At 68.2% G+C, this 57671-nt stretch carries 45 protein-coding genes (2 of these 45 cut by a window edge); 22 read left to right on the forward strand and 23 right to left on the reverse strand.

Features of this window, described 5'->3' with window-relative positions; all coding sequences use genetic code 11:
• A protein-coding gene (locus O1W71_RS10685) for a DUF58 domain-containing protein (RefSeq protein WP_269267818.1) crosses the window boundary here: on the forward strand, window positions 1–1077 show its 3' portion. It extends 225 nt beyond the left edge of the window; 1077 of the gene's 1302 nt are visible here — the last part of the coding sequence; the start codon falls outside the window, past its left edge; its stop codon occupies window positions 1075–1077.
• Between the two features lie 264 nt (window positions 1078–1341).
• Here the strand turns inward: O1W71_RS10685 and katG are convergent, their stop codons facing one another.
• The 3 genes from katG to O1W71_RS10700 form a co-directional block, all read right to left on the reverse strand.
• On the reverse strand, window positions 1342–3687 hold the full coding sequence (gene katG, locus O1W71_RS10690; RefSeq protein ID WP_269267819.1) for a catalase/peroxidase HPI: 2346 nt from the start codon (window positions 3685–3687) through the stop codon (window positions 1342–1344).
• Window positions 3688–3727: 40 nt separating this feature from the next.
• A complete protein-coding gene (locus tag O1W71_RS10695; protein WP_269267820.1) occupies window positions 3728–4165 on the reverse strand; it encodes a Fur family transcriptional regulator in 438 nt (145 codons plus the stop codon).
• Between the two features lie 61 nt (window positions 4166–4226).
• On the reverse strand, window positions 4227–5222 hold the full coding sequence (locus tag O1W71_RS10700) for a stage II sporulation protein M (protein WP_269267821.1): 996 nt from the start codon (window positions 5220–5222) through the stop codon (window positions 4227–4229).
• 16 nt (window positions 5223–5238) lie between these two features.
• Between O1W71_RS10700 and O1W71_RS10705 the strand changes: the two genes are divergently transcribed.
• Window positions 5239–6099, forward strand: coding sequence for an RDD family protein (locus O1W71_RS10705; protein ID WP_269267822.1), 861 nt, complete (start codon window positions 5239–5241; stop codon window positions 6097–6099).
• Here O1W71_RS10705 and O1W71_RS10710 read toward each other — a convergent pair.
• Window positions 6071–6277 (reverse strand): DUF3499 family protein, encoded by a 207-nt coding sequence (locus tag O1W71_RS10710; protein ID WP_036305938.1) that lies wholly within the window; start codon window positions 6275–6277, stop codon window positions 6071–6073. The two genes, O1W71_RS10705 and O1W71_RS10710, sit on opposite strands and share 29 nt — an antisense overlap.
• An 80-nt stretch (window positions 6278–6357) precedes the next feature.
• On the opposite strand from O1W71_RS10710, the gene O1W71_RS10715 reads away from it, so the two are divergent.
• The gene (locus O1W71_RS10715) at window positions 6358–6798 is read left to right on the forward strand and encodes a metallopeptidase family protein (RefSeq protein ID WP_269267824.1); all 441 of its coding nucleotides are present in this window, start codon (window positions 6358–6360) and stop codon (window positions 6796–6798) included.
• Between the two features lie 7 nt (window positions 6799–6805).
• Here the strand turns inward: O1W71_RS10715 and O1W71_RS10720 are convergent, their stop codons facing one another.
• The 4 genes from O1W71_RS10720 to manA all read right to left on the reverse strand — a co-directional run bounded on the left by O1W71_RS10720 (window position 6806) and on the right by manA (window position 12761).
• Entirely contained in the window at window positions 6806–8197 is a 1392-nt protein-coding gene (locus O1W71_RS10720; RefSeq protein ID WP_269267825.1) for a DUF5719 family protein, read from the reverse strand.
• On the reverse strand, window positions 8194–11034 hold the full coding sequence (locus tag O1W71_RS10725; protein WP_269267827.1) for a glycosyltransferase family 2 protein: 2841 nt from the start codon (window positions 11032–11034) through the stop codon (window positions 8194–8196). Before O1W71_RS10725 ends, O1W71_RS10720 begins: the two co-directional genes overlap by 4 nt.
• A gap of 89 nt (window positions 11035–11123) precedes the next feature.
• Window positions 11124–11444 carry a WhiB family transcriptional regulator gene (locus O1W71_RS10730; protein WP_023955405.1) on the reverse strand — a complete coding sequence of 107 codons (321 nt, stop codon included), beginning with the start codon at window positions 11442–11444 and terminating at the stop codon, window positions 11124–11126.
• A 147-nt stretch (window positions 11445–11591) separates the two neighbouring features.
• Window positions 11592–12761 (reverse strand): mannose-6-phosphate isomerase, class I, encoded by a 1170-nt coding sequence (manA, locus tag O1W71_RS10735; protein ID WP_269267828.1) that lies wholly within the window; start codon window positions 12759–12761, stop codon window positions 11592–11594.
• Window positions 12762–12832: 71 nt separating this feature from the next.
• On the opposite strand from manA, the gene O1W71_RS10740 reads away from it, so the two are divergent.
• The 5 genes from O1W71_RS10740 to O1W71_RS10760 are packed head-to-tail and all read left to right on the forward strand — an operon-like array spanning window position 12833 to window position 19993.
• Window positions 12833–14257, forward strand: a complete 1425-nt coding sequence (locus O1W71_RS10740) for an O-antigen ligase family protein (RefSeq protein WP_269267829.1) — start codon at window positions 12833–12835, stop codon at window positions 14255–14257.
• Window positions 14258–14292: 35 nt separating this feature from the next.
• Window positions 14293–15741, forward strand: a complete 1449-nt coding sequence (locus O1W71_RS10745; protein WP_269267830.1) for an O-antigen ligase family protein — start codon at window positions 14293–14295, stop codon at window positions 15739–15741.
• Window positions 15738–17084 (forward strand): O-antigen ligase family protein, encoded by a 1347-nt coding sequence (locus tag O1W71_RS10750; protein ID WP_269267831.1) that lies wholly within the window; start codon window positions 15738–15740, stop codon window positions 17082–17084. The genes O1W71_RS10745 and O1W71_RS10750 overlap by 4 nt, the downstream gene beginning before the upstream one ends.
• A 10-nt stretch (window positions 17085–17094) precedes the next feature.
• Complete coding sequence (locus tag O1W71_RS10755; protein ID WP_269267832.1) at window positions 17095–18066, forward strand: glycosyltransferase; 972 nt, start codon at window positions 17095–17097, stop codon at window positions 18064–18066.
• 13 nt (window positions 18067–18079) lie between these two features.
• Window positions 18080–19993 carry a glycosyltransferase gene (locus tag O1W71_RS10760; RefSeq protein ID WP_269267833.1) on the forward strand — a complete coding sequence of 638 codons (1914 nt, stop codon included), beginning with the start codon at window positions 18080–18082 and terminating at the stop codon, window positions 19991–19993.
• A gap of 3 nt (window positions 19994–19996) precedes the next feature.
• On the opposite strand, the gene O1W71_RS10765 is transcribed toward O1W71_RS10760, so the two are convergent.
• The 3 genes from O1W71_RS10765 to O1W71_RS10775 are packed head-to-tail and all read right to left on the reverse strand — an operon-like array spanning window position 19997 to window position 22585.
• Entirely contained in the window at window positions 19997–20740 is a 744-nt protein-coding gene (locus O1W71_RS10765) for an ABC transporter ATP-binding protein (protein ID WP_269267834.1), read from the reverse strand.
• Entirely contained in the window at window positions 20740–21531 is a 792-nt protein-coding gene (locus tag O1W71_RS10770; protein WP_269267835.1) for an ABC transporter permease, read from the reverse strand. The genes O1W71_RS10765 and O1W71_RS10770 overlap by 1 nt, the downstream gene beginning before the upstream one ends.
• Before the next feature lie 31 nt (window positions 21532–21562).
• Window positions 21563–22585, reverse strand: coding sequence for a glycosyltransferase domain-containing protein (locus O1W71_RS10775; protein ID WP_269267836.1), 1023 nt, complete (start codon window positions 22583–22585; stop codon window positions 21563–21565).
• A 66-nt stretch (window positions 22586–22651) separates the two neighbouring features.
• Between O1W71_RS10775 and O1W71_RS10780 the strand changes: the two genes are divergently transcribed.
• Window positions 22652–23605 (forward strand): hypothetical protein, encoded by a 954-nt coding sequence (locus O1W71_RS10780; RefSeq protein ID WP_269267837.1) that lies wholly within the window; start codon window positions 22652–22654, stop codon window positions 23603–23605.
• Here the strand turns inward: O1W71_RS10780 and O1W71_RS10785 are convergent.
• From O1W71_RS10785 to glf, 4 genes are all read right to left on the reverse strand, one after another.
• Entirely contained in the window at window positions 23593–24843 is a 1251-nt protein-coding gene (locus O1W71_RS10785; protein WP_269267839.1) for an ABC transporter ATP-binding protein, read from the reverse strand. The two genes, O1W71_RS10780 and O1W71_RS10785, sit on opposite strands and share 13 nt — an antisense overlap.
• Before the next feature lie 5 nt (window positions 24844–24848).
• Window positions 24849–25754 (reverse strand): ABC transporter permease, encoded by a 906-nt coding sequence (locus O1W71_RS10790; RefSeq protein WP_269267840.1) that lies wholly within the window; start codon window positions 25752–25754, stop codon window positions 24849–24851.
• Between the two features lie 82 nt (window positions 25755–25836).
• Window positions 25837–27873 (reverse strand): acyltransferase family protein, encoded by a 2037-nt coding sequence (locus O1W71_RS10795; RefSeq protein ID WP_269267841.1) that lies wholly within the window; start codon window positions 27871–27873, stop codon window positions 25837–25839.
• 7 nt (window positions 27874–27880) lie between these two features.
• Entirely contained in the window at window positions 27881–29017 is a 1137-nt protein-coding gene (gene glf / locus O1W71_RS10800; protein ID WP_269267842.1) for a UDP-galactopyranose mutase, read from the reverse strand.
• Window positions 29018–29183: 166 nt separating this feature from the next.
• On the opposite strand from glf, the gene O1W71_RS10805 reads away from it, so the two are divergent.
• The 8 genes from O1W71_RS10805 to O1W71_RS10840 are packed head-to-tail and all read left to right on the forward strand — an operon-like array spanning window position 29184 to window position 39892.
• A complete protein-coding gene (locus O1W71_RS10805; protein WP_269267843.1) occupies window positions 29184–31100 on the forward strand; it encodes a DUF6541 family protein in 1917 nt (638 codons plus the stop codon).
• 2 nt (window positions 31101–31102) lie between these two features.
• Window positions 31103–32299, forward strand: coding sequence for a glycosyltransferase family 4 protein (locus tag O1W71_RS10810; RefSeq protein WP_269267844.1), 1197 nt, complete (start codon window positions 31103–31105; stop codon window positions 32297–32299).
• Window positions 32296–33495 carry a glycosyltransferase family 2 protein gene (locus O1W71_RS10815; protein ID WP_269267845.1) on the forward strand — a complete coding sequence of 400 codons (1200 nt, stop codon included), beginning with the start codon at window positions 32296–32298 and terminating at the stop codon, window positions 33493–33495. The genes O1W71_RS10810 and O1W71_RS10815 overlap by 4 nt, the downstream gene beginning before the upstream one ends.
• 6 nt (window positions 33496–33501) lie before the next feature.
• Window positions 33502–34635, forward strand: coding sequence for a glycosyltransferase family 4 protein (locus tag O1W71_RS10820; protein ID WP_269267846.1), 1134 nt, complete (start codon window positions 33502–33504; stop codon window positions 34633–34635).
• On the forward strand, window positions 34628–35866 hold the full coding sequence (locus tag O1W71_RS10825; RefSeq protein WP_269267847.1) for a lipopolysaccharide biosynthesis protein: 1239 nt from the start codon (window positions 34628–34630) through the stop codon (window positions 35864–35866). The genes O1W71_RS10820 and O1W71_RS10825 overlap by 8 nt, the downstream gene beginning before the upstream one ends.
• Window positions 35863–36762: a glycosyltransferase family 2 protein gene (locus O1W71_RS10830; protein WP_269267848.1), complete on the forward strand. Its 900-nt coding sequence runs from the start codon at window positions 35863–35865 to the stop codon at window positions 36760–36762. The genes O1W71_RS10825 and O1W71_RS10830 overlap by 4 nt, the downstream gene beginning before the upstream one ends.
• A gap of 32 nt (window positions 36763–36794) precedes the next feature.
• A complete protein-coding gene (gene rfbA, locus O1W71_RS10835; protein ID WP_269267849.1) occupies window positions 36795–37664 on the forward strand; it encodes a glucose-1-phosphate thymidylyltransferase RfbA in 870 nt (289 codons plus the stop codon).
• On the forward strand, window positions 37661–39892 hold the full coding sequence (locus tag O1W71_RS10840) for a glycosyltransferase (RefSeq protein ID WP_269267850.1): 2232 nt from the start codon (window positions 37661–37663) through the stop codon (window positions 39890–39892). The genes rfbA and O1W71_RS10840 overlap by 4 nt, the downstream gene beginning before the upstream one ends.
• Here O1W71_RS10840 and O1W71_RS10845 read toward each other — a convergent pair.
• Both O1W71_RS10845 and O1W71_RS10850 read right to left on the reverse strand, forming a co-directional pair.
• Window positions 39889–41823, reverse strand: a complete 1935-nt coding sequence (locus O1W71_RS10845; RefSeq protein ID WP_269267851.1) for a rhamnan synthesis F family protein — start codon at window positions 41821–41823, stop codon at window positions 39889–39891. The genes O1W71_RS10840 and O1W71_RS10845 overlap by 4 nt on opposite strands.
• Complete coding sequence (locus tag O1W71_RS10850; RefSeq protein ID WP_269267852.1) at window positions 41820–43721, reverse strand: rhamnan synthesis F family protein; 1902 nt, start codon at window positions 43719–43721, stop codon at window positions 41820–41822. Before O1W71_RS10850 ends, O1W71_RS10845 begins: the two co-directional genes overlap by 4 nt.
• A 117-nt stretch (window positions 43722–43838) precedes the next feature.
• On the opposite strand from O1W71_RS10850, the gene rfbB reads away from it, so the two are divergent.
• Both rfbB and rfbD read left to right on the forward strand, forming a co-directional pair.
• Window positions 43839–44837, forward strand: a complete 999-nt coding sequence (rfbB, locus tag O1W71_RS10855; RefSeq protein WP_269267853.1) for a dTDP-glucose 4,6-dehydratase — start codon at window positions 43839–43841, stop codon at window positions 44835–44837.
• Window positions 44838–44840: 3 nt separating this feature from the next.
• Entirely contained in the window at window positions 44841–46277 is a 1437-nt protein-coding gene (gene rfbD / locus O1W71_RS10860; protein WP_269267854.1) for a dTDP-4-dehydrorhamnose reductase, read from the forward strand.
• Here the strand turns inward: rfbD and O1W71_RS10865 are convergent.
• Complete coding sequence (locus O1W71_RS10865; RefSeq protein ID WP_269267855.1) at window positions 46258–46761, reverse strand: GtrA family protein; 504 nt, start codon at window positions 46759–46761, stop codon at window positions 46258–46260. The genes rfbD and O1W71_RS10865 overlap by 20 nt on opposite strands.
• A gap of 66 nt (window positions 46762–46827) precedes the next feature.
• Between O1W71_RS10865 and O1W71_RS10870 the strand changes: the two genes are divergently transcribed.
• The 3 genes from O1W71_RS10870 to O1W71_RS10880 all read left to right on the forward strand — a co-directional run bounded on the left by O1W71_RS10870 (window position 46828) and on the right by O1W71_RS10880 (window position 51214).
• On the forward strand, window positions 46828–47757 hold the full coding sequence (locus O1W71_RS10870; RefSeq protein ID WP_269267856.1) for a glycosyltransferase: 930 nt from the start codon (window positions 46828–46830) through the stop codon (window positions 47755–47757).
• Window positions 47754–49736 carry a DUF7657 domain-containing protein gene (locus tag O1W71_RS10875; RefSeq protein WP_269267857.1) on the forward strand — a complete coding sequence of 661 codons (1983 nt, stop codon included), beginning with the start codon at window positions 47754–47756 and terminating at the stop codon, window positions 49734–49736. Before O1W71_RS10870 ends, O1W71_RS10875 begins: the two co-directional genes overlap by 4 nt.
• Before the next feature lie 68 nt (window positions 49737–49804).
• Window positions 49805–51214 carry a DUF2142 domain-containing protein gene (locus tag O1W71_RS10880; RefSeq protein ID WP_269267858.1) on the forward strand — a complete coding sequence of 470 codons (1410 nt, stop codon included), beginning with the start codon at window positions 49805–49807 and terminating at the stop codon, window positions 51212–51214.
• A 7-nt stretch (window positions 51215–51221) separates the two neighbouring features.
• Here the strand turns inward: O1W71_RS10880 and O1W71_RS10885 are convergent, their stop codons facing one another.
• The 5 genes from O1W71_RS10885 to O1W71_RS10905 form a co-directional block, all read right to left on the reverse strand.
• On the reverse strand, window positions 51222–53615 hold the full coding sequence (locus O1W71_RS10885; RefSeq protein WP_269267859.1) for a hypothetical protein: 2394 nt from the start codon (window positions 53613–53615) through the stop codon (window positions 51222–51224).
• Complete coding sequence (locus O1W71_RS10890; protein WP_269267860.1) at window positions 53612–54139, reverse strand: hypothetical protein; 528 nt, start codon at window positions 54137–54139, stop codon at window positions 53612–53614. The genes O1W71_RS10885 and O1W71_RS10890 overlap by 4 nt, the downstream gene beginning before the upstream one ends.
• Before the next feature lie 74 nt (window positions 54140–54213).
• Window positions 54214–55146, reverse strand: a complete 933-nt coding sequence (locus O1W71_RS10895) for a glycosyltransferase family 2 protein (RefSeq protein ID WP_269267861.1) — start codon at window positions 55144–55146, stop codon at window positions 54214–54216.
• A gap of 37 nt (window positions 55147–55183) precedes the next feature.
• Window positions 55184–56269, reverse strand: coding sequence for a glycosyltransferase (locus O1W71_RS10900; protein ID WP_269267862.1), 1086 nt, complete (start codon window positions 56267–56269; stop codon window positions 55184–55186).
• 3 nt (window positions 56270–56272) lie between these two features.
• Window positions 56273–57671 carry the 3' portion of an LCP family protein gene (locus O1W71_RS10905; RefSeq protein ID WP_269267863.1) on the reverse strand. Its footprint extends 44 nt past the window's final position, so only the last 1399 of its 1443 coding nucleotides appear in the window; its start codon lies off the right edge, out of view — the gene reads right to left on this strand; its stop codon occupies window positions 56273–56275.

Raw genomic sequence — 57671 nt, forward strand, 5'->3', positions numbered from 1 at the left:
ATCCTGTTGCGCAATCGCGGGGCCCGCGGTATCCGTGGTCTCCTTCGCGACGGCTGGCAGCCGACCGCCGGTGCCGGCGACGCCCGCGCCGCCGTCGACCTCCCTGCGGGTGAGCGGAGAGTTGTCGCCATGCCGCTCCTCCCCCGGCGCCGGGGCGAGCTGCGCTCGGCGTTCGTCGCGCTGCGCAGCCGCGGCCCGCTGGGCCTCGCGGGACGGCAGCGCGTGATCGCGGCACCGGGTGCACTGCGCGTGCTGCCCCCGTTCGCCTCGCGCCGGCATCTGCCGTCGCGGCTCGCCCGGCTGCGCGAGCTCGATGGAAACACGAGCGTCCAGGTGCGCGGGCGCGGCACGGAGTTCGACAGCCTGCGCGAATACGTGCGGGGGGACGACGTCCGCTCCATCGATTGGCGCGCGACCGCCCGCGCCGGGACGACGATGCTGCGCACCTGGCGTCCGGAACGCGATCGTCACGTCGTGATCGTCATCGACACGGGCCGCACCAGCGCATCGCGCGTGGGTGACGGTGTCCGTCTGGATGCCGCAATGGAGTCGGCGCTGCTGCTCAGCGCCCTCGCTCAACGTGCCGGCGACCATGTCCATCTGCTCATGTTCGACCGTGCTCGGCGCGCGCGAGTCACCGGCATCGACGGCCCGCGGTTGCTCCCTGCCCTCGTGGACGCGATGGCACCGGTCGAGCCGACGCTCATCGACACCGACTGGAACGCCGTGCTCACGGAGGTGCGTGCGCTGACGTCGCGGCCCTCTCTCGTGGTGCTGCTGACCGCGCAGGACGCCCCCGATGCCGCCCGAGGTTTCCTCGGAGCCCTGCCATCGCTCACGGAGCGCGCCACCGTTCTCGTCGGGTCGGCACAGGATGCACCCGAGCCTGCGCCGGCTGAGCGTACCGCCGAGGACGTCTACCGCGAAGCCGCGATCGCGCACGCCACGCGCGATTCGGAGTCGGTCGCGGCGGCGATCCGTCGCGCCGGCGGCGCCGCCCTCAGCGCGACGCCCGACGTGCTGCCCCCCGCGGTCGCCGACCACTACCTCGCACTGAAGGCCGCCGGCCGCCTCTGACCCAACCCGCAGCCGTGCTCTACCCCGGGCCCCGCGTTGCGGCTTCCCCTTCACCTGGCAGCTCGCGCCCCCTCGCGCCTCGAGTTCGGGCACCAACTGCCAACCCACACCCGCAGCCCCTGCTCACCTGGCAGCTCGCGCCCCCTCGCGGCCCAGGTTGGGGCCCCAACTGCCAACCCAAACCCCAACCCGAACCAGCGCGAGCAGGGACGACGAAGGCCCGCCCCGGGGAATCGGGACGGGCCTTCGCAGGGATGCTGCGGCTCAGCGCAGGTCGAATCGGTCGAGCTCGGTGACCTTGGTCCAAGCGTCGACGAAGTCGCGCACGAACTTCTCGCTCGCGTCATCCGAGGCGTACACCTCGGCGATGGCGCGCAGCTCCGAGTTGGAGCTGAACAGCAGGTCGACGCGCGTGCCGATGCCGATCTCCGACCCGTCGGCGTTCACGCCGCGGAAGGCGTGCGAGCCGGGGTCGAGCGGCTTCCACGTGGCGCCGAGGTCGAGCAGCTTCACGAACACGTCGTTCGTCAGCACGCCCGGACGCTCGGTGAACACGCCGAAGGACGATCCGTCGTAGTTCGCTCCCAGGGCGCGGAGGCCACCGACGAGCACGGTCATCTCGGGCGCGCTCAGCGTCAGCAGGTTCGCCTTGTCGATGAGGTGGTGCTCCGCCGGCAGGAACGCGTTCGGGCCGTAATAGTTGCGGAATCCGTCGGCGACCGGCTCGAGGTGGCTGAACGACAGCTCGTCGGTCTGCTCCGCGGTGGCGTCGGTGCGTCCGGGACGGAAGGGAACCGTCACCTCGACGCCGCCGTCGCGCGCGGCCTTCTCGACACCGGCGTTGCCCGCCAGCACGAGGAGGTCGGCCAGCGAGACCTTCTTGCCGTCGGTACGGCCGTCGTTGAACGACGCCTGCACGCTCTCGAGCACGCCGAGCACGCGCTGCAGCTGGGCCGGGTTGTTGGCCTCCCAGTCCTTCTGCGGGGCGAGACGGATGCGGGCGCCGTTGACACCGCCGCGCTTGTCGCTGCCCCGGAACGTCGAAGCCGCGGCCCACGTCGTCGAGACGAGCTCGCTCACGGTCAGGTCGGTTGCGAGGATGCGCGCCTTGAGGTCGGCGGCATCCGCGTCATCGATCAGCACGTGGTCGACGGCGGGCAGCGGGTCCTGCCAGATGAGCTCCTCCTGCGGCACCTCGGGTCCGAGGTAGCGGGCGATGGGGCCCATGTCGCGGTGCGTGAGCTTGAACCAGGCGCGCGCGAACGCGTCGCCGAAGGCCACCGGGTCGTCCTTGAAGCGACGCGAGACCTCGTCGTAGGCGGGGTCCATGCGCAGCGCGAGGTCGCTCGTGAGCATGCGCGGCTCGCGGCGGCCGTCGGAGTGCGCGAGCGGCACCATGTCGGCACCGGCACCGTTGACGGGACGCCACTGATGTCCGCCGCCGGGGCTGCGCATGAGCTCCCAGTCGTAGGCGTAGAGGATGTGGAAGAACTCGTTGTCCCAGCGGGTGGGGTGATACGTCCAGGTGACCTCGAGGCCCGACGTGATCGTGTCGTCGCCGTGGCCGGTGCCGAAGTTGTTCTTCCAGCCCAGGCCCTGCATCTCGACGCCCGCGGCCTCGGGGTTGTCCTCGAGGTTCGAGTCGGGGGCCGCGCCGTGGGTCTTGCCGAAGGTGTGGCCACCGGCGATGAGGGCGACGGTCTCCTCGTCGTTCATGCCCATGCGGCCGAACGTCTCACGGATGTCGCGGGCCGACTTCAGCGGGTCGGGCTCGCCGTTCGGACCCTCGGGGTTGACGTAGATGAGGCCCATCTGCACGGCGGCGAGGGGCTTCTCGAGGTCACGGTCGCCGGAGTAGCGCTCGTCGGCGAGCCACGTCGTCTCGGGGCCCCAGTACACGTCGTCGTCCGGCTCCCAGACGTCGGGACGGCCGCCGGCGTAGCCGAAGGTCGAGAAGCCCATGGACTCCAGCGCGACGTTGCCGGCGAGGATCATGAGGTCAGCCCACGAGATCGACTGGCCGTACTTCTTCTTGACGGGCCACAGCAGGCGCCGAGCCTTGTCGAGGTTGACGTTGTCGGGCCAGCTGTTCAGGGGGGCGAAGCGCTGCTGGCCGGCCCCACCGCCGCCGCGGCCGTCGGTGACGCGGTACGTGCCGGCCGAGTGCCAGGCCATACGGATCATGAGCGGGCCGTAGTGACCGAAGTCGGCCGGCCACCAGTCCTGCGAGGTGGTCAGGACCTCTTCGATGTCCTTCTTCACGGCGGCGAGGTCGAGCGACTCGAACGCGGCCTTGTAGTCGAAGTCCTCACCGACGGGGTTGGCCACGGCGGGGTTCTTCTTCAGGATGCGCAGGTTGAGCTGGTTCGGCCACCAGACGTGGTTGGCGTTGCCGACCGTCGGGTGAGGCTGTCCACCGTGCGATCCGTGGCCGTGCCCCTGTCCCTGCTCGCCGCCGTGGATGACGGGGCAGCCGCCGGCGTCGTTGGAACGCGGCCGGGTCTCGCCGTCGGCGCGCTCGTCTTCGGGTGTGTCGATGGGGGTGACCGCCTGGTCGGTGTCGGTCACGTCCTCGCCGATGGGCGCGGACTGCTGGTCGCGATCGCTCATGGGGATCCTTCCGTTGGGGGTTTTCGGGAGAGAGAGAAGATCAGGATGCTGCCGGCGTCGCGGATGCGGCGCACGCCGCACACCGACCCCAGTAGGTCACCTCGGCCGAGGCGACCTCGAACCCGTGGTCGTCGGACGGGTGCAGGCACGGCGTGTGCCCGACGGCGCAGTCGACGTCTTCGACCCGGCCGCACTCGGTGCACACGAGGTGGTGGTGGTTGTCGCCGACGCGCAGCTCGAACAGCATGGAGCGGCCGGCGGGCTCGATGCGCCGAGCGAGACCGGCGTCGGCGAAGTCATTGAGGGCGTTGTACACCGACTGCCGACTGGTCTGCGGCATCCGCTCGACGACGGCGGCATAGACGTCATCGGCACTGGCGTGGGGCCGCGCGTGCAGAGCGGCGTAGACGGCCGAGCGCGACTCGGTCACACGCAGACCGAAGGCGCGGATGGCCTCGGGAGCGGTCGCGATCGTCATGCCCCGATCCTATCCGGCATTTTTGATCAGATCAAATAAAGCAAGGATGAACACGCGAGGCTCATCCGGCCACCAGACGCGGTGTTCCCGCCTCGTACTCGGTGAGGTCGCCGGTCTCGCCCCGACGCGCGGCGATGCGCCCGAGGCCCAGCATGTAAGCGAGGAACACCGCGAGGGCCAGTGCACCGATGCCGATCTTGATCGGCCACGGCCAGGGCTGACGCGTCACGAAGCCCTCGACCAGGCCGGAGAGCGCGAGCGCGAGGATCAGTCCGATCGCGACCGTCGCGAGGGATCTGCCGGCTGCCGCGAGCGCCTCGCCACGGCTGCGCCGCCCGGGCGCGACCCACGCCCAGAAGATGTGCAGCCCCGTCGCCCCCGCGACGAAGATGCAGGTCAGCTCGAGCAGGCCGTGCGGCGCGATGTGCAGCAGGAAGACATCGCCGCGGTCGAACGAGATGAGGATCGCCGCCGCCTGACCGATGCTGACGGCGTTCTGCATGAGCACCATGACCGGCCAGAGGCCGGTGATCCCGAACAGCACGCATTGAGCGGCGATCCACGCGTTGTTCGTCCACACGGTTCCCGCGAACACCGCGGCGGGGTTCTCGCTGTAGTAGGCGGTGAAATCGTTCTCGGCGTACTGCTCGAGCTGCGCCTGCGAGCCGAGGGCGGCCACCGCTGCCGGATCGCCCGATACCCAGAAAGCCACGAGGGCGCTGACCACGACGAAACCGACCGCGACCACCAGCGTTGTCCAGCGCACGCGGTACAGCGCCGCCGGAAGTTGCTGCAGGAAGAACCGGGGCAGCTGCCGCAGCACGTTCTCGGGGGCACCGGTCAGCCGCAGCCTCGCGCGTGACAGGATCATCGAGAGCCGGTCGCCCTCGACGCTGCGACCCGCGGAGGTCTTGATGTCGGCCAGATCGGCCGACGCCGCGCGATAGCGGGTGACCAGCTCGTCGACCTCCTCGCTCGACAGACGGCGGGCGCGACCGAGCGCGTCGAGCCGATCCCATTCGGCGCGTCGCGCGGCGACGAGGGCGTCGAGGTCCATTTGCTTAACTGTACCCATGACCACGCCCGCTCCCCCGGTGCAGATCGCCCAGGACGAGATCCTCACCGGTGAGGCGGTCGCGCTCGACGTTCAGCCGCTCGGCTTCTTCCTCCGGGCGCTCGGGGCACTCATCGATGTCCTCTGCGGCGTCGCGCTGCTGGTGCTCTCCTATTTCGTCGGAGGCTTCGTCGTCGGCGGCCTCGGCCTGGAGAACCTGTCCGGGATCCTCGTCGTCTCGGCGCTGGTCCTCGTGCTCGTCGTGATCCCGACGGCGATCGAGACGCTCACGCGTGGCCGCAGCCTCGGGAAGCTGGCAGTCGGCGGGCGAATCGTGCGCAGCGACGGCGGGGCCACCGGATTCCGACAGGCCTTCATCCGTGCCCTCGTCGGTGTGCTGGAGATCTGGTTCACCTTCGGCGCACTCGCTGGGATCGTCGCCACCTTCACCCCCCGGTCGACGCGCCTCGGCGACATGGTCGCGGGAACGTACTGCGAACGCACGCGCGCGCCCCGCCTCCCCGGCCCCGCCGGTCCCGTCCCCGGTCAGCTGCAGGACTGGGCAGAGGTGGCCGATGTGGGAAGACTGCCCGATCGCGTCGCCCGACGGGCGACGCAGTTCGCACGCTCGGCCGAGGGCATGGAACCGGGGGCGCGCTCGCGCTCGGCGGCGATGATCGCCGCCGAGATCGCACCTTTCGTCTCACCCCTGCCGCACTCGGACCCGGAGACGCTCGTGCGAGCGGTCGTGGCGGTGCGACGCGACCGCGAGTACGCCGCGATCATGCGAACCGACGAGCGCGCAGCGGCGCTCGTCGGCGCGGCCCAGGAGACGCCGCGCGGATTTCCGGTCAGACCCGCAGGGTCTCGTGCCGGATGACGACCCAGCCCTTCGGCACCGACAGGCGCTCGGTGTGGATCGCGCAGAGGTCGTGCGCGTGCGGGTCCGTTCCGCCGCCGAGCGGACCCAGCGCGGCCATCTGGTCGCCGTAGTCGAAGGTGAGGGTCGTCACGGCCTCGCGGGCGCAGCCCACCTTCGAACACAGTCTCTCGCGCATCGCATCCACGGTAACGCCGTGTACCCCGTACGTCCGGATGCCGCGCCGAGCCCCCGCCCCTCGCGGCATAAGATGGCCTCATGATCCGGCGTCGTTCCCGACCCGCCCCGCCGCGGCGGAACCGGCCGTCGCGGCACGGCCGTCATGGCCGCGATGACCGGAGCCCCGTCGTGCGGCCGCCACTGCCTCCCCTCGAGACGCGCTCCGAGCGATTCGATCTGTCGGTGGGCACCGCTGCTGAGTTCCTGCGCAGCGCCTGGCCCGAGCTGCGGGAGGTCCGCTTCGAGGTCGCCGGGATGCCCGCGGCGAGTGACGAAGACGGCATCCCTCGCTGGCAGGTCTTCGCCGCCGAGAAACGGATCGTGCTGTACCGCCTGCCGATAGAGCGCTTGAACCGACTGCACCGGAACGACGACCTGCACCGCCGGATGATGGTCGAGAGCTGCGTCTTCCGCGCTGCGGCCGAGTACCTGGACCGGGACCCGTGGGATCTCGGGCCCGATCGCTTCCGCTTCCTCTGACCGACGCCTAGGGATAGACCGTGAGTTCGGCCGCCGCCGCGGCGGAACCGGCCACCGGGTAGGTTCCGAGCTGTCCGTCGCCCGAGAAGCCGATGGAACCGCGGATGCCGCCGGCCCCGGGATCGATCCGGTAGATCGTTCCGGCTTCGACCTCGATCGTCCTCGACTGCCCGGCGGCGAGTTCGACCGTCCGGGGCGTTCCGCCGCTCACCGGCGTCACCGTCGCGACGGTCTCGCGCTCGGCCGTCAGCGTGAGCGTCGGCGCGGGGGCCGGCGCGACGGCGACGAGAGTGGGGGCCTCGACGAGCGGCGCTGCCACCGCCCAGGCGAAGTCGGCAGGGGCCGCGAGGTCGGTCGATGTCCATGCCGCCGCCACGAGAGGCGCATCCGCGGTCGCGGTCACCGTGTAGTCGCCGACGGGCATCCCCGTCACCTCGAGCTCGACCGGTCGGCCAGCCGTGAGGGCGATGTCATCCTGCTGGGACACCACACCGCCGTCCGCGACGGAACGCACCGTGACGCTCGCGCCTGCGTCGGCCGCTGTGGCCATCAGGCGCACCGAGAGCCCTCCGGCCGAAGCGCCGGAGTCGGGTGCGACCGTCACGTTCACGGCCGGGATCACCTGCTGGGGAGCGGGGAGCGCGCTCGCACCGATCTGGTCCACTCCGCCCGCGATGAGCGTGCGGGTCAGTGTCGACTGCAGCGAGGCCCGGACGGGGGCGCCTTGGGCCGTGACCTGCACGACCGGGCTCTGCTCGCCGCGACGGAGAGCCGCGAGGGGGATGGCCCGCTGCGAGCGAGCCCCGACGACGATGCCTTGTCCCGCGACGGGTTCCTGCATACCGTCGGCGCCGAACACGCGGAGGTCGACGGTCGCGGCGACATCGCCCGGGTTCGTCAGGAGGACCAGGTCGCTGGCGCCCGTCGCCGCCGATCCGCCGACCAGCCACGACTCCATCGCGGGACGCGTGCAGGCCGAGACGGCGAGTCCGCGCAGGTCGGCCTCGTCGAGCGATGCGGCCGACGCCGCGCCGAGATCCGTCGGCCGACCTCCCGTCGGCTCTGCCGAGAAGGCCGCCGGCGGTGCGCCGTCGTCCGCACGGTCAGGGGCGGCGAGGGTGTACTCGGTGGGTTCGGCCCCGTCGGCAGCCGCGACGACGGTCGACGACGCGGCGCTGGTGATCGCGCTCGCAGCCGTCGCGTCACGGCCGAGCGCGAGCAGGGGTCCGTCGCACGCCGCGACCGAGCGCGCCGCCTCGGGCACAACGTCGAGCGACATCGGCTCGCGCGTGAGGGTCGGCCACGGCGCGGCAGCGGCAGCGATCACGCCGCCGCCGATGACGACAGCGGTCACGGCTCCCGCCACGAGACGGGTCACGAGTGCAGTTCGCGTGGTCATCGGTCCCTCCTGCGGAGCGCGCGTATCCCCACGAGACGCGGAGCGGCCCGAGATGCCGATCGGCTGCCCCGCGTGGGCAGGGCCAGCAGCAGGGCGATGGCGAACACCGCGGCGATGCCGCTCCACGCTGCGGCGGCGAATGCGCGCGCGGATGCCGGCGCGTCCGCCCGGGGAGCCACCTCACCGGACAGGCGCCACAGCTCGCCCTTGTCCGTCGAGCCGACGGCGTCCAAGCCGTCGCGGCTGCCCAGCGCCGTCGCCGCCGCGAGGCGTGTGCTGCGGGCCGCCGCGGATTCGTCGTCGCCGTTCGAGGCGAGCAGGATGAACGCGACACCGTGGTCGCGCAGCTCGCCGACGACGTCGTTCGCGGTATCGGCGACGAGGTCGGCGGCGACCTGCGCCGCTTCCCGATCGCCCTCGGTCAGCTCCGTGCGCGCGGTGACGAGTGAGGACTGGCCGCCGAGCGTCGCGCTGCCGCCCCAGACGACATCGACCGCGACACCGTCGTCGGTGGGAGTGAGAACGATGGTTCCGAGTCCCGGCGTGTTCGCCCCCTCGGCCGCAACGAACGCGGGAAGGGTGCTCGTCTCGCCGCGGCCGACGGCCGCGGCATCCCGCGCGTGAGCGGTCAGCGTCGGGACGGCTGCGACGACCAGACCGGCGACGGCGATCGCGGCGGCGACCGTCCGGACCGCTCGAACCGACACCACGCTGTCGAGCGTCAGCAGCGCCGCGCCGACGACTCCGATCCACGCGAGGCTGAGGGCGGCGCCCGGCCAGAGCGGGATCGCGGTCGTCCCGTCGATCGCGACGGCCAGGCCTGCCGCGGCGAAGGCGGTCGCAACCCCCAGCCCCGCGATGGCCAGGAGCACGATTCCGACGAAGCCACGCGTCGACGCGGCAGCGGCGAGCGCGAGCGCGAGCAGCGGCGCGGTGAACAGCAGCAACCACCACACCGGGCCGGAGGCTCCCGTGAAGGCCGCCCACCCCGCATCTGCAGGGAACCCGGCGGCGAACAGGAATCTCCCGACGACATCATCGGCGAATCGCGGGCCGCTCCACGGCACCCCCGGGTCGGCCAGCAGCGACCACGGGTCTCCGGCGCGAAGCCGGGCGAGGACGAGCGGTGCCGACAGCGCGAGCGACGGGACGATGATCCACAGCCACCGGAACGCCGCGCGCCGGCCTCGGAGCACCATCGACAGCACGACGGCGAAGACCCAGATGATCACGACGGGGGCGGACAGGACCGGGGAGCAGGCCAAGACGACCGCGAGCAGGATGGACGCGGTACCGGCATTGCCCCACGAACGGTGAGCGCCGGCAGCGGTGAACGCCAGCCACGGCAGCACGAGGTGGACGATGACGGATGCCGGGCGCCCGTCGCCCAGCGCCACGAGGAACATCGGCGCCAGCGCCCAGATCGCGGCACCGACGATGCGCAGCGCCGCACGCTCGGTGACGCGCGTGGCAGCGAACCATCCGCCGAGCACCGCGAGCGGGAGGGCGAGGAGCCACAGCACCACGAGCGCGCGCGACGGGTCCGTCGGCGAGAACGATGCGAGCACAGCGAGAACGGCGCTGAACGGGTCAGCGGGGCCGACCGCTTCCCACCCGAGCGGTCGTTGCGCACCCGTCGCCTCGGACCAGGCGCGGGCCGCGTTGGCGGCGAGCGGAGCGAGGGCTCCGCCGCCGATGGAGGGCCAGCTCAATGCCGCGGGCATCGCCGCGATCGAGACGACGAGGGCTGCGAGGACTGCCCACGCACCACCGCCGGAGAAGAAGCCGAGCTCGGTCCGACGCGGACCGTCGCCGGCGGGCTGATCCTCGATGAGACGCTGCCGCATGACCCGCGAGCTGACTCGCAGCGACGACAGTTGCGACCAGGATGCGCGCCGGTGACGAGCGATCCGACGTCGGGCGCGGGCGACGGCACGCAACCGGACCAGCACGGTCACGGCGGCCGACCATTCCGGGCCGATCCGCGCGGGACGTTTGCCGACGAGGTCGACGACGCTGCGCCAGAGCGCCAGTGGCAGGAGCGTGAGCCAGTGCAGTACGACGACGGGCGGCGGGGCGTAAACCAATCGCCGGTGCAGCTGCGCGACGCGTGCGGCATGCGTGACGCGGGCGCGGGCGCCCGTGGTCCGCGGTGCTGGGGGGCCGGCCACCCCGTCGTGCGCGACGGCGATGCGCGCCCCGGGCGCGAGGACCACGCGGCCGCCGGCCAGACGCACGCGCACGCCGAGATCGAGCCCCTCGTCGGCACCGGCGAGGGCATCGTCGAGCCCGTCGAGCTCCCGCCACGCCGCGGTGTGTACGAGGATGCCGCGCACATCACCGCCGAGGACGTCGTCCGTACCGTCGTGCTGGCCCTGGTCGTGCTCACCGTCAGCGAGACCGACCGCAGCGCCGAACCTCGTCATCGAGCGTCCCAGCGAGACGATGCGCGTGTTGTCATCCCACTCGACGAGCTTCGGAACGGCGATCGCGACGGACGGCGCCGTCTCGAGGGCGGCGGCCAGCCGCTGCAGCGCCTGCGGCTCGGGCGCGACGTCCTGCGCCAGCAGCCACACCGCGTCACCGTCGAGACGCCGTGACGCCAGCCGGAGCGCGGCAGCGAAGCCCGTTCGGGACGGCGCGGCGATCACCACCTCGGCACCCGACTCCTCCGCGAGAGCGCGCAGACGGTCGTCGCCGCCGCACAGCACGATCGTCAATGCGTCGACGGCGCGCGTCTGATCGCGCAGCGCGGCGAGCGTGCGCGTGAGATGGAAGGCCGCCGGTGCGCGTCCATCGGGACGCACGACCAGGAGCGCATGAACACGGGCGGGCATGACGGAGCAAGCCTAGGTGGCGATTCTGAGCGAGCTCGACAGCGGCGAGGCGGTTCGCCGATATCAGCGACCCCGGCCGCCGGAGCTCGTCAGACCGCGCGACGCTTCAGCTTGCGGCGCTCGCGCTCGCTGAGGCCGCCCCAGATGCCGAAGCGCTCGTCGTTCTGCAGGGCGTACTCGAGGCATTCCCCGCGGACGTCGCACGACGTGCAGATGCGCTTGGCGTCGCGGGTGGAGCCGCCCTTCTCGGGGAAGAACGCCTCGGGGTCGGTCTGCGCGCAGAGCGCGTCGGTCTGCCAGGCGAGCGCATTGTCGTCGCCGTCGGTGTCGACGCGGCGAACACCGGGCACGCCCAGGTTGACCGGATCGACGAACCAGTTGTCGGGAACGCCCGAACGGTATGCCGTCATATCGTGTCCCCTCCTCGCCGGCCGGCACGCGAGCCGCGTGTCTCGCATTAATTACACCCGTGTGATTCCTCTGGGTCAAGTCGCGGATCGTAAACCCTCAAGCCCATGTTTAAGCTTCGCGACGCTCCATCGGCGTGTCGCGACTCGCTAGGCGCCGGGCTGCGCGACGAACGCCTCCCCCGCGCCGCCGATCGCGACGGACTCCGCCGCGACGACGGCCGCCGTGCCGGGCACGAGCTCCACGCGCTTGCCGTGCGCTTCGACGACGACGTCGCCGCGCGTCGCGAGGACGATCGCCGTGCCGGCGAGCGCGATCTCGGTGACCGCCTCGAAGGTCGTCTCGACGCGCGCGAGACGGAAGTCCGGCACGCCGACGTCATAGCCGAACACCCCGGGCGCGACCTCGATGGGCTCGACGATCGGCGCGGGACCGCTGTCCGTGCTGACGATCTGCAGCAGCTCCGTCACGTCGACGTGCTTGGGCGTGAGGCCACCGCGGAGCACGTTGTCGCTGGCGGCCATCAGTTCGACTCCGAGGCCGTCCTGATAAGCGTGGAGCACACCCGCCGGCGCGAAGAGCGCCTCGCCTCGTCGCAGCTCGACGAGGTTCATGAGGGTCGCCACGATGAGCCCCGGGTCGCCGGGGAATGCACCCGCGATCTCGCTGAGCACGGCCGTCTCGGCGGCGAAGTCCGAGTCCGAGCGGCCCGCCCCCACGGATCGGTCGAGCGCAGCGGCGAGGTCGGTCACGACATCCGATGCCTCGCCCGAGAGCGCCCATCCGATGACGCGGCGGAGCGCCGCAGACTCGTCCTCGGCGTCGGTCGGCGTGAGCGCAGCGGCCAACGCGACGACGCCCGCACGTTCGCCCAGAGCGGCGAGCAGACGCTGGGTGTCGGCGATCGGCCGCAATCCGACCAGCGCGCGGAATGAATCCGAGAGGGCGACGATGATCTCGGGCTTGTGATTCTCGTCGCGGTAGAGGCGGTCCCCGGCATCGCGCGGGACGCCCGCCGCCTCTTCGCGCGCGAATCCCGCGGCTGCCTGCTCCCGGGAAGGGTGCGCTTGGATCGACAGCGACGTCGCCGCCGCGAGGATCTTCAGCAGGTAGGGAAGCGGCGCGATCCCGGCCTCGGACAGGGCGAGGTCGAGCGGGCGTCCCGTGCCGTCGTCGACGCGCGACGGGCTGCCCGGATGATCACCGAACCAGATCTCCGCTTCGGGCTCCCCCGACGGCTCGCGACCCTGCAGCTCGGCGATGAGCGTCTGGGAGCCCCATGCGTAGTCTCTGGCGATGTTCGAGATCGGAATCAGCACGAGCCCAGCCTAGAGCGCGGGCACTGTCGGATCGGGTGCCGGACGCGCCGCCGCGATAGCCTGTCTGCACCATGGCCGTCTACTCACGCCACCCCGTCTCGGCGCCTCCCGCGGCGCCCGCGCGAGAGACCACCGGGCATCTCCTCCTGCGGGCGTGGTGCGTCTTCGTCATCGCCGCGTCGATGGCCGGCACGAGCTGGCTGATGGCGTTCGGCCCGGCGGTCGCAGGCGTTGTCGTCGTCGCGACCGGACTCGTGTCGACGGTCCTCTGGGTCTCGCTGCGGCCGCGGGTGCAGTGGCGCCGCCTGCCGTGGTTCGCGCTGGCCTACGTCGCGTGGGCCGTGATGTCGATGCTGTGGTCCGCGTGGCTGGGCGCCACCGAGCTCACGCTGCTGCTGCTCGTATCGACGACCGTGCAGGCGATGTTCGTCGGCGCGGTGCTGACCTGGCGCGAGATCCTGCGCGCGGTCGCGGCGGCGCTGAAGTGGATGCTGGCACTGTCCATCCTGTTCGAACTGTGGGTCGCCCTCATCTGGCGCGGCGACATCCTCCCGGGCTTCGTCCGACCCGACGCGGACTACGCCGGCCACCCCATCACCCTCTGGTCACGTGACAACCTGTTCAACGGCGGCCGACTCCAGGGGATCTTCGGCAACGCCAACCCCCTCGCGTACATCGCCCTCCTGGCGATCATCGTCTTCATCGTGCGGATCGCATCGGGCGCGCCGCGCAGGTTCCTGCTCGGGCTCTGGACGGCGCTCGCTGTCTTCCTCTTCTGGCGGGCGGCCTCGGCCACCGCGCTCCTGTGCGCCATCGCTGTGGCGGTCGTGCTCGTGACGATCCTGCTGATGCGCACCGCGCGCCGCCCCGGCGAGCGCACGCGTTTCTACATCATGTACCTCGTCGTCGCCGGCCTCGGCGGCGCCGTCGTGTGGCTCGCGCGCGACACGGTGTTCGATCTGCTCGGCCGCTCGTCCGATCTGACGGGACGTCAGCGGATCTGGGACGCCGTCGGCGAGCGCATCGCCGAGCGGCCGCTGATCGGGTGGGGCTACTCGACCCCCTGGGTTCCGTCAGACCCGGCGTTCGACGGCTGGATCGTCGACCACGGCGTCAGCGTCATGCAGGCGCACAACATGTGGCTCGACGTCGCGCTCCAGCTCGGCTTCATCGGCGTCGCTCTCATCGCGCTCGCACTGCTGGCGTTCGTCTGGCGGTCCTGGTTCTTCGCGGTCGATCGGCCCCGGTGGGACCTCGTGGCCGATCGCCCGTATACGGCTCTGACGCTCGTTCCCTCCCTCGTCGCGACCATCCTGCTCGTCCAGGGGCTCGCCGAGTCGGCACCGCTGCTGAACTGGGGATGGTTCCTCATCATCCTGTTCGCCTTCAAGATCAAGCAGGCCCCGCTCGTCGGGCGCGGTCCGGCCGAGCAACGTCTCGACGCGGAGCAGGGCGACCGCCTTCCCGAGCAGCCGGAGGCGCTCCGGGGTACGTGATGGCTCTCAGCCCCTGCGGCTAATCTGAGAGCATCATGGCCAGTCATACGCGCGGGGAATCCGGAACGGATGCGGCGACGACCTCACCGCCGCGGCGCCTCCCGCTCCGGCTCGTGCGAGCCTGGTGCACCCTGATCATCGCCTCGTCGATGGCGGGCACGGCCTGGCTCATGGCGATCGGCGTCGGCGGCTCGGCCGTCGTGGTCGCCGTCACGACCACCGTGTCAGCGGCGATCTGGCTGATTCAGCGGCCCCGCCGCCGCTGGCGCCGCCTGCCGTGGTTCGCCCTGGCCTACGTCGGGTGGGCGGTGCTCTCGCTGCTGTGGACGGAATGGCCACGCGCGACCGCCATGACGCTGGCGCTGCTGCTCGCGACCACCGCGCAGGCCATCTTCGTCGCGTCCGTCCTCACGGGACGTCAGATCATCGAGGCGATCGCTGCGGCGGTGAAGTGGATGCTGGCGCTCTCCCTGGCCTTCGAGCTGTGGGTCTCGCTCATCTGGCGCGGGCCGATCCTCCCGGGCTTCGTCCGCCCGGGGCCCGATTTCACGGGCGACCCGATCATGTTCTGGTCTCGCGACAAGCTCTTCACGGATGACCGCATCCAGGGGATCTTCGGCAACGCGAACTCGCTCGCCTACATTGCGCTGCTCGGAATCGTCGTCTTCGGGTTGCAGATCAACACCCGCGCCGGCCGCCGGGGCCCGCTGGTGGCGTGGACGCTGCTGGCGGCCTTCTGCTTCTGGCGCGGCTCGTCGGCCACTGCCGCGATGTGCGCGATCGCCATCGCGATCGTCATCGTGGTCGTCCTGCTCATGCGACGCGCGCGCACAGCGCGCACCCGCCGCATCCTCTACATCGTCTTCACCGTCACGGGCGTCGCCCTCATCACGACCCTGTGGCTCGTCCGCGAAGCCCTGTTCGAGATGCTCGGGCGCTCCTCCGACCTCAGCGGTCGGAAGGAGATCTGGGCGACGGTGGGCGAGCGATTCGCCGAGAGCCCGATCATCGGCTGGGGCTACTCGGTGCCGTGGGTGCCCACGGATCCCTTCTTCGACGGCTGGATCGTCGACCGCGGCGTCACGGTGATGCAAGCGCACAGCACCTGGTTCGACGTCGCCATGCAGCTCGGGGTGGTGGGCGTGGTGCTGTTCGCCGTCGCCCTCGGCGCCTTCACCTGGCGCGCATGGTTCCTGGCGCTCGGCCGCATCCCCCGCCCCGGCGCCCAGCGGGAACCGCGGTCGCGCCTCCTGCTGATCCCCGCGCTCGTGGCGACGATCCTTCTCGTCCAGAGCATCACCGAGTCGTCGCCTCTGCTGAACTGGGGTTGGTTCCTGCTCGTGATGCTCGCCTTCGCCATCAAGCAGGCCCCCGCCTCCGTTCGCGGCACACCCGTCCGGCGTCGCTCGACACTCGCTGCCGCGTGGCCCCTCGAGGGCGGTGCCCCGATCGAGCGCGGCGCGCCCGTCGAAGGCGTGGCGTGACGACTCCGCCCGGACTGTCCGCCTCCTGGGTCGTCCGCACCCTCGACTCCGCGGCGTTCGCGCAGGCATTCGCACACACGGCGATCGCCGCGGTGTTCGCTCAGCACCTCGTCGACCGCACCGCGGGCCGGGTCACCTGGTTCACCGTGATCGCGGGGTTGTGCGCGGTCGGCGCGGCCGTGCTGCTGGTCCGCCGTCGCGAGTTCACCCTCGTGCGCCTCATCCCATCGACCCTCGTGCTGTTCCTCGGCTGGGCCCTCGCGAGCGTCACGTGGACGACCGACACCTCCGGGACCGTCAGCGGGTGGCTCGCGCTCGCGGCGATCGCGTTCCTCGCCGTCGTCATCGCGAACACGCGCGACACCCTGCAGACGGTCCGTGCGCTCGCAGATGTCTTCCGGGTGCTGCTGGTGCTGTCGCTCCTGCTCGAGCTGCTCTCGGGTGTGTTCTTCGACATGCCGTTCACCTTCCTCGGCATCGAAGGGGACATCGCCGCTCTCGGCCCGGTTCAGGGCATCTTCGGCACCCGAAACTCGCTCGGATTCATCGCGGTCCTGGCACTGATCACCTTCTACATCGAGTGGCGCACGGTGTCGGTGCGAACCGGTGTCTCGCTGTTCTCGGCCGTGCTAGCCGCGCTCCTCGCGGCTCTCTCCGACTCCCCCACCGTCCTCGTCCTCGCCGTCGCCACGGCCGTCGCGACAGCGGCCCTCGGCCTCGTGCGACGCACCCGACACGCACTCCGACGCACCGTACAGTCCGTGCTCGGTGCCACCGTGATCGTCGGCGCGATGGTCGGCTATCTGCTGCGCGAGCGCATCATCGCGTGGATCGGGGCCGGGACGGACTTCTCGATCCGGGCCGAGCTCTGGGACCAGGTCGCCTCGTTCGTCCGCGTCGAGCCGGTGCGCGGGTGGGGCTGGTTCGGGCCGTGGTCGCGCACCGATTTCCCCTTCAACGCGATCAACTTCGCCCTCGGGGACCGACACAGCTCGGCCTTGAACGCGTACGTCGACGTCGTGCTCCAGCTCGGGTGGGTCGGCCTGCTCATCTTCATCGCCTTCGCCGGACTGGCCCTGGGACGCGCGTGGCTCGTCGCGAGTGAACGCCGGTCGATCCTCTACGCCTGGACTCCCCTCATCCTCGTGACGGTCCTCGTCGACGCCCTCTTCGAGAGCTTCCCCCTCCACGGGTACGGCTGGCTGATGCTCGTCCTCTGCGCGCTGCGAGCCGGGCAGTCGAAGTCGTGGCGCGAGAACATCCGCGACGCCGCGCGGCCGGGATCGCCCGCCGCCGGGCTGCCCGACGACACCTCGACGGGAACGCACGGCATCGCACGGTAGGATCGGGCCGGTGAGCGCGCAGGTTTTCGACCCGACATCGGCGACCATCGCCGTCGTCACTTTCAACCGCTCCGCGCTTCTGTCGCGGCTGCTCGAGAGCGTCGTCCGGATGGACCCGAAGCCCGGTCGCGTGGTGATCATCGACAACGCCTCGACCGACGACACGACCGCGGTCGTCGAGTCGTTCCGCGATCGACTGGGCACCGAGCTCGTGTACCGGCGCCTCGAGACGAACACCGGAGGATCCGGCGGATTCAGCGAAGGCGTGCGCGTGGCCTATGAGTTGGGGTCCGAGTGGATCTGGCTCATGGACGACGACGTCGAGGTGCTGCCCGACGGGCTCGCCAAGATGGGACGCTGGGCGCCGCGGTTCCGCAGCATCCAGGGTCGCCGATACGACTACGACGGCAGCGAGTTCTACTGGCAGTACCGCATCGCCGAACGCATGGGCATCCCCATCCCCTTCGCGCCCGCCGGTTTCGGCGAGTCGGGCTACAAGGAGATGAACTCCGGCTGCTTCGAGGGCATGTTCATCCACCGCGACATCGTCGCCCGCATCGGACTGCCCGATCCGCGCTTCTTCATCTACTGGGACGACCAGCTCTACGGCTGGCTCGCCTCGCGCATCACGACGTCGGTCATCGTCGACGAATTCGTCCTGCGCCGCACGCGCGAGATCCGCCAGTGGGACATGGGCATCCGCCATATGAACGCCTCGAGCGACGCCTACCGGTACTACATCATGCGCAACCGGGCGCACATCAAGCAGTACTACCGCACGAAGGGCGTCTACAACCCGGTGCTGTTCGGCCTCGGGACGACGCTGACTTTCGGCAAGGAGCTCATCCGGCTCTTCCTCGTCGAGCGCACCGTGCGGGGCACCTCGAACCTCTTCCGCGGCCTCCGCGACGGCCGGCGCATCGCCCGTGACCGCTCGTGGCGGCCGATGCAGCCGCTGGTTGATCAGCCGGCCCGTCCCTGAGGAAAAACAGATCATGCCCCACCTGCTGCAGCGCGCCGTCCTCCCTCTCGAGCACGACCCCGACCTCCTCCCCCTCTACGTCGACCCCGAGACATGGACCGAGATCGACGAGGAGCCGGTGCGCGTCTCGTCTCGGGCCCAGCTGTCGAACATCCTCGGCCGCTCGGAGGCGAGGATCGTCGCTGGGCGACGGGTGTCGTTCGGCACGTATTTCAACGCGTTCCCGGCGTCGTACTGGCAGCACTGGACCCCGGTCCGCGACGTGACCCTCACGGTGCGAACCGAGGGCCCGGCCACCGTCCTTGTCTACCGCTCCAACGGCGGCGGCACCCGCCAGCGACTGGAGACTCGCGAGGTCAACGGCCAGGCGACCAGCACGTTCGACCTCAGCCTCAATCAGTACAGCGACGGCGGATGGATCTGGTTCGACATCGCAGCCGACCGCGAGGACGCCCGGTTCCTGGGCGCGGAATGGACGACCGAGCAGGAGCCGGCCCGCTCGGGCAAGGCCTCGCTCGGCATCACGACCTACAACAAGCCCGACTACTGCGTCGCGACCCTCCGCGCCCTCGATGCGGCGCCCGATGTGCTCGAGCTGGTCGATCGCATCTTCCTCATCGACCAGGGAACGGACCGCGTCGACGCTCAGCACGACTTCTCCGACGTCGCCGACAGTCTCGGCGAGACGCTTCAGATCATCACGCAGCCTAACCTCGGCGGCTCGGGCGGCTTTGCTCGCGCAATGCACGAGACCCTGCAGCGGCCGGATAGCGACTTCGTCCAGCTGCTCGACGACGACGTCCGCATCGAGCCCGAGTCGCTCCGCCGGTCGATCGTTTTCGGCCGGTACGCGACGACGCCGACGATCGTCGGGGCCCACATGTTCGACCTGCTCGATCGCCCGAAGCTCCACGCCTGGGCCGAGGTCGTCGACGACGAGCCGTTCATGTGGCGCACGCTGCAGCAGGAGAAGATGCCGCACGACTTCTCCGTGGCGAACCTGCGCCAGTCACCCGAGCTGCACATGCGGCTCGACGCCGACTACAACGGCTGGTGGATGTGCCTCATCCCGGTCGAGATCATCCGCCAGGTCGGACTGTCTCTGCCCGCCTTCATCAAGTGGGACGATGCCGAGTACTGCCTGCGAGCCCGCGACGCCGGGTTCCCGACCGTGTCGATGCCCGGGGTCGCGCTCTGGCACGTGTCGTGGGTCGGCAAGGACGACTCGATCGACTGGCAGGCCTACTTCCATGCGCGCAACCGGATCGTCGCGGCACTGCTGCACTCGAACAGCCCGCGGGGCGGGACGCTCCTGCGACACAGCCGCCGGCTCGACCTCAAGCACCTCATGATGATGCAGTACTACCCCGTCGAGCTGCGTCATCGCGCACTGCGCGACATCCTCTCAGGGCCTGAGCATATGGCGGCGGGGATCGCGACGGCCATGCCTGCGGCACGGGCTCTCCAGGGAGAGTTCCCCGAGACGGTCATCCACCGCGACACCGGTGTACCGCTGCGTTCGCGGAAGGGGCGTCAGGTGTTCAAGCGCCTCCCCCGCCACACCTTCGACAGCCCCACCGGACTCAAGCTGCGCTGGTTCACGCTGTCGACCCTCGCGTCGCACTGGCTGCACGCGCCTCGCCCGGAGAACGTCGCTCAGCCCGAGGTGGAGTTCGGCAAGGGCGACGCGCAGTGGTGGCGTCTCCCGCGTTACGACAGCGCCCTCGTGAGTGCGGCCGACGGATCGGGCAAGAACATCTACACCCGTGACCGGGCGGCCTTCCGGCGGATGCTGCGTGAGAGCCTGCGACTGCACGCGCAGCTCCAGCGCGACTGGCCGAAGCTGTCGCGGCGCTACCGCCGCGCGATGGGGCAGCTCACCTCGCCGGAATCGTGGGAGAGCATCTTCGGCACCGCGAAGCGCTGAGCTTCAGGCCCCGCTGTTGTGGTCCTCGTTGTACCGGTCGAGCACCTCGCCGATCGGTGCGTCGAGGATCAGTGAGCCCTTGTCGAGGTAGAGGCCACGTGTGCAGAAGCGACGCAGGTCCTTCTCATTGTGGCTGACGAAGAACAGCGTCCGTCCTTCCGCGAGCAGTTCGTCGATGCGTTTGTAGCACTTCGCGCGGAACGCACGGTCGCCGACGGCGAGCACCTCGTCGACGAGGAGTATCGGCTCGTCGAGCTGCGACACCACGGAGAACGCCAGGCGCACCTTCATGCCGTTCGACAGGTGCTTGTAGGGCGTGTCGACGAAATCGGCGATCTCCGCGAAGTCGATGATGTCGTCGAACCGGCGGTTGACCTCGGCCTTCGACATCCCGTGTAGGCCCGCGGTGAGGCGCACGTTCTCGCGCACGGTGAGGTCTCCCACGAAGCCGCCCGTGATCTCGATGAGCGGGGCCACCCCTCCGTGCACGTCGACGCTGCCTTCGTCGGCCAGGAGGACCCCGGCGACGAGTTTGAGGAGCGTGGACTTTCCCTGCCCGTTCCGGCCGACCACACCGATCGACTCGCCCGGCTCGACGGAGAACGAGACGTTGCGCAGCGCCCAGAACTCCCCCGGGCGGCTTCGGCGCGAGGCACCGCCGAACAGGTCCTTGAGGTTGCGCCTCCCCCGCCGGTTCCGGCGGAAGCGAACACCGAGGTCGCGCACCTCGATCGCGGGTCCCGTCATCACAGCTCCTTCAGCACCGGACGCTCGAGGCGCGAGAAGACGAGGAGGCCGAGGCCGAAGATCAGGATGCTGGCGGCGGCCCCCACGATCACGGACAGCGTGTCCCACTGGTCGGGAAAGAACCCGACGCGGTAGAGCGTGAAGATGCCGGCCAGGGGGTTGAATGCGCCGATCTCTTTGAAAACGCCCGGCAGGTCGGCCACGCCGTAGATGATCGGAGACGCGTAGAACAGTGCCCGCAGGACGAGGCGAGTGGTGCGCTCAAGGTCACCCCAGAGGACGCAGAGCGGCGCGACGATGAGCCCGAGGCCGAGCAGCAGGATCACCTGCAGCAGGACGGCCACCGGGAAGAGCAGGAGCGCCACGTTGACCGTGGCACCTCCGAAGATCGCGAACATCGCGAGCACCGGGAGTGAGAAGAGGAACTCGATGCCCTTGCTCAAGACGATGCGTCCCACCCAGATCGAGCGAGGGATGGAGGTCGACCGCACCAGCCGCGCGTCCTTGTTGAAGGCGCGCGTGAAGTCGGTGACCGCCGAGTTGAACCACACCCAGGGCAGCAGCGCGGTGATGAGGAAGACGATGTACGGGTTCTCACCGACGTCCCGATGGAAGACCTGCGTGAAGACGAACCAGTAGATCCCGCTCATCACGAGCGGGTCGAGCACTGACCACAGGTAGCCGAGCGCACTCGTGGAGTACCGCACGCGCAGGTCGCGCGCCGACAGCAGCCACAGAGAGTGGAGGTAGCGCCGCGGCGATCCGGGGGCGCCGACGACGGCGGGACTCACCCGACGAGTTTACGTGCTGACGGGTGAGGTCTCATCGCCGGAACCGAGGCGGGACGATGCGACGCAGCAGTCGCCCGGCCGCCCCCTCGCGCGCTTCGAGTTCGCGCACCCGCTCCGATGCGAGGACCGCTTCTCGCGTCTTGTTGTCCAGCCGCAGCTCGATCCGCGCGCGTTCCTGGGTCCCCTGTTCGATCTGCAGCTTGAGCTCCTCGATCTGAGCCTCGGCACGCTCGAGGCCCTCCTCAGCCGCTTGCGCCAGACGCGCTTCGAGTTCCGAGATACGACGCATCGCGCGGCGCAGGTCCGCGGCGAGCGGACCTGCCGGGAGGGAGGGCGCCTTGCCCTGCTGCACGCGACGTCCCTCCACGATCGGCCACTGGTGGAAACGGGATTCGAAGTTGTCGATGTCGATCCCGCGGAAATCGATGTCACCACCGAGCGCGAGCATGACCGACAGCTGGTCCCGGCGCGAATACCGCAGGACGTGATCGGCCCAGACACGCATGGCAGCCGCGACGCGCTCGTTACGCCGACGGACCAGGAGGGCTGTCCAGTGCGGACGCGCATCGAGAACCTCGGGAGCGGTCCTGGCGTAATCGGACAGCTGTTCGTACACCCGAGCTCGATCGTCGTAGTTGAGGCGGATGACCTCGTCGAACTCGTCGATCAGGTTGTCGCGATAGCTGTGCGTCGGCAACGCCATGTCGACATCGTCGGGAAGCCACGCCTCGACGAGCTCCTCCGGCGTCACCTTCAAACGGACGGACGCGTCGATGTAGAGGCTCACGTCGCACTCGACGTCGGTCTGAGGACCGAGGATCTTGTGCAGACGCGCGCTGCGAACCGGGTCGGCCGCGAAGGCGGGCTGTACGACACGAATCTCCCACGTGTCACTCGTCAGGTCGGGGTCGTCGGTGAAGCAGATGAACCGAGCCTGGCTGTTCCGGGCCACCGGCTGCTCGAGGAGTGAGTCGTAGCGGTCGAACAGCGAAGTGAAGACGACGAGGCTCATGCGGAGCCCCACGAAGCGTGCGGCAGCACGGACAGCATGCACATGGGTCCAACCGTAGCCGCTGTGCGCGCACGGGCTGCTCAGGCTCGACGAACTAAAGTGGAGCGCATGCTGCAGCGTGTGAGCCACCTGGCCGAAGTCGCACGCTCACGAACGCGAGCAGCGGCACGGACCCTCGCCGTGCGCTACGGCGGACTGCCGCACTCGGTCGGAACTGTGGACAGCCCCCCGCCTCCCGTGGCACACGACGTCACTCAGCTGTGGCTGCGGAACCTGACCAGTCGCGACCCGATCACCGACAGCACGAGCGACGAAACCGTGACGATGACCACCCACGGGCAGCGCATCCGTGATGTCTGGCTGGCCATCGAGTCCATCGGGCGAGGAGACAGGTTGCCCTCCCGAATCATCCTCTGGCTCGACGAGGGCACGAAGGTCCCCTGGCGACTGCGTCGCTTGCGCTCGCGCGGCCTCGAGATTCAGCATGTCGCTCGAGGCTGGGGCGTCCACACGAAGTACTGGCCGTATGTCTCCCGCGTCGACCCCGTCGGTCCGCTGGTGACCGCCGACGACGACATCCTGTACCCGCCCAACTGGCTGCGCGATCTGCATGCGGTGCACGAACGCTATCCGGATGACGTCATCGCCTTCCGTGCGCACAGCATGACCATGGTCGACCCGGAGCATTTCGCGCCGTACCGCTCGTGGCCCACCTGCACGACCACCGAGCCCAGCTACGCCCATTTCGCCACATCCGTATCGGGTCAGTTGTTACCCACCGGTCTGCAGCACGCTCTGCGCGAGGAGGGGCCGGTCTTCGTCGACATCTGCCCGACCGCCGACGACGTCTGGATCCACCGCTGCGCTGTCGCGCACGGCTTCCGCACGCGTCAAGTGGAGGAGAGATCGCTCCACTGGTGGTTCATCCCCGGCTCGCAGACGTCCGGGCTGAACGCGGTCAACGTCGTCGGCGGCGCCAACGACGCGCAGTTGCGCGACGTGCACACCGAGGCGACACGCGGGCGCATCTGGGCAGCAGCCGAAAGAACTCAGCGCACCTGAATCTCCGCGTGGACGGTTCCCGTCTGACGGTGCTCCATCGGTACGAAGAAGGTCGCGGCCTGCCACGCAACAGCCAGCGAGGAGCCGTTCTCATCGGCTACCTCGGCGTTGACGAAGTACTGCCCGCCCGCGAACGCCGAGTTCCGGATGACGTACTCCACCTCGGTCGTCCCCGCCCCGACACGGCCGTGCGGCTGCTCCAGGCGTCGGCTGCCGGTACCGAGGACCTGCTGGCCCGACGGCGTGTCGATGCTGACGCCGGTGTTCCACCGTTCGAAGGGCTGAGCGTGATTCACCACGATCCGGACGTGGATATCGTCACCGGGCTTCACATCGGAAAGCGTCGTGCCGTCCGCGGCCTCGATCCGGACCGCTTCGATGGAGGACGTCGGCGCCTTCTCCTCGGACTCCGGATGCAGTTCGGCTTCGAGCACGTCGGCGTTCTCGGCATTGCGGCGTCGGCGGCCCTCGAGCACCTCACGGTGCACGCGGGTGGCTGCCGCCGCGGACCCCGAGAAGACGACCTCACCATCGTGGAGGACGACGCCCTGATCGCAGATCTCCATGACCTGCGCTGCGGAGTGAGAGACCAGGATGATCGTCCTGCCCTCCGCCTGGAACTCGCGGATCTTGTCCATGCACTTGCGCTGGAAGGCTTCGTCCCCGACCGCGAGCACCTCATCCACCAGCAGGATGTCGGGGTCGGTGTGGATGGCGACCGCGAACGCGAGTCGCACGTACATCCCGGAGGAGTAGAACTTGACCTGCGTGTCGATGAAATCACCGATCTCCGCAAACGCCACGATGCTGTCGAACTCCGCGTCGGTCTGCTCCCGCGACAGACCCAGGATCGCAGCATTCAGATAGACGTTGTCGCGACCGGACAGATCCGGGTGGAATCCGGCGCCGAGTTCGAGCAGAGCGGCGAACCGGCCGCGTCGACGCACGGATCCCGAGGTCGGATCGATGATGCCGCCGATGATCTTCAGGAGAGTGCTCTTGCCCGATCCATTGGGCCCCATGAGCCCGATGGTCGATCCGGCCGGGATGTTCACGGACACGTTCTTGAGGGACTGGAACACTTCCTGGTGCAACCGCCCGCGTCTGCCGAAGGTCACCACGCGCTCTTTGATCGAGTTGTCTCGACGGATGGTGAACTTCTTCGAGACGTCCTCGACGACGACGACGTCGGGCCCGGTCGGTCGATCCTGGGGAGATGTAGACCTGTTTTCGGTCACGTCGGTCAGAGCTCCTGTGCGAAGTTGCCTTGTAGGCGGGCGAAAAGGCGTTGGCATGCCCATACGAGGACGAGCCCGATCACGAATGCGATCGCCATTCGGAGCGCCAGATGAGGGGGATAGTCGGCCGGTGAGCCCGAGACCCAGAAAGCGCGGTGGAAACCCAGCACCGCGAGCGTCAGGGGGCTGTTGGTGTAGATCTCCAAAAGCCAGGCGGGGAAGCCGAACTCATCGAAGACCCGGTTGACCATTGTCCACGCGTAGACGATCGGCGATGCCCACATCGCCAGCATCAGCACGACCTGGGTCAGGTACTGGACATCCCTGAGGTAGACGTTCAGCGCGGAGAGGAAGAGGCCGGTGGCGAGACCGTAGACGATGATGAGGCCGACGGCGGGGACGAAGTAGATCAACCCCATGGAGAAGGGGGGAACCCCGAGGATGAAGCAGGCCGTGATCAGGACGGCGAGCTGCACCAGGAACGTGAACATCGCCGACCCGATACTGGCGAGCGGGAAGATCTCGCGAGGTACGTAGACCTTCTTCACGAGCCCCGAGTTGGCGACGATCGATCCCGTGGACCCCGAGAGCATCTCGGAGAAGAAGGCGTAGATGGTCAAGCCGGAGAAGATGTAGATAGCGAAGTCGGGGATCCCGCGCGCAGCCCCGAGGAACTGCCCCATCACGACGTAGTAGACGGTGAGCTGGACGATCGGGTTGATGAGCACCCAGAGCAGCCCGAGCGCGCTGTCCTTGTACCGCGCCTTGATGTCGCGCCGCACGAGCAGCGCCAGCAACTGACGATGAGCCCAGACCGCTCTGACCGAAGCGATGAACCCCGTTCCCGAGGCTATCGGGGCGAGCGGCTCATGTTCGAGGCGTTCGAAGCGGGCGAGAGCGCTATCGGTCACAGCGGAGTTCCATTCGATTCGCCAGGCACAACGACCAACGATACAGCGCGGCGTCTGTGAACCACCCGCGGGGGGGCGAGGGTCACCAGCGCTCCCCCAGTTGGGTCTCCAGCACCGGCGCGAGCGTACGCGCATACGAGCTGGAGAGGTGGTTGTCGTCGCGATAGACCGCGACGTTGCCGACCACGGCGGGGCAGACGTCATCCGGGCAGATCCACTCGGTCAGATCGACGTGCGTGATGCTCTCTCGCTGCAGGATCCGTGCCGGGTTCGAAGCGGCCAACGAGCTGCCGCGCGGCATGGAGCAACCGTCCGGGTCGTCGGATTCGATGACGCAGCCGAACATGTCGTAACCGAACCTCGGGTTGTCGCCCACGGCGATGATCGGGATGCCGGCTGCGTCCATGCGGTCGAGGAACCGCTCGATTCCCGGCCGGAGGCGCTCGTCCTCGTCGCCCGCATCAGCGGCGGTGACGATGGTCATGACCGCCGACGGTTTGATCGCCTCCACGTGGCGGATCGCCGCTTCGCGCCACTGCGGGCAGAACTCGGGATCGAAGCCGGGGTCATCGAGGCCCATGGCGCAGCCACCACGCACGAGCGTGATGACGCCCCAGCCGCGCTGCTCCGCGATCGGCACGAGCGCCGCGGTCATCTGCTGCGCGTGCGAGTCGCCGATCACCGCGATCAGCTCGCTCGCCCGCTGAGTGCCCGGCGTCTCGAAGCAGGAGCCGTGCAGGATGTCGTCGGTGATTGCGCGCGGGCCGCTGCACTCGAGCTCGAGCTGAACCCACTCGTCCTCGATCGCGGTCGCGAGCGGGATCATCGGAAGTTCCGCGTCGGGCTCGGAGACGTCGTCGTCGAAGAGCACGTGCGCGCCCGGGTTCGCGATGAGCTGCTGTTCGGCCACCCTCTGCTCGCGGTACGCGGTCACGCCCTGCCACGTCCCGACCGGGACGACGACGATGAGCGCGGCGACAGCGACGACAGCGACAGACGACATGACGCCGCGTTCGGCCCGGCGCCACTGCCGCACCGGGTGGTCCACGGCGAACGTCAGAAGTCGCGCGCACACCACGGAGGCGACGACGATGGCGAGGCCCCCGACCAGACCGACCTCGGTGCGTTCGCGGACGACGAGCCACGTGACGAGGATCGGCCAGTGCACAAGGTAGAGGCCGTAAGCGTCGCGGCCGGCCAGCCGGAGGGGACGCGACGCGAGCAATCGAGCGGGTCCGTGGCCGGCGTCTCCGGTTCCGGAGACCACGACCATCGCCGCGCACACGACCGGCCAGAGGGCCAGGTACCCGGGGAAGCCGCCCTCGACGTCGAGGACGACTCCGCAGGCGAGGAGCCCGGCGATGCCCGTCCACCCCAGCAGGATGCTCAGGACGGGCCCGGGCCGCAGGTGAGGGAGCGCGACGACCAGCAACGACCCCGCAGCGAACTCCCACAGGCGAGCACCCGTATCGAAGTACGCCAGCTGCTGGGCGGCATCCGTGCGTACGACGGAGTAGCCCAGCGAGATCACGAAGACCGCGCCGAAGACCATCGCGACGACCGCATCCGGAGACCGCCGGAATCGCCGGATGATCAGCAGGCAGAGCGCGAAGAGCAGAGCCCACAGCACGAACGCCTGCCCCTGCACGGAAAGGGACCAGAAGTGCTGGAGCGGGCTGAGCGCCTCGCCGCGGTTGTAGTAGTCGACCGCGTCGGCGGCGAGGATCCAGTTCTGGACGTACAGCAACGACGCCCACGTCTGCTCCCAGAGCGACCGCCACGTCGTCGCCGGATAGAACAGGCGAGCCAGCAGCAGGACGAGCAGGAGCGTGACCGCGGCGGCGGGCAGGAGACGCCGGAACGTCCCGATCAGCCGGCGCGCGATATCCGGTGGCGCACCGGTGTGGATGCGCTGCAAGAAGGTGCGCGTCAGGAAGAACGCGGACAGCATCAGAAAGACGTCAACCCCGCCCGATACGCGCCCGAGCCAAACGTGGTACGTCACGACCAGCAGGATGGCGACGGCGCGGAGACCGTCGATGTCGGCGCGGTATCCCCAGCGGTCCGCATCCACCCTCGGTCCGGCGATACCGCGCACGCGGTCCGTCAGTGAACCCACGACGTCCTCACGCGAGGTGGTTGTTCCACATCGACAGCGCCGAGCCGATGGCCATGTGCATGTCGAGGTACTGATAGGTGCCCAGCCGTCCGCCGAAGTGGACGTCCTGCTCGCCCTTGGCGAGGTCGCGGTACGCCAGCAGTCCGGCACGGTCCTCGGCCGTGTTCACCGGGTAGTACGGCTCGTCGGCGCGAGTCGCGAAGCGGGAGTACTCCCGCACGATCACCGTCTTGTCGGTCGGGTACCGATCGGCGCGCTCGGGGTGGAAGTGCTTGAACTCGTGGATCCGCGTGTAAGGCGCGTCAGCGTCGGCGTAGTTCATGACGCTCGTGCCCTGGAAGTCGGGGATGTCGAGGACGTCCTGCTCGAAATCGAGCGTGCGCCACGACAGCTCGCCTTCCGTGTAGTCGAAGTACCGGTCGACGGGACCGGTGTAGACGATCGGCAGCTGACCGACGGTGGCCTTCTTGTTGAGCGGCTGGGACTCGTCGAAGAAGTCGGTGCTCAGCTTCACCTCGATGTTGGGGTGATCCGCCATGCGCTCGAGCCACGCGGTGTAGCCGTCGACCGGGAGACCCTCCCACGTGTCGTTGAAGTAGCGGTTGTCGTAGGTGTAGCGGACCGGCAGACGCGAGATGATCTCGGCCGGAAGCTCCTTCGGATCGGTCTGCCACTGCTTCGCGGTGTAGTCGCGGATGAACGCCTCGTACAGCGGACGCCCGATCAGCCCGATGGCACGCTCCTCGAGGTTGTTCGCCTGCTTCGGGTCGAACTCGCCTGCGAGCTCCTGGATCAGATCCCGCGCCTCGCCGGGCGTGTAGGCAGCCTGGAAGAACTGGTTGATCGTGCCGAGATTGATCGGCAGGGGGTACACGACGCCCTTGTGCGTCGTGTAGACGCGGTGCACGTAGCTCGTGAACTGCGTGAACCGGTTGACGTACTCCCACACGGTCGCGTTCGAGGTGTGGAACAGGTGGGCCCCGTACTTGTGGACCTCGATGCCGGTGGTCGGCTCGTTCTCGGTGTACGCGTTGCCGCCGATGTGGTGACGACGATCGATGACCGTGACCTTGCGACCGGATGCCGCGGCGCGCTCGGCGATCGTGAGGCCGAAGAAGCCGGAGCCGACGATGAGGAGATCCATGGGGCGAACGCTTTCGTTTCGGGGCAAGCGAATGGGCGCCCCCGGGCGGGGCGTCACCGATCCTACGCGACGCGTTCCACGGGCCTGAGGAAAGCGTGGGAAAGCCCGTTGTAGGCGTCGGCTACGATGGCATGTCGAATTGTCGCAGTGACGGAGTCGGGATCGAATGGACAGCTGGATCAGCACATTTCCGTCGATCCTCGTCGCTGTGCTCCTCCTGATCATCCCGGGCGGCATCGTCATGGCCGCTGGCTGGGGCATCCGCAACCCCTCACGCTGGCTCTTCGCCCCGGCTGTCTCGGTCACGATCGCCGCCGTCGCCGCGACGGTCGCTCCGCTCGTCGGTCTGCGTTGGGGTCTGATCCCGCTCGCGATCATTACGGCGGTCGTCGCGGGCATCGGTCTCGTGCTGCGCCGTTTCGCGGGGAGTGGCGACGCACCCTCGTCCCGCGGCACACTGCTTGCCGCGGCCGGCGCGCTGGCGGCATCGGCCGGCGGACTGGGCATCCTGTTCGCACGCGCCTTCGGCGGCCCGGAGAACATCGCGCAGCGGTTCGACAACATCGTCCATCTCAACGCGATCGCCCTCGCGGTGCAGAACGGCAGTGCCTCGCCGTTCCAGATCGGCGCAACCTCGGACATCGGCGGCTACCCCAACGCGTGGCACGCCATCACGACGCTCGTCGTCGAGCTGACGGGGGTCTCGATTCCGGCGGGGATCAACGCCGCGAACCTCGGCCTCGTCGCCATCCTGTGGCCCGCCTCGATCATGGCGCTCGTCGGGGCGATGTTCCACCGTCGCAGAGCCGCCTACGTCGCTGCTGCGGCCCTGTCGGCGGGGTTCGGCGCCTTCCCCGCGCTCTTCCTCAACTGGGGAGTGCTCTACCCCAATCTCGTCGGTTACGCCATGGCTCCCGCCGGGCTCGCCGCCGTGGTCCTCGCGCTCGGCGAACGCAAGACCGCTGGGGTCGTTCGGGCGGTGCTCCTCGTGGCTCTCCTCGCCGGTGGCGTCTTCCTCGGACACCCGAACGCCTTCCTGGCCCTCCTCGCCTTCTCCGCCGCGACGGTCCTGAGCACCCTCCTGGCACGCGCGATCACGGCACGGTCACGGCGCGGGTGGTGGACGCTCGCGGCAAGCACGGTGGGCTTCGCGCTGGTCTGCGTCGCGACGTGGTCGGTCCTCCGCACCTCTGCTGAGCACTCGGGATGGAAGCCCTGGCAGAACCTCGCGCAGGCGTTCGGTGAGGCAGCGCTGGCCTCACCTCGGGGATACACGCCGACCATCGTGATCGCCGTTCTCCTCGTGACCGGAGCGGTCGTGGCGGCGCGACGGCCGATGTCGCTCCCTCTGCTCGCGCCCTTCGCGGTGGCCGTGCTGTTGTTCGTCGTCGCCTCGGGTCTGCGTATCGACCACCCGCTCCGCGAGTTCCTCACCAATCCCTGGTACAACGACTCGAACCGTCTCGCGGCTCTGCTGCCGATGGCCGCCATCCCGGTCGCCGTCCTCGGCGCACTCGGGATCTACGACGCGGGGCGCCGAGCCCTCGCGCGGCTCTCCGCGCCGAGCTGGGCACGCGTCCTCGCCCTCGTCGTCGCTGTGATCGCGGTTTTCTCGGTGGCCGTCGGCCCCAACACCCGCATCGCGCTCTCGCAGGTTCGTGAGGCCTACGCCTACACAGACGACTCCGTCCTTCTCACGTCGGACGAACGAGCTCTGCTCGATCGGGTCCCGGAGGAGACCAGCGAGGACGCGCTCATCATCGGAAGCCCGCGGACCGGCGCGTCGCTCGCGCTCGCACTGTCCGATCGCGAAGTGACCCAGCGGCACATCTTCGGATCTCCCTCCGCCGAACTCGTCTACCTCAACTCGCACCTGCGGAACATCGACACCGACCCGGCCGTCTGCTCAACGATCGACGACCTCGGAATCGACTATGTCCTGGACTTCGGACGTCAGGACGTCATGGACCAGTCGCAGGCCGTGATCTACGACGGGATCCAGGACCTCGCACCGGGTCGTCACCTTGTGGTCGTGGATTCGGAAGGTCCCGAAGCACGCCTGTTCCGCATCGAAGGCTGCTGATCGTGGCGTCGCGTCGTCGTCTCGCGGTCGCCTACGACTGCCTCTTCCCCTTCACCACCGGTGGCGGGGAGCGGCAATACCGCGCCTTCGCGGACGAGCTGGCGACCCTCGGGGACGAGGTCGACTACCTCACGTCGCGGCAGTGGGAAGATGATGCAGAGCTGCCCGAAGCTTTCACCGTTGTTCCTATCACCGGCCGCCTCTCTCTGTATTCCGGCGATGGGGTCCGACGCATCCCTGCGGCACTGCGATTCGCCGCCGGCCTGTTCGTGGCCCTCGTGCGTCGGCGTCGTCGATACAGCGCGGTCATCGTGAGCGGACTGCCGATCTTCAACGTGTTCGCCGCCCGCCTCGCTCTGCTCGGATCGCGCACCCGCCTGGTCGTCGACTACCTCGAGGTCTGGCCGCGGCACCAATGGCTCGAATACTCCGGCACGGTCACCGGCACCATCGCCTGGGTGCTGCAGCGTGGCGCCATTGCGATCACCCCTCTCGCGACCTGCCACTCGCGACTCAGCGCAACACGGCTACGAAACGAAGGATTGCGATCGGCTCCGATCACCAGCCCGGGCCTCATCGACGCCACGGTGGAAGCGGGCCCGGTCACCCCGGCATCCGAGCCGCCGTACGTCCTCTACGTGGGACGCCACATCCCCGACAAGCGGGTCGAAACGCTCCCCCCTGCCGTGGCCGCGGCACGCCGGCAGATTCCCGGCCTGCGCCTCGTCGTGCTCGGGCGCGGACCGAGCGGCGACGCCGTGCGCGCCGCAGTAGCGGAGTCCGGAGGCGAGGAGTGGACCGAGTTCCCTGGATTCGTCGACGAGGAGCGACTCGCCCAGCTGATGCACGGGGCCCTCTGCGTCATCAATCCGTCTCGCCGCGAGGGCTACGGCCTCGTGGTGGTCGAGGCGAACGCGCACGGCACGCCCGTCGTCCTCGTCGCCGACCCCGGCAATGCCGCCACCGAGCTGGTCGAGACGGGAATCAACGGCACCGTCGCCGATTCGGCGTCGGCTGACGACCTGGCGGCCGCGATCAGCGCCGTCGCCGACGGCGGCGACGCTCTTCGTCGCACCGCGCGCGCCTGGTACGACTCCGCCATCGAGACCCGCACAATCCGCCGTACCGTCGAGGGAATCCTCGAAGCCCTCGAACCACCGCGGCGCATCGCCCGGAACACGAAAGAAGACACTCTGTGACTGCTGCATCCCCGTCCACCGAGGTCGAACTGACGATTCTCATGCCGTGCCTCAACGAGGCCGAGACGCTCGAAGTCTGCATCCGCAAGGCGCAGGGTTTCCTCGCCCGCACCGGAATCTCAGGTGAAGTCCTCATCTCCGACAACGGCAGCACGGACGGCTCGCAGGAGATCGCGCTCCGCCTGGGCGCACGCGTAGCCGCGGCCAGCCGCCGCGGCTACGGCGCTGCACTGATCAACGGCATCGACAACGCCCGCGGCCGCTACATCATCATGGGCGACGCCGATGACAGCTACGACTTCGAGAACCTCGAGCCGTTCGTCGAGCGCCTGCGAGCGGGCGCCGACCTCGTGATGGGGAATCGATTCGCCGGCGGCATCGCCCCCGGTGCCATGCCGCCGCTGCACAAGTACCTGGGCAACCCGGTGCTGTCGACAATCGGCCAGCTCTTCTTCCGCCCCAACGTCCGCGACTTCCACTGCGGTCTTCGTGGATTCAACCGCGATCGGATCCGCGCGCTCGACCTGCAGACCACCGGTATGGAATTCGCATCCGAGATGGTGGTGAAGTCCTCCCTCGCGAAGTACCGGATCGAGGAAGTCCCCACCACGCTGAAGAAGGACGGTCGGTCGCGCCCACCGCACCTGCGCAGCTGGCACGACGGCTGGCGCCACCTGCGTTTCCTCCTCCTGTTCGCACCGCGCTGGCTCTTCGTCTACCCGGGCCTCGTGGCGTTCTTCCTCGGTGCCATCGCGGTCGCGGTGCTCGCCTTCGGCGGCGTGGAGATCGGCGGGATCGGCTTCGACGTCACGACGATGGTCTACGCCAGCGCGCTGTGCGTCACGGGCTTCCAAGCCCTTCTGTTCTTCTGGTTGACGAAGCTGTACGCGACGCAGGAGGGCTTCCTGCCGACCAGCGAACGGTATCGGCGCATCGTCGCGAAATGGTCCGCCGAGCGCGGCCTCCTCGCGGGCGTCGCGCTGTTCCTCCTCGGCATCGTCATCGGGATCGTGCAGGTCAGCGTGTGGGGAAGCGCGGACTTCGGTCAGCAGGATGCCGCGCAGGCGGTCCGGATCGCCGTGCCTAGCGCGCTCACCATCATCCTCGGGTTCCAGACCATCATGATGAGCTTCTTCTCCGGCGTGCTCACCACCCCGCGCCGAGAGCAGAAACCCGAAGCCGTCATCGAAAGCTGATCGCGGATGCGTATCCTCGTCGACCTTCTGGGGTACACCGGCGGCCGAGGCGGCACTGAGACGTACGTCCGGGAGCTTCTCCCGCGGCTCGCCGGCGTCATGCCCGACGTCGAGTTCGTGGCCCTGACCGGCCGATCCGGGGCGGCGGCAGTCGCACGCTTCTTCCCCGGGCGGGTTGATACGATCCGGTGGGTCGGCGCGGACCGGGCCACGTGGGCTCTCGGTGAGATCCTCGCCGTCGGTCGACGGGCTCGCCGCGCCCGCGCCGAGCTTGTCTGGTCGCCCGCGAACTTCGGACCGCTTTCGCGCGGCGCCGTCCCGCGCGTCGTCTCGATCCACGACGTGATCTATCACGAGGTGCCCGGAACAGGAATCGCGCGCCTCCCCCGATCCATCACCGCGTGGCTGATGGATCGGGCAGCAAAAACCGCGGACCGTGTCCTGACCGTCTCGGATGCGGCAGCCGCCGCCATCTCGCATCACCTCGGGCTCGCCGCCGACCGGATCACCGTCGTCCACAACGGGACCGCGCCCTCACGGCGCATCGCCGACCCCGAGCCGGCGTTGCGTTCCCTCGGTCTCGACACCGATCGTCCGCTCCTCCTCAGTGCAGGCAACCGTATGCCGCACAAGAACTTTGCGGGGCTGCTCGCCGCCATAGCGACGATCGAGCCGGGCCTACGCCCCCGAACAGTCGTGGTCGGCGGCGGCGATCACGACCCCCTCGCTGAAACCGTCGCCGCGCTCGGTCTCGAGTCCGACGTCGTGCTCCCAGGCTGGGTGAGCGACGAGCAGCTCGGAGCGCTTTACGCTGCGGCGACGGTCTATGCCTGTCCATCACTAACCGAGGGTTTCGGTCTGCCCGTCGTGGATGCTCTCGGCGCTCGCTGCCTGGTCGTCGCCAACGATGTGCCCGTCCTGCGGGAAGTCGGGGGCGAGCACGCGTTCTACGCCGACGCTCGGAGCCCGCAGCAGTTCGGCCGAGAGATCTCGCGCGTGCTCGAGCTCGAGGCCGGGGAGCGAGAGGAACGCCGCACCGCCGGACGCGCTTGGGCGGAGCGCTTCACCTGGGATGCGTCGGCGCTCGGCGTGGCCGACGTGCTGCGCGCTACCGCCGGAGCGAGGCACCCGCGTGGCTGAGATCAGCTCGCTGCGGGCTCGCCTCTTCGGCTTCACGCTCATTCCGGCGATCGCCGCTGTGTCACCCCTCGTCGTACTGCCGGCGGTGTCTCGCTCCGCAGGCGACGACGGCTGGGCCAGCGCCATCGCCGGCGAATCGGTGGGCACGTTCGCGGCGATCGCCGTCGCCTACGGCTGGACCACCGTCGGCCCCGCGCTCATCGCCGGCACCATTGACTCGGTCAGACGGGGACGCCTGTATCGGAACGCCGTGGTGGTGCGACTGGCCATGTCCCTGGTGGCGCTGCCGCTGCTCGTCATCCTGTGTGCCGCGGTGGCGGCGCCGGGTCACGCTCTGCTCGCGTCGCTCATGGGGCTGCAAGGCGCCTTGATCGGGCTGTCCTTCACGTGGTTCGCGGTCGGCGTCGGCGACCCACGCTCGATCCTGTTCTACGACGCGATCCCGCGCCTGCTGGTTGCCGTAGCGGCGATGCTCGCGATCGTCAACGGCGTGCCGGTCGAGGTGTACCCGATCGTCGGTATCCTCGTCACGCTGATCGGTACAACGGCGTACACCCTGCGACTTCTCCGGCGGTACCCGTCGCCTTGGCCGCCGTTGCGCGAGATACCGGGACTGTTCCGCCTGGGAGCGCCCGTCGCCCTGAACGACGGGGCGCTCGGCGCATATTCCTCGGTGCCGATGCCGCTCGTCAACACGATCTCGTCGGGCTCGTCCGCCGCCGGTTTCGCGTCAGCCGACAAGCTCGCCAAACTCGGGCAATTCCTGCCTCTGACGCTCGCCAACGCCCTGCAGTCCTGGACAGCGGAGGTATCCGGCTTCGAGCGAGGCAAACGACTGCGCGTCGCGCTGCTGATGCACGGCGGCTTCGGGGCTCTCGGCGCCATCGTGCTGGGCTTGGCCGGACCTACCGTTACCGCCCTGATCTTCGGCGGACGCGCCGGCGCCGCGATGGGCGTCTGTTTCGCGTTGGGGATCGGGTTCGCCATGTACTCGCTCCGCACCTCCATGACGCGCCACGTCCTTTTTCCAGCCGGAGCTCAGAAGAGCGTCATGTGGGCGACGGTCACTGCAACGATCGTGGGCGTGCCGGCCATGCTCGTCGGCGCGTGGCTCGTGGGCCCCCTCGGGGTGGCGGTCGGGTTCGCCGTGACGGAGTCCCTGTCGACCGCGCTCCTGGCGCGACGGACGCGTCGTTGCTTCATCGCTCTGGTCGAAGGCGGCGAGGAATGAAAGATCCTCGGCTCCTCCTCGTAGTTTCCACGCTCGGCCGGATCGAATCGCTCGAGCGGCTACTCGAGAGCGTCGCCGGGCAGCTGGCGACAGGCGATCGGCTGGTCATCGTGGCGCAGCGTCGAGTCGATGATGTCGCCGCCCTCGCGTCGCGCTGGCGGGCGCGATCATCGGGCGACATCCGTGTCGTGACTTCGCCGCTCGGGGCATCCTTGGGTCGCAATACCGGCGTCTGGGAGGGCGCGGACGACATCGATGATGCGTTGGTCATGTTCCCGAACGACACCACGACGTTTCCGGCTGGGAGCGTCATCGCGATTCGTCGGGCGCTCGCGAGCTCCACCGCGGGGGCCGTTCACGTCAAAACTCCCTCGGGCGCACGATTCGATCTGCCACCCGTGGGCACGCCGCTGGACAACCGCAACGTCTGGTCCGTCATCGAGATGGGGCTCGTGATCCGGCTGCCCGTCTTCCGCGATCTGCGCGGCTTCGACGAGAGCATCGGCACCGGTGCTGCGACGCCCTGGCAGGCAGGCGAAGTAACGGACCTGTTGATGCGGCTGCGAGCTCGACGCCCGGACATCGACACCACATTCGGCTGGGTGCACGACGACGAGGCCGAGGTCGGGGGCATCGACGAGACCGCCGGATTGACACGGGCCGAGAGCCGCCGCAAGCTGCGTGCCTATGGGCGCGGTGTCGGGTATGTGTACCGCTGCCACCCGTTTCCGGCGTGGCAGCGATGGGCATTCGTTCTGGCCGGCCTCGTGATCGGTGTGCGCCGCGCCAATGACTACCGGATCGCAGACGGATGGACGGCATTCGCCGGCCGATGGGAGGGCGTTCGCGGCCGCGTCCGACGCGGGGCGGCGGACCGCCGGGCCGTCTCACGCTGACCCGGCGACGGCGTCTGGCAGGATTGAGCATCATGAAGGGCATCATTCTCGCCGGCGGTTCGGGCACGCGTCTGCACCCGATCACGCTAGGCGTCTCGAAGCAGTTGATCCCGGTGTACGACAAGCCGATGGTCTATTACCCCTTGTCGACGCTGATGCTCGCGGGCATCCGCGACATCCTGATCATCACGACGCCGCACGACGCGCCGTTCTTCGAGCGGCTCCTGGGCGACGGATCGCAGTTCGGCATCTCGCTGACGTTCGCGCAGCAGCCGTCCCCCGATGGGCTGGCGCAGGCGTTCACGATCGGCGCGGACTTCATCGGCGACGACAAGGTCGCCCTCGTCCTCGGCGACAACCTCCTCTACGGTCCGGGCCTCGGTTCACAGCTCAAGCGCTATGCCGATGTCGACGGCGGTGCTGTCTTCGCGTACTGGGTGGGCGAGCCCTCCGCGTACGGCGTGGTCGAGTTCGATGACGAGGGTCGCGCCGTGTCGCTGGAGGAGAAGCCCCGCGAGCCGAAGAGCAACTTCGCGGTACCGGGCCTGTACTTCTACGACAACGATGTGATCGACATCGCCCGCGATCTCCAGCCCTCCCCTCGCGGCGAGTACGAGATCACCGACATCAACAGCGCCTACCTCGAACGGGGCAAGCTGCAGGTCGAGGTCCTCCCCCGCGGAACCGCCTGGCTCGACACCGGAACCTTCGACCAGATGACCGACGCTGCCGATTACGTGCGCACGATGGAGCGGCGGACGGGGCTGCGCATCGGCGTTCCCGAGGAGGTGGCCTGGCGTCAGGGGTTCCTCACCGACGACGAACTGCGCAACCGCGCGGCGAAGCTGGTGAAGTCCGGATACGGAACGTACCTGCTCGAGGTCCTCGAGCGCGGTCGGTGACCCCCCGCACCGCGTCGCCCGGCACCATCGTCCGGACGACCATCCGGCGCGCGGCCGCGGTCGCCCGCGCGCGCGTGCGAGACGTCCGGGGCTCGTGGTGGGGCGGGCCCGTCATCCGTCGCATCGACCGGATCTGGTGGGTGCGGACCATCAACCGTGCCGGCATCGTCGACCCGGTCGCCGTCTCCGCTCAGCGCCCCGGCCTGAGCCCGCGCGCCGCCGTGCGGCATTACGTCCGCCGGGGCTTCCGCGAGGGTTTCGTGCTGAACCCGCTGTTCTCGGAACAGATGGTGTCGATGCAGCTCTCCGACGCGGGCCGGGTTCCGGCGCTGTACGCGTACCTGGTCAACGACCGCCGCCGCATCCGGACGAGCCTGCTGTGGGACGCCCCCGGCTATGCCCTCGCCCACCCCGAGTCCTCCGACGACCCTGCCGGCCCGCTCGGCCACGCTTGGCGCAGCCTGCAGGCGGGATCAACCCTGGATTTCGGCTTCCCGGGCGATCGCACGCAGATGCGCGCGGACCGGATCTCGGCCCTCGTGAACCGAGCTCTCTCCCGGTCGGAAAGGGTCTCGTGGCTCAGCGACCTCGCTGAACTGGCGTCCGTCGACGTCGTTCTTCTGTGGCGCCTGTCCGACCTCGAACGCGACTTCAGCCTCACGATGGAGACGGCGGCAGAGGCGAGTCGACGACTCGGCGCCCGTCTTGTCCTCGCCGTGGACGGCGAACGGCCCGACGCATGGTTGCCCGCCGCGGCGGGTTCCGCCGGCACGACGGGAACACTCGTCATCTCCGATGCGCCCCGAGCCTCCGTCGTCGCAACCGCCGCTCGTCAGCTCACTCCTGGCTCGCGCCTGATCGTCCGCGGACCGGGTGACGAGATCACGACCGGAAGCGTCGTGGCCCTCTCCGAAGCGGATACCGGGATCACGTCACCGCTCGTCCTGGACGTGGACGGCGTCGTGATCAACGGCGGTCTGGTGCGCCGCGGCTCGCGTCTGCATCCGCTCCTGCAGGGCCACCCGGCCGAGGATGCGCGCGGGCTCGGACCGCGCGTGCGTGTCGATGGTGTCGCCTCGACGACGTTCGCGATGACCGTCGGCGACTCGGAAACGCCGGAGACTGCTCAGGTCCGCACGGACGCGTGGGTCATCTCCCCCGTGCGCCATTTGCCGGCTCATACGCGGGTCGAGGCGGCCCAGGGCATGACCGATGACCTCGACCACCTCGTCGCCCGCATCGACCTTGCGACCGTCAACCCTGACGATGCACAACTCGGGCGGCGTGCGCCGGCGGCTCGATCCGGGGCGCCCCGGCTGCGATGGGCGCTGAAAACCGCCGCGCCGGCCGGGCTCGGTGCGGAGTGGTGGGGTGACACGCACTTCGCCCGCGGGCTCGCCGACGCGCTCCGCCGCCGGGGCCAGGACGTCGTCATCGACTCCATCGGAGCCCGCAATCGGCCGTCCCATCATCTCGACGACGTCGAAGTGGTCCTGCGCGGACCGGAGCGCATCGAGCCGCATCGGTCGGCGATCTCGCTGCTGTGGATCATCAGCCACCCCGACCAGCTGACACGCGACGAGACCGCGGCGTTCGACCATGTCTTCGCCGCGTCCGAGAAGTGGATCCGCTCGACAGCGGGCGCCCTCGGACCGATCGAGCCGCTGCTGCAGTGCACGGATGTGCACCGGTTCCACCCCACGGGCGCAGAACGCACTGATCGGATCGTGTTCGTCGGGACGGCCCGCGGCATCCCTCGGCCTTCCGTCATCGAGCCGATCCGCGCCGGCTTCGAGGTCGATGTCTACGGCCCTGACTGGACCGGCTGGATCCCGGCGTCGTCTGTCGTCGCGTCGGGCGTGCCGAACGCTGACCTGCCCGCGCTTTACGAGGGCGCGCGACTCGTCCTCAACGACCACTGGCCGGCCATGCAGGCATCCGGGTTCATCTCGAACCGGCTTTTCGACGTCGTCGCCGCTGGCGGACGTGCGATCAGCGACGACGTCGAGGGAATCGACGACCTGTTCGGCGGCATGGTGCGCACCTACCGCACTGTTCCCGAGCTCCTCGGCCTGCTCCGGCAGGAACCGGAGAGTCTCTTCCCGTCCAGGGAGAAAGCCGACCGGATCTCGACTCAGATACGCCAGCAGCACTCGTTCGACGCTCGAGCTTCGACGCTGCTCGAGACGGCCCTGCGCGCGCGCACAGCAGCGACACCCGGACGCTAGCGACGTCGCAGCGGCCGCAGCACCCGCCTGACCCGACGTCGCCAAACCACCGACCGGTCGTATGCAGCCAGGAGGCGATCCTCCTGCTGGGGCCGGTGCAGCCTGGCATACATCTTCAGGAAGTCGCGGAAGGTTCCCCACTCGAACTCGCCGGCGCGTCGCAAGAACTCGATCTGCTCCATCGTCGAAGCGGGCGGCAACGTCACCGAGATCTGGTCGAAGTTGTAGTCCAGCGCGGTGTAGCTGACGGCCATGTAGTCGGGACACGTCACCGTACGCGTGTGATAACCGGCCTCGCCCGCGACGTACGCGGGGACACGCTCGAGGATATGCGCCAGCCCGCCGTCGACGTATGCCTCAGCGCCACCGAACTGGTCGTAGTCCCACGGCTGCTCGACGAGGCGACGCAGCGCTTCAGGGCGGGCGAAGAACATCGACCCGTAAGGCGCGAGCGGCGTGCCCTCGTCAACGGGCACACGCACACCCATCTTCGCCATCAGTTCGAGGAATCCGGGCTTGTTCGCCCACCACCCGTGTCCGAGCGTCGGGTGCCCGATGTGCACGACCGGTGGGAAGGCCATGCCCAGACCCGGTTCGCGTTGGAAGAGCGCGACGAGATTGGCGGTGTAGCCGCTCGAGAACAGCAAGTTCTCGAACTGCTGGAGCTTAAAGTGACGTCCGACGTTGTCGGAGTCCTGGGGTGTCTTCTTCGAGTGCACCTTCACGACGAGGTCGTATCCCCCGTCGAGCAGCTCGTCGCGGCAGCCGATCAGGAACGCGGCCTGATCGCGGCCGTTGTTCGAGGGGAGCACCCGCACCTCGACCGAGCCCCGCGCGGCACGCCGAGACAGATGATCGCGGATGCTGCGGGCGCGGTCCTCCTCCGGTGTTGTGATCACCAGGTCGTACGCACCCGGGAGGGTGTCGATTCGATCCATGATCTCGTCGGTCATCTCGGGGTAGTAGATGTGGGCGACCGCAAGGGTGCGCAGCGGACGCGAGGGGTCGTACGTTCCGTCATCCTCCTCCGCGAGCACCTCGAGCATGGCGGCATCCGCGTTCAGCGTCTGGGGCTCGACGTTGCGCGCGAGATCCTGGTAGATCAGCTCCATCGGATAGCCCCGCCGCTCTGCGGCTTCGAGCGTCCACCGGCCGATCACCGAGAGGCGATCCATGAACGGCGGCCACTGGAAGAACGGGCGCCGCTTCAGCGTCGGACAGCCCGCCTCGATGAGCTGCTGCGCGTAGAGGACGGCGTTGTTCTCGATCTTGTCGGTCAGGCTCGGGAAGGCGACTTCGGCGACGAAGCCGAAGTCGACGAAACGCTCGGTGAAGACTGCCTCGTGCTTCGCGACGGCATCTGAGTAGCTGTCAAGCGACGGCAGATCGCGCCAGTACCGGTTCCATTCCTCCGAGAGGAACATGTCGCGCCGAACCGCCATCCAATAGGACTGGAGGTGATAGGCGAGATAAGAGTCTCCGGTGAATGGGTTCGGCTCGACACGCGGGTGGTCGGTCATGCCCCAGAAATGCAGGGGCCGCTTCTCCATGCGTTCGAACAGCGGCCCGAAGTCGCCGATCGGTCCGAACCACGTGTCGTTCGCAAGGACGATCTCGTCCCACTCTTGGAGGCCATCAGCCAGATGGTCGAGACCCTCCTTGTAACCGGTGATGTCGAAGCCACGGTTCTCGCGCACGAGAATTTCATCGGCGACCGGCTCGAGCACCTCGCGGCCGGCGTCGGTGAGAAGACCGTTGACGACGACGAGGATGTGGTCACAATGAGCGCGCAGCTGGCCCAATGCATATGGGATGTAGGCCTCGACGTCGCCCCGACGGTCGTAGACCACGTAAATCAGGGCGCGCTTGCCCCCTTCGGGGAACTCCGCAGCGGCGCGAGCCGGGAAGTTCACGAGCTCCGCAGTTTTCATTCCGAATCCTCCCCGCGTCGCAGGCCCCGCGACAGCACGCGCCGCGCGCGCGCAAACACGCCGTAGCCGCGCCGCGCGAAGTAGTAGATCGGCAGCAGACGCCGCGCCATGCCGAAGTGATTGAGCCGCAGGTACATGCGGAACAGGCCGACCGGCCCGCCGAACCCCATCGCGCCTGCTCCATGTAGGAACCGGATCTGATCGATCGGGTAGCCGCGAACCGACATCGACACCTGATCGGTCTTGAACTGGAGCGCAGTGTGGCTGATGCTCGCGTGCTCGGGCGTGAGCACAGTGCGTGCGTGGAACCCATCTTCAGCGGCGGCCAACACGACGGTGCGCTCCTGGACGTGCGCGAGTTCGCGATCGCGCCGACCCCGACGGTAGTCGGCGTGCCGCCACCGCGGTTCGACCATTCTGCGGAGGGCATCGGGACGCGCGATCCACATGCCGCCGTAGGGTGCGAGCGGCGAGACCGCATCGACGGGCACGCGGATGCCGACCTTGTCCAGCACACGCTTGGTCGATCCTTCGAGACCCGCCCAGCCGCGGCCCATCGTGCCGAACCCGATGTGGACCATCGGCGGGAAGACGAGCCCGAGTCCGGGCTCTCGAACGAACATCTGCAGGAGGTTGCGGGCGTACCCGCTGCTGCCCAGCAGATTATCGAGCTGATATCGACGCGAGTAGCGGCGCAGGTTCAGGGTCTTGCGAGGAGATGGCCGGTTGTGGAGCTTGATCACGATGTCGTGCCCCCCGTTGAGCAGCACGTCGCGACAGCCGACGAAGAAGTCGCTCATGTCGCGCCCCGGGCCGGGCGGCACCACGCGCACTTCCAGCGAACCGAAACCGAGATCGTTCAGCTCTTCCATGCGGGCCTGCACCTGCGCGGCAGTCATGCCGTCGCCCGTGGTGACCAGGAGGTCGTAGCCGGCGGGAACGCTCCGGATCGCCTGCAGCACCTCGTCGAGCCCGACGAACTCGCTGACGTGGAGGATGACGATGATGGTGAGAGAGTCCACCGAGCTCGTGTCGGGGCGCGCCTGCAGTGGGAGCACGTCGAGCATGCCGGCGTTCGTATTGAGCGCTTTCGGCGGAACCGACCGCGCGAGGCTCTGCCGGATCAGCCCCGTGGGAAAACCATTCTCATCCAGACGCGCCAGCATCTCCCGCCCGATCACCGCGTGCTGGTCGAGATACGGGGGAAAGAGCCGGAACTGCGCCTTTCCCACGACGGGGCACCCGGCACTCAACAGTGCACGAGCGCTGAAGACGAGCGGGTCGCCACTGCGGAAATCCGATGCGGGAAAGGCGAACTCCACCGTCAGCCCCGCCTCGCGCAGTGCACGAGGGAGCGCGTACTCGGCGTCGTGCGGACGTTCTGCGTGAGAGACCCAGAACTCTTCGAGGGCCATGCTACTCAGGGCCTCCTCGCGCAGAACCGTCCACACCCAGGGCGCAGTCAGCAGCGGAAAGCCCTCGCCGGGGAAGGATTCGGGCTGGTGACCGTGAGCGTTTTCGACCAGCTGCCAGGCCGCGCAGGGAACCTCGGCCATGCGGTCGATCACCGCGGAGAAATCCGAAACCGGTCCGAACCACGAGTCACCGCTCAAGATCACCTCGTGCGCGGGCCCCGACTCATCCCGGCGCTGCCGGATCGCGTCGCGGTAGTCGGTCGGCTGGAACACCGATTGCGCCGGTTCGGCGATCGAGTCGCAGACCGCGCGCAGGCGCTGACGCTCGACGACCTCGAGCGCGTCCGGGACGATGACGACGATGTCGTCCATCAAAGGACGGAGCGCCTCAAGGGCGTGGATCACGTGGTCGTCCACCACCGCGCGCGGGCCCTCGACGGCATACACCAATCGGCGTCGTACACGCTCTGCCGGTTCATCCATGTCGGCGGACGGCTCCCTTCACGCCGCGGTCTGCGGCCGATGAATTCTACCGAGCGAGCGTGAGAGCTTTAGGCGCGTTCCCTCAGCCGTCAGGTGCAGGCAGGTAGCCTGGGGAGCGTGTCCACCCTTCTTGTGACCGGCGGCGCCGGGTTCATCGGTTCGAATTTCGTTCACCACGTCATCGGCAACACCGACCACTCGGTGATCGTGCTCGACAAGCTCACCTACGCCGGCAATGCCGCATCGCTTGCGGGTTTGCCCGAGGACCGGGTGCGCCTGGTGCAGGGCGACATCGCCGACGCCGCGCTCGTGGACGAGCTGTTCGGCCAGGTCGACGCCGTCGTGCATTACGCGGCCGAGTCGCACAACGACAACTCCCTCCACGACCCCCGCCCGTTCCTCGACACGAACATCGTCGGCACCTACACCCTGCTCGAGGCCGCGCGGAACCACGACAAGCGGTTCCACCACATCTCCACCGACGAGGTGTACGGCGACCTCGAGCTCGACGACCCGGCGCGGTTCACCGAGAACACCCCCTACAACCCGTCGTCGCCTTATTCGTCGACCAAGGCCGGTTCCGACCTGCTCGTGCGCGCCTGGGTCCGTTCATTCGGGGTGAAGGCGACCATCAGCAACTGCTCGAACAACTACGGGCCGTACCAGCACGTCGAGAAGTTCATTCCCCGCCAGATCACCAACGTGCTGCGCGGCATCCGTCCCAAGCTCTACGGCAAGGGAGAGAACGTCCGCGACTGGATCCACGCCGACGACCATTCCTCGGCCGTGCTGACAATCCTCGACAAGGGCGTCATCGGCGAGACGTACCTCATCGGTGCCGACGGTGAGAAGGACAACAAGACCGTGGTCGAACTCATCCTCGCTCTCACCGGCAACCCGACCGACGCGTACGACCACGTGACCGACCGCCCCGGGCACGACATGCGTTATGCGATCGACTCCACGAAGCTCCGCACCGAGCTCGGCTGGACGCCCCGCTACCAGGACTTCGAGGCCGGCTTGAAGGCCACCATCGATTGGTACCGCGACAACGAGGACTGGTGGGCGCCCGCGAAGGACGGCGTCGAAGCCTTCTACGCCTCGAAGGGTCAGTGACCCGTGGCCATCGAGTTCGGTAAGGCGCTCACGGTCACCGAGACCCCCATCCCGGGGCTCGTCGTCCTCGACCTCCCGGTGCACGGCGACTCACGCGGCTGGTTCAAGGAGAACTGGCAGCGAGAGAAGATGACCGCGACGGGCATCGACCTGCCCGATTTCGGCCCGGTGCAGAACAACATCTCGTTCAACGACGCGGTCGGCACGACCCGCGGCATCCACGCCGAACCCTGGGATAAGTACGTCTCCGTCGCCACGGGCCGCATTTTCGGCGCCTGGGTCGACCTTCGCGAGGGGCCGACCTTCGGCGCCGTCTACACGACCGAACTCGATCCCTCGCGCGCGATCTTCGTCCCGCGCGGCGTCGGCAACTCGTATCAGACCCTCGAGCCCGACACCGCCTACACGTATCTCGTGAACGACCACTGGTCGCCCGATGCGACCTACACGTTCCTCAATCTCGCTGACGAGACCGCAGCGATCGAGTGGCCGATCCCCCTCGACGAAGTCGAGATCAGCGAGAAAGACAAGAACCACCCGCGTCTCTCAGAGGTGGTTCCGATGCCGCCGAAGCGCATTCTGGTAACGGGCGCGAACGGGCAGCTCGGCCGGGCGCTGCGGGCCGAGTTCGGCGATCATCCGTGGATCGAGTACGCGGGCCGGGACGAGCTCGACCTGACGTCGCCCGACCTGGCCTCCGCGCGCCGGTGGCGCGACTACGGCACGATCATCAACGCGGCCGCATACACGAAGGTCGATCTCGCCGAGACCCCCGAGGGGCGCGTCGACGCCTGGTCGGCCAACGTCACGGCGGTCGCCGCGCTGGCGCGAATCGCCACAGCGAACGGCATCACGCTCGTCCATGTCTCGAGCGACTACGTGTTCGATGGAACGAAGGACGGCGCCTACACCGAGGACGATCCGGTCTCGCCGCTGGGCGTCTACGGACAGACGAAGGCCGCCGGGGATGCCGTCGTGTCCGTCGTGCCGCGTCACTACATCGTGCGCACCAGCTGGGTGATCGGCGACGGCAACAACTTCGTTCGCACGATGGCGTCACTCGCCGAGCGCGGCATCGATCCGAAGGTCGTCGACGACCAGATTGGACGCCTGACGTTCACGGACGACATCGCGCGGGCGATACGGCACCTCCTTGAGAGCGGCGCGGCCTACGGTGTCCACAACGTGACCGGGAACGGCGCCGAAGCAAGCTGGCATCGGCTTGCGGCAGAGATCTTCCAGGCACTCGGGCATGACCCCGGGCGCGTCCAGCCAGTCAGTACGGCACAGTACTTCGAGAACGCGACCACAGCTGTGTCGCCTCGTCCGGAGAACAGCGTTCTCGACACCTCGAAAATCGACCGGGCGGGAGCGACGGCGCGGGATCACTTCGCAGCACTGCAGGACTACCTCGGCGTCGTCACGCAGCCGAATCGGTGACGCGGCGCGTTTCCGCATCCTCGTCGCGGAAGACCCATCGGTCATAGGTGAAGTACCGGAACGCTGTCGCAAGGATCTGCCCGATTATCGTCCCGGAAACGTTGTCGGCGACGATCCCATCGAGCCCGAGAACGTAGCGCGAAAAAGCGAGCGTGCCCAGCTGGAGACCCATCGCGATGACATTGAGCAACGCGAAAACGAGATAACGGGATAGTCGGCGCGAGATACTGCGCGAGCCAAATGTCCAATATCGATTGCCGATGTAAGTGACCACCGTCGCCACGATGATCGCGGTGAGTTTCGCGGCTAAGGGCAGGTCGAGCATGGGGCCGCGCCCATCGAACCCGTACACCAGAACGTTGAAGACGGCGGCATCCACAACGAAGGCCAGCCCACCGACGACCAGGAAAGCACCGCCGCGTTTCAGAGTACTGATCGCTCCCGTTGACAACTGCATGCACTCTCCCCAGGCCTCGGTCGGCACAACCGCTCCATGGTACCGTTGCGGTGGCATGCCCACGGGCGCCCGCTCAGATTTTAAGGAGCAGTCTTGAGGTCACCCGAAGGCCAGTCGATCGCCGCGATCGTCCCGTGCTACAACGAGGAGCTGTCGATCGGACAGGTCGTCCGCGATCTGCGGAAGACCATCCCCGCGATGGATGTCTACGTGTACGACAACATGAGCACCGACCGCACCGCGGACGTGGCTCGCGAAGCAGGAGCGATCGTCCGTCGCGAAACCTCCCGGGGCAAGGGCAACGTTGTCCGGCGGGCGTTCGCGGATGTCGACGCCGACATCTACGTCCTCATCGACGGTGACGACACCTACGCCGTCGAAGACCTACCCGGCATGATCGACACCCTGCGCGAAGGGCCACTCGATCACGTCCTGGGTGTCAGGCGAGCTGTCGAAAGCACGGCATACCGTCCCGGTCATGAGCTCGGAAATCGTGGCTTCAACCTGCTCGTGAGCCGAGTGTTCGGCTCCTCCGTGAGCGACATGCTGAGTGGTTATCGAGTTTTCTCCCGCCGCTTCGTGAAAAGTTTTCCCGCTCTCTCACGCGAGTTCGAAATCGAGACCGAGCTCACCGTTCACGCGATGAGCTTGCGCGTCCCGCAGGCGGAATATCCGGTCGGGTTCCAAGACCGAGCCGCCGGTAGTGAGAGCAAGCTACGCACCTATCACGATGGTTTCCGCATCCTCTCGCTGATCATCGGTCTCGCGCGTCACGAGCGCCCGCTCTTCTTCTACGGGTTTGTCGGGACGCTCTTGTCGATCGTTGCACTCGTCCTGGGCCTCCCGCTCATCGTCGAGTTCTTCTCGACAGGACTTGTTCCCCGATTCCCGACTGCCGTATTGGCGGTCGGGGTGATGGTCGTTGCTTTCCTGTCCTGGACTATCGGATTGATCCTCGACGGCGTCCTCAAATCCCGCCGCGAGTTCAGCCGGCTGAACTACCTCTCGCACTCCGCGCCGTGACGACGACACGGGAACGGGCGGCACATCGGTCGCGCCTCGGCCGGGTGCTGACTTATCTCCGCACCAGGCCCTCCGTCATCGGGCTTGCTGTCCCGGTCATCGCCTATCTGATTTTCAGCCTGGCGGGGATCACCACCTCGAGCATCGGGATCGACTACCTGCGAGCCGACCCGCAGAACCCGATGGGCGTGCAGATCGGCGCCTCTCAGGACATGCGCTCCGATGAATTCTGGACAGAATCCCCCATCTGGCTCGGACAGATGGCCAGGGGCGGCGCGGAGGACCCGACGCCCCTGAGCGTCTCCAATGACTTCTTTGCGCAGCTACCTGCCGGCCCGGCATCGAGCGTCGTCTTCCTCGACGGCACCATCCTCGGTCTTTCGGGAGTGGTACCCGACAACGTGCTCTTCGCCGCCAAGTGGTGGCTTCCTTCGCTGTTGCTGTTTCTGGGGTTGCCCGTGTGGTTCCGGATCGTCACCGGGTCGTCGAGGTGGGGCTTCACGGCAGCTGCACTCATGTTCGTCGCGCCCGCGACCAGTTGGTGGTCGGGAAGGCCCATCAACACCATCGGATTCGTCGCGGCCGGCTGCGCATTAGTGCTTGTCGGTTCGTCGCATATTCGCGGGCGGAGGTTCGTGCGCGCCGCTCTCGCGTTCATCGTCGCGGGAGCGCTCCTCGCACGGCTGCCGTCCTACTATCAGCCGCTCGCGATCGTGGTGGGCTTGCCTCTGGTCATCGCGACGGCGGCAGTGCTGCTCACCGAAGCAAGCACACGGAGAGCGCGCATCATCTCCATCGCCAGCACCCTCATCAGCGGCGGGATGTGGACCGGCCTGCTGTTCTGGGAGAACCGCGCGGCGATCGCGGCTGGGCTCAGCACCGTCTACCCGGGAGATCGGCAGAGCACGGGGAGCGCCGTCGATGTCGGAACGCTGTTCGGCGCCACGACGCTGGGGTGGCTCGAACCGCTGAGTCGGCAGTCGTTTGTCAGTCAGCCCGAACTGGTCACGGCGTTCAACGTTCTCGTCGTGGCGGTTCTCGCGCTCGTCATCACCCGAGTCTCATTCGGCCCCGGCAGCCATCGCGCGGCGACCATCTGCGTGCTCGTGTGCCTCGGGGCCTGGTTGTTGTGGTGCACATTCGACTGGGGATCGTTGGGCGGCCATATTCCGCTAGCGAACAGAGTGCCGCCTCATCGCGCGGCTCAAGGGCTCGGATACATCGCGATCCTGTGCTTCGGGCTCATGATGTCGCGCCGACAGGAGCGCGCATCGTGGGGGCTGCCTCTGGGGGCGGGCGTCGCATCAGCCGTCCTCGCTGGTTACGCGGGTTCTGTTCTGCAGCAAGGCCCCCTGCCCGGGATGACGGCGCTGATGATCTGGGGCAGCGCCGCCGCGACGGGAGCAGTGGTCGCCGTCCTCCTGCGTTGGCCAGAGCGATGGTGGTCACTGATGATCGCAGTCGCGGCAGCGAGCTCGATCACGGTGACTGCTCAGCCCATCCTGATCGGTCTCGGCGACCTGAGAAGCAGTCCGGCCGCGACCTCCTTCCTCGACTGGGGTGAGGAAGCGGTCCGCGACGACCAGTACTGGGCCTCGGATTCACGGCATGTCGACGCCCTCATGCTTGCGACCGGCACTCCATCGCTCAGCACACGGCAGCAGATCGGTCCGGACACCGCCGCCTGGAGAAAGCTCGATCCTGAAGGACAGTACGAGGATCTGTGGAACCGCGGCGGTCTCCACGTCACGTTCAGCTGGAACGGCTCGGATGAGATCGCCATGACCCAACCGTTCCCGGATGTCGTCGTCATCAACGCGTCTCCCTGCGCCGTCGCGACCCGGATGGAAGGGCTGCGACATATCGTCTCCTCTGCACCGCTGCAAGACAGCTGTCTTCGCAGTATCGGCGAAATCCAGTGGTCTGGCGCGACCCACCATGTCTACGAAATTGAGCTGAGGACTGATCCGACGTCATGACGAGCAATCTCCGGGGTTCATCCCCGCTTCAGCCGTCGCCGGGAGATGCGCGATCCGGGATCACTTCGATGACGAAGGGCGAATGGGGATTCCTCTCGACCTTCGTCGGTTTGGCTGTCGTCTTCTGCCTGGCGTTCACGCTTACGGTTCCCGCCGGATTCGGACTCGACGAAGAACACCACAGCTACCGTGCGTGGCAGGTATCTCGTGGCGTGCTGGAACCCGAGACGATCTCTCCTCAGACCCAGTACGGCGGCACAATACCGGTGCCGTTGATCGACTACGTCATCGCGGGGACGGACGCCGCCAACGCGGGACGCGGTACCGGCGAGCCATGGGAGCGTCACGACATCGCACTCGCGCCGTCCTACGACCGACTCGGTCACGTTGAACTCGACCCGGCGACGCCGACGCGTGTGGAAGAGTTCACCAACGCCAGCGCCTCGAGCTTCGTGCCCTACCTGCCCTCCGCTATCGGCATGCGCGCTGCCACCGCACTGGGCGCGGACGTCGGCGGGATCGTCCTCGCCGGGAAGCTCGTCAACGCCATGGTCTATGTGCTTGCTGTAGCGGCCTCGCTGCTAATCCTGGCCCGCTCTCGCTGGAAGTGGCTCGTCGGGCTGGTCGCGCTTTCGCCGCTCAGCGTCTTCCAAGCGAGCGTGATCAGTGCCGACACCTTCTCGAACGCCGCAGCCCTGCTCTTCACCGCGCTCATACTCCGCTCACGAGCACTCACCGCCCGAGCGCCCGGCCTCGCGGCAGCTGTGGTGCTCGCGGGCCTTCTCGTGGTCCTTACGAAGCCCACGTACATCCTGCTTCTGCCCCTCCTCTTCGCCGTACCATCCGCGGCGGTCAGCGCCAAGCGCCGCCTCGCGTTGACTCTGCGCGTAGCCTCATTCCTGCTGCTCGCCGGCATTGGGGCATTCGTATCGTCTCGCGCGTCCGACATAGCAGGCGCTATTCGCTTTCAGATTCCGGATGCAGATCGCGTCGATCAGCGCGCACAACTGGCGGGCATGCTGAGTGACCCGTTCGACGCGATCGCGATGGTCGGACGAACCGTGATCCAGTACGGGTCGTCCTGGATCGAAGGCACGCTCACGATGATGGGCACCAATACCGTCTTCGCCCCCGCGCCCATCACGATCATCTTGATCGCCGCCCTCACGCTCGCCATGTTCTGCGGCGAGCCCGACCGTCGCGTCGTCGGCGCCCTCTTCGCCGGCGTCGCGCTCGTGACCGTCTGCGCCATCATCGCGACCTTATACATGACGTTCACGGTGGTCGGCGCGGCGACGGCAGACGGCGTACAGGGGCGTTACTGGATCCCGCTGCTCATCCCCGCGCTCGCAGGCATCGCCACGCTGGTACCGGTCTCCGTTCGCATGAACGAGAAGACTGCACTGTCGATCTTCGGCGGTACGGCAGGTGTCGCTCTGTCGGCGGCGCTCGCCATGTGGGTGACGACCGTCTACTGAGACGATCTCATCGGACGGTCACGTTCTGGCATCCCAACAACGTGTTTGCGGAACCGAGCCCGACGTTGATTCCGTACGAACAGATCTGGTGTTTCCCCGCGGGTAGAGAGAGTCGAGTCTCGATGCCGTGATTGTTGCCGAACCCGGGGTACGCGGCGCCCACATCCGGGCGGTAGGCATTCGCCGTCACGACGGCGGCAGGGCTGCCGTTCGCATAGACGTGAACCTGAATCGGGTTGACGGTATCCGGGTCGATCGTCCATCCACGGAGGATGACCGAACGACCGTCCACCGTGGCGTCGGTGCCTCCGAAAGGCGTCACCCGAGGCATCGTGACGTCCGAGCAGCCGAGGAGAGCGTTGGTACCGGTGCCGACGTTGATCCCATACGCACAGAGGCGATGGGTGCCCTCCGACAGAGAGAACGTCGTGTCGATGCCGTGCGCAGAACCGTATCCGGGGTAGACCCGCCCCACATCGGGACGCGAAACATTGGCTTTGGTGGCGAATGCCCCGCCGTCCACGTACACGTGGACATCGATCGGAGAGGTGGTGTCAGGATCGATCGTCCACCCCCGCAACCGGACGTCAGTTCCGACGACCGTCGTGTCGATGCCGCCGAAGGGGCTGCCGGTCATGACCGTCGCCGTCTTGCAGGAGAGAAGAGAGTTGTCGCCCCACCCGACGTTGATGCCGTAGGCGCACACCTGAGCGTCGCCCGCTGGCGCGGCGATGAAATCATCGAACCCGTGCGCCTCGCCGAAATCGGGGTATGCGATCGCGACGTCCGGCCGCGCCTTCGACGCACGAAGCGCGTTCACACTGCTTCCGCGCCAGGCGTGCACAGCGATCGACTCCTTCGTGTTCGGGTCGATAGCCCAACCGCGCACCTGCAGACCGCCAGGCACCGCGACTACCGAATCCAGCGAACCGAATGGGCTACCCGACGGGATATCGACGTTGTAGCACTCGAGCAGCTTGTTCGAACCTCGTCCGACGTTGATGGCATAGACGCAGATGTTGTGGCGTCCGGCCGATACGGGCATCTTGATGTCGATGCCATGGCGATCTGACCAGCCGGGGAACACCGCGGGGATATCAGGGCGATACGCGTTCGCGATGTACGCGGACGGCTTGTCATCTACCCAGACATGCACAGCGAGACTGTCCTTCGTGTCTGTATCGAGGGTCCACCCGGTGATGTGCACTCCGCCCGGCTGGACTTCCAGCGACGAACCACCGTAAGGCGAAGCCGTGACGACGTCGATTGTCGTGCACCCGAACGTCGTATCGACACCCCGCCCCACGTTGCGAGCGATCACGCAGACTTCGTGCGACCCTCCCTCGATCTCGAACGAGGAGTCCATTCCATGATGATTGCCATAGCCGGCATGGACGGCTCCCACGTCCGGTCGGTACGAGTTCGCGGTGAATCGCGCCCAGTCGTCTTTTCCGTCGACCTTCAGCGAGATGGTGAGCTGCGTCGAGGGCTCGTCGGGATCGAGCGCCCACCCCTGGACGGTGAACAGCCCTCGCTCGACGACGAGGTTGTAACCCCCGAACGGCGCCCGGTCGAGATCGGCCTGCGTCGACCCGAACCAGTCGGTGTAGAGCCGCCAGAAGTTGCGGTTTCCGTACGAGGAGCAGGTGTCGCCCTCGCCGTACATGTTGTTGAGCGCGGCCTGATTGGGCACGTAGGGCGTGTAGATGTAGAGACCGGCCGTCGCCTGGTTCTCGATGTAGACGCGCTGGGTACCGCAGTTGTTGTACGGGTGGTACAGGATGTTGTTCCAGCGGCCGGCCTGGTAGCCGAAGTCCCGCGGGAAAGCCTTGTAGATCTTGTACTGCCGGGCCGCGTAGTACACCTGGTAGAAGAAGCCCAGCGTCGCGGAATCGCACGGAGCCGTGTCGGGGCAGCCCTGCCCGGTAGCCGCCGCGTAATCTCTGGCGGAGGGCGCGGTCGACGTCACAAGCGACTGCTCCTTCTCGAGCAGCACCAGGATGACCTTCTGGCTGATGCCGCACGAACGGGCGACGCGATCGATGATCGTCGATGCGCTCTCGTTACCACGCCCCTCGTACCCGTTGCAGTAGCGATCGGCCGGACGGGTGTCGGTGTTCTGGCGGTAGTCCTTGAGACACGTGTAACCCGACGAACAGGACCGCACCTGGCGCTCCATGAACGCCTGGATCTCAGGCGAACCCATCGCGTTCGAGTCGTAGAACGCGGCGTCGCTGATGATGTTGCCCGGGTTGAAGTCCGCGCCGGATGCGGCCGCGGCTGCCGGTGCCGGAGCGATCGACGACGACAGTGCCACCGGTGCTGCGACGAGCAGGGCGACGGCGCACACCCATGCCGCGAGAACCGCGACGGACGAGCGGATACTGCGGCGCGCGCTCACTGGCTCGACTCGACGCTCGAGTCGGCGGAACGCGCCCGCGTCGACGAGGACTCGTACTGAACATCGAACCGCGTCGCCGCGGAGTCGGACGCGACGTCGGCCGACATGAGGCCGCAGTACGTGACGCCGTTACCGGCTGTGCTGGTGATCGAAGCCACATCGACGCCGTCGACGCGGAGCGTGCAGGTTCCGTCATCCTCGCTGACGCCTGGGACCATCGCCGTCACCTCGAGGGCCGCGCCCCGCTGCTCGGCGGTGATGATGAGGACCTCACCGTTGTAGGGGGTGTCCACCTCGACCGTTTCGGTCGGCATGGGCACGTCGGGGGTCGCGGCGTCATCCGGAGTCGGGGTCGGCTCGGGCGTCGGGCTCTCGAGCGTTGCAGTCGGCGTCGGCGTCATTGCGCCACCGACGGGCGTGGCGCAGGCACTCAAAGCCAGCATCCCGACCACGAGGCCTCCGAAGAGGCGGACGCTCGTGGCGGTCGCCAATGACGTTGTTCTGCGCGCGCGGGGAGAAGTCACGCATTCATTCTGCGGCCATCGCCTGATTCAGACGGCATCCACGCCGTTTCGTCATCCGTCCGTTACGGCGGCACTCAGCGCGACATCCGGCGGCGCAGGCGACGTAGCCGCGACCAGATCGGCTGGTGCGCATCGATCTCGGTGCGGATGACAGCCCGCTGATCCCGCAGTTCGCGCCGCAACGACTCGACCTCGCTCCGCACCTCAGCGACGATGCGCCGCTCCATGGCGCCCAAGTAGAGCGGCAGCCCCGCGCCGTTGTCGGTCACCCACGCGCGGAGCTCGCGATCGCGAACGACCATGTCGTCGCGGTCGTGCAGATGTTCCAGCGCGAACATGCTGTTTCCCTCGGCACCCGACGCGCTCGGACGTTGCGTCCAGAAGGCTAGCGGCGCTCCCCCGATGAAGCCGAGCGTCCCGACGGCGAGGACGCGGAGATAGAACTCCCAGTCCTCGACGGCTTCGAGCGACTCGTCGTAGAGACCAACCTGCTCGTGCAACGCGCGACGGTAGAGCAGCGAGATCGGAACCGCCCGGTTGACCTCGAGCAGGTCGATGAATCGCAACGCCGTCAGGTCCGCCCAGAACGGAACGCGCCCCGTCTCGACCCAGCGTCCGGCGCGCTTCTCCTCGTACACGATGGCCGTCGCGACCCCGACCCCCGAGTCGTTCGGATGGTCGTCGAGGAAGGCGACTGTGCGCTCGAGGAACTCCGGCGCCCAGAGGTCGTCATCGTCGTGGATGACGACGAACTCGGTGTCGAGAGCATCGACGCCTGTATTCGCTGCGGCGCATCGACCGCCCGGGGCGCGGGAGTCGAGCACCGTCACCGTATCGGCGACGGCCGATGCCCCGACCACGGCGTCGACGGCGGACCGATCACTGCCGTCGTTGACCACGATGATCCGCCGGTCGCCGAGGGTCTGGGCGGCGACATCGGCGAGCGCCCGGGCGAGGAACTCGGGCCGATCGGCCGTGCGGATGACGACTCCTACGCGTGCGGGCATATGTCCACCATAGGAGGAAGGAACCGACGACAACGGCTCACAGCTCGGCGTGGAGGGCCCACACCCGCTCGGCGTGATCGCGCCACGAGAACGCGCGGCCACGATCGGCGGCGCGCACGGCCCACCGGTGCAGTTCGTCCGGCGACGAGAGCACCTCCCCCGCCGCATCCCGCAGTTCGTCGAACGGCGCTATGCGCGCACCGTCGAGCAGCACCTCGCGATGCACGGGCGAGTCGCAGGCCACGACGGGCACCCCGAGCACCATCGCCTCCACGGCCCGCCAGGGGAACCCCGATCCGTCCGAGAGCGCGATCAGCAGGACGGCCGCGTCGAGCACGGCAGCGCGGTCGGCAGCATCCAGCCGGCCGGGCACGATGACCCGGCCGCGGTCGATCCCGGACTCGGCGATGGCGCTCGCGACGTCGGCCGGCTCGTCGAACACGACGATGCTGGAAGTCTGCTCCCCGGCGATGGAGGCCAGCACGGCCCGCAGCTGTTCTTCGGTGCCGCCCGCGACGACGGCGACCCGGTCGGGCACGCCGAGCTCGCGCCGCCGCCCGACGGCGTCGGTCGGAACGCGGAAGTCGGCGGGCGCGGCCCCGGGGATGACGCGGATCCGGCCGCTGAGCTTGGGGGCGATCTCCGCGAGGCGATGCGCAGTGGCATGCGCCGGAACGATGACGGCGTCCGCGTGCTTCTCGGCGCGCTTGAGCAGCGCGCGGTGCGCAAGCACCGTCGCGCGGGGGAACAGTGCGGGCGTGTCCCAGACCGCGAGGTCCCACAGCGTGACAACGGTCTGCTCGTTGTCATGAGCCCGATCGTGCTTGACGAGCGGCGCGAGCAGGGTCGGCGCATGCAGCAGCCCTCCCGCGACGCCTCCCGAGATTCCCATCGGCCAGGAGGCCAGCAGGCCGGTCCGCGGGAACGGGGCTCGGACGGTCTGGGCCAGGCCGCCGACCCCAGCAGCCGCATCCGCGGCGTCCGAGGGGACGACCGCAGCGACCTCGCATCGCGCCGGCGCCGTCGCGACCAGCGCGCGCGCCACTTCTAGGGACGCCTCGGCGGAATCGGCGTCGACGACATCGACCAGCTGGTCGAGCACGACCCGCAGAACCGTGGTCATCGCTCAGCCCTCCGGCGCGGGGGTCGGGGTCTGCGGATGGAGCGCGTCCTGCACCATCTGCCGGACGAGAGCCCAATCCGGGTCGGCCTCCTCGATACCGTTCTCGGGCGTGAGCTCGATCGTGGTGACCGGCTGTTCCTTGGCCTTCATCGCGATATCGGCGAGGAACGGCAGCAGATCGGCGGGGATGTCGGTCTGGACGAGCACCTGCCCGGCATCCGCGATCTCGGTGAACCGGTCGAGCACGTTCTGCGGTGTCATCTGCGCGAGGATCGCCTGCTGCAGCTCGCGCTGGCGACGCATCCGGTCGAAGTCGCTCGTCGTGTAGCGCGACCGGGCATACCACTGGGCGGTGTCACCGTCCATGTGCTGCTGGCCCGCCTCGATCCATCCCTCGGCCCAGTCGTCGGCCGGCTGCCCCTCGTACTGGGGCCCGCCACCCTTGGGCAGGCGCTCGACGACGTTGATGTCGACACCGCCGAGCGCGTCGACGAGGTCGGCGAAGCCCTTCATGTCGATGAAGACGTAGTAGGGAATCGTGATTCCGAGGATGCCTTCGACGGCGTCCTTCGTCGCCTCCACCCCCGGCGACGATCCGTCGTCATGTGCGTCCGGATACAGGGCGTTGCCGTCGCGGCAGATCTCCACCTCGGTCTGCAGCTGGTTGATGCCGCTGCTCCACCCGCAGTTCGGGTCGACGCGTCCCTCGTGGACGTCGGGATACAGATCCTTCATCGGCCCCGGAGCGAACGGGAAGTGCCCCATGTCGCGCGGGACACCGGTGATCGTGGTCGCCCCGGTCTCCGCGTTCACGGACACGACGGAGATCGAGTCGAAGCGCATGGAGTCGCGGCCTTCACCACTGTCGGCACCGAGCAGGAGGACGTTGTAGTAGCCGTCCGACGGCGGAACGCTCGGCCCACTCGCACCGAACACGGTGCTGAGCGTCTCGCGAACGGAGTTCACGCGGTCGAACGTCCACGCGGCGGCCGACGTCGACGCGACGGCGAGCAGAATGGCCAGGAGCGGGACGCCGATGCGGGCCACCGTGCCCGCGCGCACGAGCTTCACCAAACGCAACGTGTCGACCGTCAGCACGATCCACAGCACCGCGTAGAACGCGATGACCACCTGGACGATCAGCAGGACGAACCAGTTGGTGGCGAGCGAGAGCAGCAGCGGGCGCCACAGCAGACCGGTCAGCACGGTCAGGAGCGCGATGACCCACATCGTGATCGTTGCGGCGAGACCGAAACGCCCCAGTCGGCGATTCCCGGCGAGCACCTGGGCAGAGCCGGGCAGGAGGAAGTTGAGCACGACCAGCCACCACCCGCGACGACCCATGACCTCGGGCGAGGTAGTGTCGGGATGCCGCAGCGGCCGCTCCTCGATAAGGCTTCCG

Origin of the sequence: Microbacterium sp. H37-C3 (assembly GCF_027157935.1) — a bacterium.
Lineage (GTDB): Bacteria > Actinomycetota > Actinomycetes > Actinomycetales > Microbacteriaceae > Microbacterium > Microbacterium plantarum.

Bases quoted from the DNA above. Each gene is read 5' to 3' on its own strand.
- O1W71_RS10700 (WP_269267821.1), bottom strand. From the start codon at position 5,222: ATGGACCTCGACGCCCTCGTCGCCGCGCGACGCGCCGAATGGGATCGG.
- O1W71_RS10895 (WP_269267861.1), bottom strand. From the start codon at position 55,146: ATGCCCGCACGCGTAGGAGTCGTCATCCGCACGGCCGATCGGCCCGAG.
- O1W71_RS10880 (WP_269267858.1), top strand. From the start codon at position 49,805: ATGACGAAGGGCGAATGGGGATTCCTCTCGACCTTCGTCGGTTTGGCT.
- O1W71_RS10740 (WP_269267829.1), top strand. From the start codon at position 12,833: ATGGCCGTCTACTCACGCCACCCCGTCTCGGCGCCTCCCGCGGCGCCC.
- O1W71_RS10745 (WP_269267830.1), top strand. From the start codon at position 14,293: ATGGCCAGTCATACGCGCGGGGAATCCGGAACGGATGCGGCGACGACC.
- O1W71_RS10780 (WP_269267837.1), top strand. From the start codon at position 22,652: ATGCTGCAGCGTGTGAGCCACCTGGCCGAAGTCGCACGCTCACGAACG.
- O1W71_RS10850 (WP_269267852.1), bottom strand. From the start codon at position 43,721: ATGGATGAACCGGCAGAGCGTGTACGACGCCGATTGGTGTATGCCGTC.
- O1W71_RS10720 (WP_269267825.1), bottom strand. From the start codon at position 8,197: ATGACCACGCGAACTGCACTCGTGACCCGTCTCGTGGCGGGAGCCGTG.
- O1W71_RS10725 (WP_269267827.1), bottom strand. From the start codon at position 11,034: ATGCCCGCCCGTGTTCATGCGCTCCTGGTCGTGCGTCCCGATGGACGC.
- O1W71_RS10805 (WP_269267843.1), top strand. From the start codon at position 29,184: ATGGACAGCTGGATCAGCACATTTCCGTCGATCCTCGTCGCTGTGCTC.
- O1W71_RS10765 (WP_269267834.1), bottom strand. From the start codon at position 20,740: ATGACGGGACCCGCGATCGAGGTGCGCGACCTCGGTGTTCGCTTCCGC.
- O1W71_RS10730 (WP_023955405.1), bottom strand. From the start codon at position 11,444: ATGACGGCATACCGTTCGGGCGTTCCCGACAACTGGTTCGTCGATCCG.
- O1W71_RS10830 (WP_269267848.1), top strand. From the start codon at position 35,863: ATGAAAGATCCTCGGCTCCTCCTCGTAGTTTCCACGCTCGGCCGGATC.
- O1W71_RS10845 (WP_269267851.1), bottom strand. From the start codon at position 41,823: ATGAAAACTGCGGAGCTCGTGAACTTCCCGGCTCGCGCCGCTGCGGAG.
- O1W71_RS10900 (WP_269267862.1), bottom strand. From the start codon at position 56,269: ATGACCACGGTTCTGCGGGTCGTGCTCGACCAGCTGGTCGATGTCGTC.
- O1W71_RS10715 (WP_269267824.1), top strand. From the start codon at position 6,358: ATGATCCGGCGTCGTTCCCGACCCGCCCCGCCGCGGCGGAACCGGCCG.
- rfbA (WP_269267849.1), top strand. From the start codon at position 36,795: ATGAAGGGCATCATTCTCGCCGGCGGTTCGGGCACGCGTCTGCACCCG.
- O1W71_RS10695 (WP_269267820.1), bottom strand. From the start codon at position 4,165: ATGACGATCGCGACCGCTCCCGAGGCCATCCGCGCCTTCGGTCTGCGT.
- O1W71_RS10760 (WP_269267833.1), top strand. From the start codon at position 18,080: ATGCCCCACCTGCTGCAGCGCGCCGTCCTCCCTCTCGAGCACGACCCC.
- katG (WP_269267819.1), bottom strand. From the start codon at position 3,687: ATGAGCGATCGCGACCAGCAGTCCGCGCCCATCGGCGAGGACGTGACC.
- O1W71_RS10710 (WP_036305938.1), bottom strand. From the start codon at position 6,277: ATGCGCGAGAGACTGTGTTCGAAGGTGGGCTGCGCCCGCGAGGCCGTG.
- glf (WP_269267842.1), bottom strand. From the start codon at position 29,017: ATGGATCTCCTCATCGTCGGCTCCGGCTTCTTCGGCCTCACGATCGCC.
- O1W71_RS10820 (WP_269267846.1), top strand. From the start codon at position 33,502: ATGCGTATCCTCGTCGACCTTCTGGGGTACACCGGCGGCCGAGGCGGC.
- O1W71_RS10705 (WP_269267822.1), top strand. From the start codon at position 5,239: ATGACCACGCCCGCTCCCCCGGTGCAGATCGCCCAGGACGAGATCCTC.